Below are 57,671 nucleotides of genomic sequence, written 5' to 3' on the forward strand. Positions count from 1 at the left end.
GATCCGTGATGGTCCGCTCCGTCAGGGCGTACGGCCGGTACCGCGCCAGGTGGTCCATCCGGCCCTCGAAGTCGAGCTGGGCCATCAGGCTCTTGCCGTTCGCGCTGGCGTGGGCGGCCTCCTTCAGATCGACCCACTGGGTGATCGCCGGAGTGCCGGGGCCGTCCGAGCAGTGCTGGATGTCGATCTCCCCGTCGGTGTACCGCGCGTAGTAGACGGCCGCGCCCGTGGTGTCCCGCAGATCGTCGAGCAGCCGGGTGAGGGCGTCGTGGCGCAGGACCGGATCGCCCGCGGGAACGGGGGAGAAGAGCGGCCCGACGGTGTACGAGCCGTCGCGGAGGCGGCTGAGCAGGTGGTGCGCGCACAGCCAGCCGAGGAGTCGGCCGAGGCCGACTCCGCCGAGCCCCGCCGCCGAGGCGATCCCGGCCGGGGGAAGGGGGGCGCGGGCGCCCCGGACGGCGTGCAGGACGTCCAGTACCCGCATCGCCTCCCTCCACCGGTCCGGTGCCTCGGGCACCTGCTGGGCGAGCGCGGTCAGGGTCGTGTGCCGCAGGGGCCGTACGGAGAAGGCGGTGTTCCCGCCGGTCGGCGGGGCGTCCCCGCCCGTCCGTGGCCCGTGCGCGGCGGGTCCTTCGGCCGCCCGGCCGTCCTGCTTCGCGCGCGGTGCCGCCATCGGGTGCGGGACCATCCAGTCCCCGGGGGCCGCCTTCCCGCGCCGGGGGGCCAGCGCGAAGACCTCCTTGGCGAGGCCCGGGGTGGCGAGCGGCACCGTGCCGAGGTCCTCGTGCTCGTACGGAACCGTCCACCGGCGGGCCCGCGCGAGCGTCTGCCGCAGCAGCGGGGACGGGGGGCGGGTCGGGTCGCCCGCGAGGGCGCCCGGAGCGTCGGCGCCGCCGGGACGACGGGCCCACACGGCCGCGTCCTGGTACTCCCCGCGCCGGGAATGGTCGAGGAACAGGCAGTGGACGGCCGGGTCCACTTCGGCCCCGGCCGCCAACTGCCACCAGAACGTGGCCCCTTCACCGTCACCTGCGAGATGCAGCACACAGGCGAAGACGAGCGCGCCGCCGGGATCGGCCGCCGCGTACTCGGCGAACGCGGCGAGCGAGGAACCGGCCGTACGGGACAGGACGACCGCGGCGCACAGGGCGTCCAGTCGGCGCAGGGCCTCGTCGGCGTCGAGCGGATGCCGCCCGGGGTGACTGTCCGTGACGGGCCCGGTGGCCGGTTCCGACGGCTCGTCGGCGGTTTCGGCACCGGGTGCGGACGGGAGGCCGGCGGCGTGTGCCAGGAGCCGCGCGCGGGAGGCCGCGAGGTCGGGCCGCTGCCCGGGGACCTCGGACGAGGCCGTGGCGAGGACGTCCTCCACGGACCGGAAGACCTCGCTGTGCTCGCTCATGAGCAGGCCCTTCGGTGGTCCGGGCGGCTGCCCGGCAGGTCGAGTGTCCGCCCGAGGCGGGGGAGCGCCCGGCTGATGTGCGACCGGACCGTGGCCTCGTTGATGCCCAGCACCTCGGCCACCACGGAGGTCGGCTGGTCCAGCAGGAAATAGAGGGTGATCACGTCCCGCTGCCGCTCGGGCAGCCGGTGGACGGCGTTGCGCACGGAGATCCGCAGGGCCAGCGCGTCGAAGGCGTCGTGCGCCCCGGCGCGTTCGTCGAGCAGGCTCCACAGGGTCGGGTCGTCGACCGGGAGGGCGGTCCTCCGGCGTCTGCGCCCCTGGTCGACGAGGCGTCTCTTCAGCACGGTCCAGGCGTGGGCGGTCGGATTCTCCCGCGCCGCCACCTTCGGCCACCGGTACATCAGCTCCGCGAAGGTGGTGTCCACGGCCGCCTCCGCGAGCTCGTCGGACCGCAGGTCGTACCGTGCGAACCTGACGAATCTGTCGTACAGCCGGGCGTGGAACTCCCAGTACCCGGCGGGGCACCCGTCCGTGGGGAGGGGCGGCCGGGGCGGCCCGGTGGCGCCCGGCTCCTCCGTGCCGACGTCGCTCACGGGAGCACCTCTGCGTCCGTGTCGGTCCACCCCGGGCGGGCGGACCACCTCACCGTGGCGGGTACGCCCTCCCGGGCCCGTGCGGTGTCTCCCCCCGCTGCCGCCTCCGCGGCGAGTCCGCTCCGCGACACCGTCGTGCCGTCCCGCATGTGGCCCCCTCCCGTCGTTCCTGCGCACCGCCCGCCGCCCCCTCTCCGCGGTACCGGAGGCGATCGCCTCCACCGGTATCAGCGATCACGGCGGCCCAAACGTGCACAGGAAAATCAAAGAAAATAACAGAAAGTAATCGATCAGGATCGGTCTCCATTCGATGGCTATGGGAGACGGGGTGGGGGGTGGGGCGGGGGCGGGTTCACGCATCGGGATCGCGCCAAGTGGCCTGGAACCATTGACCCTTGCAGGGTGTGGAAGGATTTCGGCGCATCGTGGTCTGTTGCGTACGCGCCAAATCTGCGACGGGGGCGACCGGTTCGCGCCGGGCTCCGCACCCTTCTCCGGGGGTGGTGCCACACTCCCCGCGGCGTGCGCAAAGATCCTTCGTGCGGGCCTTCACGCTTTCTCCCCACCACCTTCACACAGCGAATACTTTCGGCCGTGGGGACCGCCGGATTCCGCCTGCCGGGGAAGACGGCGCGCCCTCCCGGTGCCTAGCCTCCCGGACCATGCGATCACTCCTGACCCGACGCCTCGGTCTCACCGTCGTTCTCGCGCTCTGTATGGGCCTCTTCGGCCTGGCCCCGGCCGCGAACGCCGCCGACCCGGCACCCGCGCAGCTGACCTTCTCCACCAGCGCCGCCACCACCACGCCCGGCGGCACCGTGAACCTCTCGATGACGCTCACGAACAACAAGACCTACGACATCTGGTTCGTCTACCAGACCATCGACCCGACCTGGCTGACCACCCAGCGCCCGGACCTCAAGTACGCGTTCACCGGCTGCACCCTCGCCGGCCCCTCGGGCAGCAGCTCCTGCTCCGGCACCGGCCCCGCCAACCTGGGCGCCAACTACGGCGCGACCATCCCGCCCGGCCAGAGCCGCACGGTCACGCTGACCCTCCAGGTCGCCCCCGACTCGGGCTGCAACGGCAACATAGGCTTCTACTCGTACTTCTACGCCGAGTTCAGCGACACCTCCAGCGTCAACGGCGGCCCGGTCTACACCCCGGAGACCCGCGTCCTCTGCGCCTGAGACACCAGGGCCCCGGGCGGACACCGTCTGAAAATCGCCCTTCGGGGCCTCTTTTCTGGACAGGTCCACACCTATGGCGGTGCCACCGGCGGGCCCTCGGCCCGCCGGTGGTCCTCATTCCCGCCAGTCAAGACCCGTAGGCCATCGGAAGGATCACCTCCGGTGCGGCGACAGACCCCCTGAGCGTCCCGGAAGCACCGCCACCGCCCCCGCGAGGACCGGCGAATTCTCGCCACCTTGTGCAGCAACACCACAAAAACCTCACAGATACCTCACCATTTGACGCGACGGATGCGTGGACGACCGGCCTTCGAGGGGGACGCCGGCGTCGCACGAGGGGGTGCGTCCGCTCCACGGAGCCGTACCCACCCCTGCTCCGGGAGGAGAACACCACCGCATGAAGCGGATAGTCAGCACCACCCTGCTCGCCGCCGGCGCGCTCCTGGCGGGACTCGTCCTGCCCACCTCGACCGCCGGGGCGGTCGAGCCGCTGCCCCGGGTCGACCTACGGGTCCTGGTCGTCACCGACGGCGGACCCGCCACCCAGGCCATCGCCGCCGAACTCCAGACGGCGGGAACGCCGTACACCGAGATCGACCTGAACCGCGCCGACCGGCCCGTCATCGACGCCGCCTACCTGGCCGACAGCGTCGGGGGCCGCGCCCGCGCCAAGTTCCAGGCGGTCGTCCTGCCCAACGACAACCCGTTCCCGGCGAACTCGCCCGAGATGGCCGCCCTCGTCGCCTACGAGCAGGCCTACGACATCCCGCAGGTCGACGCGTACACCTACGCCCGGCCCGAGGCCGGACTCCAGTACCCGGTCTACGGCGGCTACTCCGGCAGCCTCGACGGCGTCCAGGCCCAGGTCACCACGGCCGGCCGCGACGGACCCTTCGGCTACCTGGCCGGAGCGGTCCCCTTCGAGGACAACTCACCCACCGTCGGAGAGAGTTACGCCTACCTCTCCACCCCGGTGGCGGGCGCCGACTTCACCCCGTACGTCGAGGCGACGATCCCCGGCACCACCAAGAAGGGCTCGCTGGTCGGCGAGTACCAGCACGACGGACGGCGCGAACTCGTCGTCACCTTCGTCTACAACCGCTACCAGCAGCAGTTCCGCCTGCTGGCCCGCGGCATCGTCGAATGGATGACCGACGGCGTCCACCTGGGCGCCTCCCGCAACTACTTCGCCGTCCACATCGACGACGTCCTCGCCGCCGACGACCGCTGGAACTCCACGCTCAACTGCACCCCCGGCGACGTCGACTGCACCGACCCCAACGCCGTCCCCGACCCCATCCGGATGACCCCCGCCGACGTCGACGCGGCCGTCACCTGGCAGAACGCCCGGGGCTTCACGCTCGACCTCGCCTACAACGCCGCGGGCAGCGTGGACCACCGCGAGGACAACAACGGCGCCGACCCGCTCGCCGACCGACTGGTCACCCAGCGCAACCAGTTCCGCTGGATCAACCACACCTACACCCACGCCTTCCTCGGCTGCGAACAGGACACCTCCGTCGTGCCCTGGCGCTGCGCCACCCTGCCCAACGGCTCCGTGAAGTGGGTGAGCAGGACCGCCGTCTCCGACGAGATCGCCCTCAACCGCGCCTGGGGCCAGACCGCCGGACTGCCCCTGGAGAACGGCGAACTCGTCACCGGAGAGCACTCCGGGCTGCGCGTCCTGCCCCAGCAGCCCACCGACAACCCGAACCTGGGCCTCGCCCTCGGCGACAACGGCATCACCTGGCTGGCCTCGGACAACTCCCGCGACCCCGGCCAGCGGCAGGTCGGCTCCGCGACCACCGTCCCCCGCTACCCCATGAACATCTTCTACAACGCGGGCCGGGCCGCCGAGCAGGTCGACGAGTACAACTGGATCTACACCAGCCGCGCCCAGGGCGGCAGCGGCATCTGCGAGGACAACCCCGCGACCACCACCTGCCTGCCCGCCCCGCTCGACCCGGCCACCGGCTACGCGAACCACATCGTGCCGCTGGAGCGCCAGATCGCCCTCGGCCACGTCCTCGCCAACGACCCGAAGCCGCACTTCATCCACCAGTCGAACCTCGCCGAGGACCGCATCGCCTACCCCGTCCTCGACGGCGTCCTCGACAGCTACCAGGCGCTCTTCGCGACCAGCACCCCGGTGGTCAACCTGCGGATGAAGGACATCGGCGGCGAGCTCAAGCGCCGCACCGCCTGGCAGACCGCCGTCGGCGCCGGACAGATCACCGCCTACCGCATCGGCAGCGCCGTGACCGTCCAGGGCCCGGCCGGACTGGCCGCCCCCGCCACCATGCCCGCGGGAACCCTGCGCGGCGGAACCGCCTTCGGTGAGGCATACGCGGGCACCCGCTCCGGCTGGACCGCCCTCACGGCCACCCCGCTCACCCTCACCCTGTCCGCGCCGCCCGCCCCGGTCACCACGACCGGCGCCCCGGGCCCCGTCCCCGCGCCCGCCCCGGCCGCCCGCGTACCCCAGGGCGTCTCCGCCCGGGTCGCGCCCGGCACCGACGGCTGACCGCACCACCGGCAGCGAAGGTCCCGGACACCTCCTCGACAGGGGCGTCCGGGACCCGTACCACCACCCCACCACCGCCGTGGAGCACACACCCATGCACGTACCCCAGGGCGCCCGGCGCTCCGGCGCCCCGCGCGTCACCCTGCTCACCGAAGGCACCTACCCGCACAGCCACGGCGGCGTCAGCGTCTGGTGCGACCAGCTCGTCACCGGGATGCCCGACATACGCTTCGACGTCATAGCCGTCACCGGCACCGGACGCGAACCGCTCGCGTGGGAGGTGCCGGCCCACGTCACCGACGTCCTGTCCGTCCCCATGTGGGGCCCCGCCCCACCCGGCCGCGCCCCGCGCGGACGCGCCGCGAGACGCCTCACCGACACCTACGAGACCTTCCTCACCGCCCTGCTCGACCCCACCGCCGAAGCCGGTTTCGCCCCCGCCCTGCACGGGCTCGCGCGCGCCGCCGCCGACGGGGTCCTCAGCCCCTTCCTCCGCGGCGACACGGCGATATCCGTCCTCACCTCGGTCTGGCGACGGCCGGGCGTCCCCGCCGCCGAGGCCGGGCCCACCGTCCACGACGCGCTCACCGCGACCTCCCTCCTCGAACACGCCCTGCGCCCCCTGGCCGCACCCGTGCCCACCGACGGCGTCACCCACGCCGTCAGCGGCGGCGTCGCCGTCCTGCCGGGACTCGCCGCCCTCGAACGCCACGGCGTCCCCCTGCTCCTCACCGAGCACGGCGTCTACCTGCGCGAGCGCTACCTCGGCTACCGCACCGCCCCCTACCGCTGGCCCGTCAAGGCCCTGATCCTCGGCTTCTTCCGGCTGCTCGCCGAGGAGACCTACCGCCGGGCCGCCCTCATCACCCCCGGCAACCGCTACAACCGGCTCTGGGAGGAGGAGGGCGGCGCCGACCCCGCCGCCATCCGCACCGTCTACAACGGCGTCGACCCCGCGGCCTTCCCGCCCGCCGGACCCGAACCCGAGGCACTCACCCTCAGTTGGGCCGGACGCGTCGACCCCATCAAGGACCTGGAAACCCTGATCCGCGCCTTCGCGCTGGTCCGCGAACGCCTCCCCGAGACCCGGCTGCGGCTCTTCGGCGGCACCCCGCGCGGCGGCGAGGCCTACCGGGACCGCTGCGAGGCACTCGCCGCCGACCTCGGCCAGGGCGGACACGTCACCTTCGAAGGACGCGTGGACGACATCAGGGACGCCTACGCGGCCGGCAACGTCGTCATGCTCTCCAGCATCAGCGAAGGCTTCCCCTTCACCCTCATCGAAGCCATGTCCTGCGGACGCGCCACCGTCTCCACCGACGTCGGAGGCGTCCGCGAAGCCGTCGGCGACACCGGCCTCGTCGTCCCCCCGCGCGACCCCGACGCCATGGCCGCCGCCGCCCTCCGGCTCCTCGGCGACCCCGCCCGGCGCCGCGCCATGGGCGCCGCCGCCCGCACCCGCGTCGTCGAACAGTTCACCCTCCGGCAGACCATCGACACCTTCCGCGCCATCTACCGCGAACTCGCCCGGGGCCCGGTCCAGGCGCCCGCCCGGATCGTCCTGCCCACCCCGGCGGTCAGCGGCACCGGAAGGTTCGCCGGATGAGCGGCCCCATGTCCCTCGAACCCGGCGGCAGCGAACAGGACACCCTCGCGATCCGCCTGGCGGTGCCCCGGCCCCGCCGCTGGTCCGCCGACCCCGGCGACTCGCCGACCCTCGCGATCCGGATGCCCCGCAACGGCCCCGACGAGGCCGCCGTCAGCGAACTCGCCGCCGAACTGGCCGACCGCATCGGACCCGCCGTCCACCCCTACGAGGTCGCCGCGCTCCTCGAAGCGGACGGCCTCTCCGCCTCCATGATCAAGGAGCGGTACGGGCACCCCACCCTCTTCTCCCTCGCCGCCGCCCTCTACGACCGCGTCCCCCGGACCTTCCCCGAACCGCCCGCGGGCGCCGACCCCTGGCGGCCGGACACCCTGCGCTGCCTGCTGCGCGGAGCCCTCTTCGCCCTCCCCGCGCTCGCCTACCTCCTCACCTCACCGCTCTGGGACGTCACCCGGCACGCCCCCGCGCTCATCGTCGCGGGCACCGTCTCCTGGGCCTGGGGCCAGGCCCTCGGACACCGCGCCCACCTCCGGCTCGTCACCGGCCGCAGAGAAGCCGGACGCTCCCTCGTCGGCGGCGCCGCACTCGGCGCGGCCGTCGCCACCGCACTCGCCGCCCTGCCCGCCGGAGGCGGACCCGTCACCGCCGTCGCGGGCCTCCAGTCGCTCTACCTGGCCGCGGCGGGCGTCCTCCTCGTCCTCGGCCGCGAACGCCTCCTGCTCCTCACCCTCACCCCGCTCGTCCTGGGCGCCGCCGTCCTGCCCTGGTGGGACCCCGGCGCCCTGATCCGGCTCACCCTGCCCCTGCTCGCCGTCCTGGCCACCCTCGCCGCCGCGGCCCGCGTCCTCGCCGACTGCCTCGCCGAACCGGCCGCCGCCGACGCGGGCCCCCGCCCACCGCTGCGCGCCTCCGTGCCCTACGGCCTCTTCGGGCTCGCCGCCGCCGTCCTCACCATGCTGGAAGGACGCAGCGACCCGTACGCGGTCATCGCCCTCACCCTCAGCATGGGCCCCGCCGAATGGCTGCTCTACCGCTACCGCGGCTGGTCCGTCACGGCCCTGCGCCGCGCCACCACACCCGGCGGCTTCCTCCTGCGCTCCTGCGGTGTCCTCGGCCTCTGCCTCACCGGCTACCTGCTCCTCCTCCTGCCGCCCGCCCTGTTCATCGGCACCGGACCCGCCGCCCTGCTCGCCCTCGCGGCCCTGCTCTGGACCGCGCTGCTGCTCCAGGCCTTCGGAGTGGCCTGGCCACCGGCCCTCGTCTGCCTGACCTCCGCCGCCGCGGCGGGCGCCGTCACCTGGGCGGCCGGACCACCCGGCCCCGACGCGCTGCTCCCCGCCGTCTGCGGCGCCGCCGCGCTCTGCCTCGTCGGGGTGACCCTCGCCCTCCTCGGGCGGCCCTCCCCGCACGCCTGACGACCGGCCGGCGCCCACCCGCGCCGCCCGGCCGCACGGCACCCCCATGCCTTCCCCGTCCCACCCGGTCCCCGTGACCGCCCCGAAAGGAACCACACGTGACCTCCGCACCGCTCGCCGCCGTCACCGGAGCCGAAGGCTTCATCGGCTCGCACCTCACGGAGGCGCTCGTCGCCTCCGGCCACCGGGTGCGCGCCATGGCCCAGTACAACTCCTTCTCCTCCTACGGCTGGCTGGAGACCCTCTCGCCCGAGGTGCTCGACCAGGTGGAGATCGTGCTCGGCGACGTCCGCGACCCCGGCTCCGTCCGCGCCCTCCTCGACGGCGCCGACTGCGCCTACCACCTCGCCGCGCTCATCGCGATCCCGTACTCCTACCAGGCGCCCCACAGCTACGTGGACACCAACGTCACCGGCACCCTCAACGTCCTGGAGGCGGTCCGCGCCCTCGGCACCCCCCGGCTCGTCCACACCTCCACCAGCGAGACCTACGGCACCGCGCAGACCGTGCCGATCACCGAGGACCACCCCATCAACACCCAGTCCCCGTACGCCGCTTCGAAGGCGGGCGGCGACCGGCTCGCCGACAGCTACCACGCCAGCTTCGACACCCCCGTGGTCACCCTGCGCCCCTTCAACACCTTCGGGCCCCGCCAGTCCATGCGGGCGGTCATCCCCACCGTCATCGCGCAGGTCGCCGCCGGGGAGCGCACCCTCACCCTCGGGGACCTGCGCCCCACCCGCGACTTCACCTTCGTCGCCGACACCGCGCAGGCGTTCCTCGCCGTCGGCACCGCCCCTGCGGAACGGGTCGTCGGCCGCACCTTCAACGCGGGCACCGGCGGCGAGATCTCCGTCGGCGACCTGGTCGCCCTCATCGGCAAGGTCATGGACGCCCCCCTCGACGTCCGCGAGGACGCCGAACGGCTGCGGCCCGCCGCCTCCGAGGTCATGCGGCTCGTCGCCGACGCCTCCCGGCTCACCGACGCCACCGGCTGGAGCCCCGGCCACACGCTGGAGGAAGGCCTCGCCCGCACCGCCGACTGGTTCACCGACCCCGCCAACCTCTCTCGTTACAAGACCGGCATCTACAACATCTGAATCAGACGTCACGCACCCCGAAGGAGGTCCGCCATGCACGCTGTGATCCTGGCCGGAGGCAAGGGCGTCCGGCTCCGGCCGTACACGACCGCCCTGCCCAAGCCGCTCGTCCCGATCGGCGACGAACACGCCATCCTGGAGATAGTGCTGCGCCAGTTGTCCGGCGCGGGCTTCACCCACTGCACCCTGGCCATCGGCCACCTGGGCGAGATCATCCGCGCCTACGTCGGCGACGGCTCCCAGTGGGGAATGAAGATCGACTACGCCACCGAGGAGAGCCCGCTCGGCACGATGGGCCCCCTGCTCACCTTCAAGGACCGGCTCCCCGAGCACTTCCTCGTGATGAACGGGGACGTCCTCACCGACCTCGACTACGCCGAGGTCCTGCGGCAGCACACCGCCGCGCGGGCCCCGCTCACCATCGCCACCTACGCCCGCAAGGTCCGCATCGACTTCGGCGTCCTCACCACCGACGACAGCCGGGTCGTCGCCTTCACCGAGAAGCCCAGCATCGACTACCGCGTCTCCATGGGCGTCTACGGCGTCTCCCGCGACACCCTGGAGACCTACACCCCGGGACTGCCGCTCGGCTTCGACGAACTCGTCCTCGACCTGCTCGCCGCCGGGACCCCGCCGCACGCCTACGCCTTCGACGGCTACTGGCTCGACATCGGCCGCCCCGACGACTACGACCGGGCCAACGCCGAGTTCACCAGCCGCAAGTCCCTCCTGCTCAAGGGAGCCTGAACCACCATGAGGATCCTCGTCCTCGGCGCCGGGGGATACCTCGGCGGCCATGTCGTCGAGCGGCTCCGCGCCCGCCCCGGCACCCGGGTGCTCCTCGGCGGCCGTTCCCCCGCCGCCGACGTCACCGCCGACCTCGCCACCGTCCGTCCCACCGATCTCGCGCGGGCCCTCGCGGAGGCCGCCCCCGACGCCGTGGTCAACTGCGCGGGCGCCACCGGCGGCGACCCGGTCCAGCTCGCGGAGGTCAACGCCCGGGGCACCGCCGCGCTCTGCGCCGCCCTGCGCGAGGCGGCCCCCGCCGCCCGGCTCGTCCACCTCGGCTCCGCCGCCGAGTACGGCCCCGGGGACCCCGGCCACGCCGTCGCGGAATCCGCGCCCTGCGCCCCGGCCGGACCCTACGGCGCCACCAAACTGGCCGGCACCGTCACCGTGACCACCTCCGGCCTCGACGCGGTCGTGCTCCGCGTCGGCAACCCGGTGGGCGCCGGAGCACCGCCGGAGGGGCTGCCCGGCCGGGTCGCCGCCCTCCTCGCCGGGGCGGCGGCCGACCCGGGCGCCGAACTCCGGCTCGGTGACCTCTCCGCGTACCGGGACTTCGTCGACGCCCGTGACGTCGCACGGGCCGCCGAACTCGCCGCCACCGTCACGGGCCCGCTCCCGCCGGTCCTCAACATCAGCGGCGGGGAGGCCCGTTCCGTACGCGAACTGGTCCACGGGCTCGCCGCCGCGGCCGGATTCCCCGGCCGGATCGTCGAGGCCGACGGCGGCTCCGCCCGCTCCGCGAACGTCTCCTGGCAGTGCTCCGACATCACCGCCGCCCGCCGGAACCTGGCCTGGCGTCCCGTCCACTCCTTCAGCGACTCCCTCACGGAGCTGTGGGCCGCCCGCCGGCCCGGCCGCGCCCCCGAGCGGGTGGCGGCACCGTGAGCCTGCTCGTCCCGCTGTACGTGCACCCGGCCGAGGACCCGGACGCCTGGCGGCGCCTGATCACGGCCGGCGACCGCACCTACGGCGTCGTCATCAACCCGGCGAACGGCCCCGGCGAGGCACCCGACCCCGCCTTCACGGCCGCCGTCGGCGCGCTGCGCACGGCGGGCGCCCGGCTGCTCGGCTACGTCGACACCGACTACGGCGTCCGCACCCCCGCCGAGGTGGCCGCCGACTGGGACCGCCACCGGGCCTGGTACGGCGTGGACGGCTGCTTCCTCGACCGGACGACCGCCCGTCAGGAAGCCCTGGCCGACTGCAAGCGTCTGGTGCGGACCCTGCGCCGGGCCGGGGCCGCCACCGTGGTCCTCAACCCCGGCGTCCACCCGGCACCCGGCTACGCCCGGCTCGCCGACCTGACGGTCACCTTCGAAGGTTCCTGGAGCACCTACGTATCGGGGTTCAGCCGCCCCGCGTGGACGGCGCGACTCCCCGCGGAAAAACTGTGCCACCTGGTCTACGGGGTGCCCCTGCCCCTGGTGCCGCTCGCCGTCAGGACCGCCCGCGAACGCGGGGCGACGGTCTGCGGTCCGGTGACCGGAGAACTCCCCAACCCCTGGGCCGCCCTGACCCCGGCACTGACGGAGACGGACCGGTGAACCACCGGCCCGGGGCGGGGACGGCCACCGTCCTGCTGCTCCTGCTCGCCGTGCTCACCGCCTGCTCCGGCACCGCTCCCCCCGGCGGCACGGCGGGCGCGGACCGCACCGCACCCGCGCGGAGCACCGGTCCCCCCGCCACCCCGGACCGCACGGAACCGCCCGCCGGGACACGGACCCCCGCGCACACGGCCCGCCCGGAACCCACCGGACCGACCCGGACACCCGGCGCCACCGGCACCCCCGCCCGGCGCTGGCAGCCACGACCGGGACTGACCTGGCAGTGGCAGCTCAACGGCAAGATCGACCGGTCGGTCGACGTGGCCGTCTACGACATCGACGCGTTCGAGAACAGCGCCGAGGAGGTGGCGGCGCTGCACCGGGCCGGACGGAAGGTCATCTGCTACGTCAACGTCGGCGCCTGGGAGAACTACCGCCCGGACCGCGACGACTTCCCCGAGTCCGTCCTCGGCGGGCCCAACGGCTGGCACGGGGAGCGGTGGCTCGACATCCGGCGGCTGTCCGTGCTGCGGCCCCTCATGGAACGCCGCTTCGACATGTGCCGGGACAAGGGCTTCGACGCCGTCGAACCCGACCTCGTGGAGGGGTACGCCGCCGACACCGGCTTCCCCCTGACGGCACGCGACCAGCTCCGGTACAACCGCATGATCGCCGAGATCGCGCACGCCCGGGGCCTGGCCGTCGGACTCAAGAACGACCTGGCCCAGATCCCGCAGCTCATCGACCACTTCGACTTCGCGGTCAACGAGGAGTGCGCGCAGTTCGACGAGTGCGCGCTGCTGGCCCCCTTCGTCGCCGCGGGCAAGGCGGTCTTCCACGTGGAGTACGAGGAACCCGCGCACGCGTTCTGCCCGGAGTCACGGAAACTGCGGCTCTCCTCGATGCGCAAGCGCCTCCCGCTCGACGCGTGGCGCGACCCCTGCTGAAGCGGAGGGGACCGGGGCGGACGGGAAGGACCCGGCCGTGAGGAAGGGCCCGGCGCCACCACCCACATGGTGACGCCGGGCCCGGTAGGGGGCTCAGCCGAGGCGGACCGGCGTCACTCGCCGAGCCACGCGTCGTGGATCGTCACCGTCGGCACGTTGCCCTGCTTGTCCGTGACCTCGGCGGAGGGGGAGACACCGCTGTCCTCGGCCGGGCTCCGCACGACGACCGGACCACCGCGCGACTCGACCGGCTTCCAGGTCTTCCCGCCGTCGTGGCCGAGGAGTACCGGACGGAGCCCACGTGCCCCTGGCGGTGCATGGGGTCGCCCGCCGTCGGTCAGCGCGGTATGTGAGGTCGGCGGGAGGGCCATCAACGCGGATCGGGGCACGGACGCCCAGGTCATAGGGTTTCCGGCCGCCGCGTGGCCGTGCGGTGCGATGGGACGGCGACGGGTGGGTGACCGGACGACGCCACCGGTGCGATGCCTGTGCGACGGCGGCGCGGGCGCGGCGCTCAGGACCGCGCTCCCGGGCGGGTCCCAGGGCGTTGTCGGGGTCCGGGCCGGACAAGTCGGAGGTCCGTGAGCCGACTTGGCTGTAATGCGTCCCGGAAACACGATGCGGCACCGTCCGTCACGGGGCGGGGATTCCGGACGGATTCTCAGGGGACGAAACCGGGGTGTCCCCCACGGCAATTCACCGGGTTCCGGCCCAGCGGACGCGAAAGGGGTATTCCGCCGCCTCCCGGAGAACCGCACGACGAGGCGGCGAGGCCCCTTCCTTCGTGCCCCTGTCCCTGAATGGCTTCCGTCATCACCCTCTCCCGTCTCGTCGGGCCCCTGATCGCACGGGAGTTGCGGAGGAAAGGGCATCGGGGCCTTACGGGGTCCCGGTCGGCGCGCTTTCTCCCCCACCCGCCATGCGGCCTGCCTGCGGCTCCGCGCACGGAGGGTCCGCCGGAGTCCGCCCGCCCCCGTGGAGCGGGCGGTTTTGAGTCAGGCGGCCGAAGTGGAGTCAAACACTCGTGGAATTCGGCTAGTTGACGCCAAGTCAGTGGGCGGGGCGATCGTGCGGGGTAAATGCCTGAATGTCCCGCCGCCTGGATTTCGAGGAACCTGATGGTGTATAAGCAGGACGATCTCCCTGTCGAACGAAAGAGCGACCATGTCAGCCACGGAAGGACCCCCGGTCCCGGAAAGGCCCGGAACGACCGGGACCGTCCCGGAATTCCGGAAGCGCGCCCGCCGTCCCGCGACAACGGCCGCCGTCGTCGGCCCGCCCGGCCCGCGGGACGGCCGCCGCGCCGGTCGCGGCGCCACCGGCGCGGGCCGCCACGCCCGGAGCTCCACCACCGAGGGCGCCCCCGGAGAAGGCGCCCGCGCGCACACCGACACCTCCACCCGTACCGAACCACGAGGAAACCTGTGACCCCGAAGCCCCTCCGCAGGACCGCCCGCGCCGCCACCGTCGCCGCCATCGCCACGGTCGTCCTGACCACCACCGGTCTCGCCGCGCCCGCCGCCACCTCCGCGCCCGCCCCCGCGCCCACCGCCGCCGCGGGCGAGGGACTGCGCAGCATCGCCCTCGACGGCACGGACCCGGCGCACCGGGCCCTCACCGCCCGCCGCACCGCGCCCTTCAGCATGATCGGACTCACCTGGGCCGACCCCCGCGCCGAGCTGGGCGGCACCGCCCAGGTCCGCACCCGTGACCACGCCACCGGCGTCTGGTCCGGCTGGCGCACCCTCGACCTGGACGTCCGGACCCCGGAGACCGCCCGCGACGCCGGGGCCAGGGCGGGCACCCAGCCGCTCTGGACCGGCCCCGCCGACGGCGTGCAGGTCCGGGTCACCGGAGAGAAGAAGCTGCCCGAGGGCCTGCGCGTGGAACTCGTCGACCCGACCGCGACCGCCGCCCCCGTCCGCACCGCGACCAGGGCCGTGGCGCCCTCGGAGGCGCGCACCGCCCCGGCGGCCTCGACGACGACCGCCGCCCAGCCCGCCATCACCCCGAGGTCCGGCTGGGGCGCCGACGAGTCCCTGGTCCTGAACCCGCCGACGTACACCGCCCAGACCAAGGCCGTGTTCGTCCACCACACCGCCGGGAGCAACGACTACACCTGCGACCAGTCGGCCGCCGTCATCCGCGGCATCTTCCTCTACCACGTGCAGGGACAGGGCTGGAACGACATCGGCTACCAGTTCCTCGTGGACAAGTGCGGCACCGTCTTCGAGGGCCGCGCGGGCGGCATCGACAAGCCGGTCCTCGGCGCCCAGACCTACGGCTTCAACACCGACACCACCGGCATCGCCGTCCTCGGCAACTACAACGACGCCGTCGCCACCCCGCCGCTGCTCGACGCCATCGCGGGCGTGGCCGCCTGGAAGCTCGGTCTGTACGGCTACGACCCGGCGAGCACCGTCGACCTCGTGGCGGCGGCCGACAACGGCCTGTACAAGAAGGGCCAGGTCGTCGCCATGCAGCGGATCTCCGGACACCGTGACGGCTTCCCGACGGAGTGCCCCGGCGCGAACCTGTACGCGGACCTGCCGCTGATCCGCCAGCTCGCGGTGAGCCCGACTCCGGCTCCGGTCCCGGCGGGCCAGACCGGCTGACGGACCGCCGACGACGGGGCGGAACCCGGGCCCGTCCCGTCGTCACGTCCCGCCGTCCGGGCCCGCACGCCGGTCGCGGCCGGTCCCGGCCCTCATCTCCCCGGCCTCACCCGTCGAAGGAGCCGTGCCGTCCCCGCCCCGAGGCGAAGCGCGCGGCACCGGCCCGTGTCTCCCCGGCCGACAGGGACACCATGCCGTGCCGAAGCTCGGCCGCCAGCGCCTCCGGCTCGGACAGCCCGTACTGCTCCCGTACGGACAGCCGGTCGTGCCGCAGGCACACCTGCGGGAACGCCGCGATCTCCCGGGCCAGTTCCTCGGCGGCCTCCCGCGAACGGCCGGGCGGCACGAGCCGGTTGGCGAGTCCGATCGCGTACGCCTCGGACGCCGCTACCGGACGGCCGGTGAGGACGAGGTCCATGGCGCGGCTCTCCCCGATCAGTCTGGGCAGCCGTACCGTGCCGCCGTCGATCAGCGGCACCCCCCAGCGGCGGCAGAACACCCCGAGGACGGCGTCCTCCTCCACCACCCGGAGGTCGCACCAGAGCGCCAGCTCAAGACCACCGGCCACCGCGTGCCCCGCGACGGCCGCGACGACCGGCTTCGACAGGGACAACCGGGTCGGCCCCATCGGACCGTCCCCGTCCGGCGCCACCCGGTTCTCCCGCCCGGTGCCGATCGCCTTCAGATCGGCCCCCGCGCAGAAGGTCCCGCCCTCACCCCACAGCACGGCGACCGAAGCACCCGGATCGGCCTCGAACTCCCGGAAGGCATCGGCGAGTCGCCGGGCGGTGGGCCCGTCGACGGCGTTGCGGGCGGCGGGCCGCGACAGGATCACGGTGGTCACTGGCCCGTCCCGCTCGACCCGGACGGAGGGAGACACGGAGTCGTCGGTCATGGACGCATTCTGCCGGGCCGGTGCCGACCGGACCAGATCCCGCCCCCCGACCCTGCCGCCCACCGCACGGCCGCCCCCCCCGACCCGGTCCCCGCCCTGACCCGCCCCGGCCTCTCCCGGCCCGGCGCGGGAGATCAGAGCATGAGCAGCAGACGCGTGTTCGTCACCAGCTTCCGGTTCACACTGGTGCTCTGGACGAAGATCGTGAAGTCGTCGTTCTGGTCGGGCTTGACGCGGGCCTCCGCGTCGGGCAGACCGAGCAGCGCACGCGCCTCCGGACCCGAGTACACCCGGTCCGTCTTCTTCTCCAGGACCGCGATCCGCTTCCGCGCCTGTATCTTCTCCGCCTTGCTCAGCTGGTAGAACGCGCCCCCGGAGCGGTACGTGTGACCGGACTCGACGACCCACTCCCGGATGGCGACGTCACGGGTCACCGGGATCAGCGCGTACGCCTCCCGCTCGACCGGGGTCAGCCCCGCGGCCTCGATGGTCTTCCTGTTGACCGCGTCCGCGCCGGTGGAGAACACCGCCCGCGACCCCCGGATGCCCTTGGTGCGCCCGATCATGAACTTCTCGGTGGCCTCCTGGATGACCTGACCGGCCTCCTCAAGGCCACGGGTGCTCGTGGCGTCCCAGACCGCGACGTTGTCCTGGGGGAAGCCGCACCGCACGGCCTCCCGCCTGCCCGCCTGGTCCGGCACCAGGACGGCCAGCGTCCAGTTGTCCTCCTGCCGCTCGATCATCGAGGCGACGGCCTGGGGCAGTGCGCCCGGCCGCCCGGACGGGACGTCGGCACAGCGGTGGCTCGCGTTCTCCTGGCCGTCGGTCAGGACGAAGGTGAGGAAGCTGTGGTCACCGTAGAGCTGGGCCGTCCGCGCCAGTTCGTCCTGCGACTTCAGGGTCGCGGCGAGGAGCGCCGTCATGCCGCCGACCCGGTACAGCTCCTTCAGGGACGGCATCCGCAGCACGTCCTTGTCGTAGATGACGCACTCCACCTCGTCCGCGAAGACGTACACCGTGACACGGGTCTCCTGATCCAGCTCCTGGGACCGGCGCGCCAGGTAGGCGATCTGCTGGTCGGCGACCTGGACGACCTTCCGGCTCAGGGCGGACATGGAGGAACTGGCGTCCAGGACGAGCGCGACGTGATTGATGTAGTTCTGGGTTCCGGGCATGGCGGGTCCCCCTCGGTTCCGTCTGGATGATGCTTCCAGCCTGTCACCCGGCACTGACAATCCACCGGGCGCCGAAGCCGGGCCCGGCCCCGGACGGAGGGGCCCGGGGAACCGCTCGCCTCGACCAGCGGCCTTAAACCGCCCAGGAGTTGTGCCCAGAAGAGGACTGTCTGTCCCGTCCCGATGTCGGATACCAATACTGCGGCGCCTGGTGAGGCCCGCCGAAGGCCGGCGGCAGGTCCAGCGCGCCGGGAGGAAGCCCCGTGTTCCGCATCCGTCACGCCGCCGCGATAGCCACCGCCACCGCCGCCGTCTTCGCGCTCTCCACCGGACCCGCGTCCGCCGCGCCCGGCGACACCGTCAACATGTGCGCCAGCGCGCTGACCCCGAGCGGCTGGGTCGACGTCCAGTGGTGGAACAGCAGCGGCTGCGGACCCGGCTTCACGCCCAACAGCAAGCAGATCAAGGACCTGCGCGGCTATCCGGTGGGCACCCAGGTCAACGCCTGCGGCTCCACCTGGCCGCCCGCCGGATGGACCATCGTCAGCACCTACTACTCCAGCTCCTGCCGGTACTCCGCCGTCCCGAGCATCGACCCCAACACCTGGACGCTGAAGCGCACTTCCTGAGCACCGCCCGCCGTCCTCCCGCCCGGACCACCGGGGCGGGAGGACGGCGCGGTCCCCGTCACTCCGGACGACTGAAGCGGCGGGTGGCCCACCACAGCGCGAGCGCGCCACCGGCCAGGAGCAGCCCGGCCTCCAGGAGCAGCGGCGGCTGCCAGCCGCCCCACGCGATGCCGCCGACCGCCTCCTGGCCCGGCACCCGCAGCCCGATGCTCCGGCGCAGCAGGTCCACCCCGTACGCGATCGGGTTGACGGCGGCCAGGGCGTGCGCCCAGCCCGGCATGTTCTCCAGCGGGAAGAACCCGCCGGAGAGGAAGAGCAGCGGCATCATCACCACTCCGAGCAGCGTGTGGAACGTCTCCGGCCTGCGCAGGCCCACGGCCAGGGCCAGGGCGAGCGCGGTGATGGTGAACGAGGCCAGGAGCATCCCGCCGAGGAGCGTCAGCAGCAGGACCGGGTCGTACGGCAGGCCGACCGTGCCGGACAGGGAGAGGAGCACGGCCCCCTGGACGGTCGCCACCAGCGTGCCCCCGAGACAGCTCCCGAGGAGCAGGGTCGAGCGGCTCACCGGAGCCATCAGCAGCTCCCGGAGGTAGCCGCTCTGCCGGTCGGTGATCAGCCTGATGCCGACCATGATGGCCGGGGTCTGCACCGTCATCATCAGAATGCCGGGGAAGAGGTAGGTCTGATAGCCCACGCCCAGCTTCGCGTCGGGGATCAGGGCGGCCATTCCGCCACCGAGGATGAACAGATAGAGCACCGGCTGGAGCAGCATCAGCGCTGTGTGCGCCCGCTGGCAGGCCAGCCGCAGCAGGTCCCGGTGGACCAGGGCGTGGATCGCGCGCAGCTCGTGCCGCAGCCGGGGCAGCCGCTCCCCGGCCGTGGCGTCCGGGGAGCCGGGGGTCTCCAGGATGAGCGTGGTCATCGGCCGCCGCCGTTCTCCGCCGGGGTCCGGCCCGGAGCGGGGGTGAGGGGTGCGCGCCCGGACTGCGCGGCGTGGATGCTGCGGCCGGTGTGGTGGAAGAACACGTCGTCGAGGGTGGGCGGGGTCGCGGAGGCGGCGTGCACCGAGACCCCGTGGGTCTCCAGGGTCGCGCACAGCCGTGGGATCCAGGCGCTGCCGTCCGGCACCCGCAGCCAGACCCCGTCGGCGTCCACGGAGACGGCGCGGTCCGGCGGCACCGCCCGCCGGACGACCCGGCGGGCCCGGGTGTCGTCGCTGGTCCGCAGCACCACCCGGTCGTCCCCGATGGCCGCCTTCAGCGCGTGGGGAGTGCCCTGCGCCACCAGTCGCCCGTGGTCGATGATGGCGATGCGGTCGCAGTTCTCCGCCTCGTCCAGATAGTGGCTGGTGACGAAGAGGGTGCTGCCGTGCTTCTCCCGCAGGGCGCGCAGGTGCTCCCAGATCCGGGCGCGGGCATGAGGGTCGAGACCGGTGGTCGGCTCGTCCAGGAAGAGCACGCTGGGGGAGTGCAGCAGCTGACGGGAGATCTCCAGGCGTCGCCGCATCCCCCCGGAGAGGGTACGGACCGGGGAGCGGCGCCGGTCGCTCAGCTCGGCGGTCTCCAGCACCTCGGCGGTGCGGCGGCGCGCGGTGCGGCGGCGCAGCCCGTAGAGCCGCGCGTGGATGTACAGGTTCTGTTCGGCCGTCAGGTCCGGGTCCAGGGCGCTGTGCTGGAAGAGCATGCCGACCTGCTGCCGCACCCGGTCGGGCTCCGTCAGCACATCGGCGCCCGCCACCGTGGCGTGGCCGCCGGTGGGACGGGCGAGGGCGCACAGGAGCGCGATGGTGGTGGACTTCCCCGCGCCGTTGGGACCGAGGAACGCGAAGGTCTCGCCCTGCCGCACGTCCAGGTCCAGACCGCGTACGGCCAGGGTGGTGGTGCCGTCGGGGCCCGGGTAGCTCTTGACCAGGCCGCGCGCGCTGATGGCGAGGGCGGGCGCCGGAGGGTCGTGGCCGGGCTCCGGACCGGAGACGGCCGTGGTCATGAGGCCCGCTGGGGCGAGATCGTCGTCACCGGCGTGAAGCTGCATGTCGTCTGGTCCTCGTCCTGGGAGACTTCGGCGGCCGCCCCGCCCGTGGTGCGGAGCCGTCGCCGCTGACGGGCGCCCGGGAAACGGCCGTCGGCCGACGGCTGCCCGGGACAGCCGTCGGCCGGATGGTGCTGCCTGAGGATCAGGCGCAGCTGATGCCGATACAGATGGTGTTGAGGAGCGTCAGAAGCCCGACGCACTCACAGGTGCCGCTGAACGCGCCACCGTCGGCCCCGACCGGGTCGGTCTCCGGAAGGGCGTGGAGGGCGGCCAGCAGTTCGAGGTCGTTGTTCTCCATGGTGTGTCTCCTTCTCTGTGATGGGACGGCGGGCGGTGTGCCCGCGCTAGACCGGCTGCTGGACCATCCAGTGCCGGGGGTCTGTGTGGTCGGTCCGCAGGAGGAAGGCCAGGATCCCCGCGGAACCGTCGCTCCAACCGGTCGAGGTCTCCCCGTACTCGTTGGGGAAGACCACGTGACCGTGGCGCCGGGCCCGTTCGGCGACGATGAGCCGGGCCAGCTCCCCGGCCATGGCGCGATAGGCGGGATCGCCCGTCGCCTCGGCCAGGTCGAGCAGGTAGTCGCCGTTGCCCGCGAGCCCGTGGCACTGCGTCAGGGCCGCGCGGGAGGCGCGTTCCGTCACGGCGCCCGCGCCGCGCCGGGCGAGGTCGCCGTACCGGTCGTCCCCGGTGGCCCGCCACAGGCGCACCAGGAAGGTGCCGATGCCCGCCGAGCCGTGGCACCAGTACGGGGCCGTGGGCACGTCCGAGGCCTGGGCGGGCCACTGGGCCGTCTCCCCGACGCGTACGGCGTGGGCCACGAGCAGTTCACCGGCCGCCACCGCGAGGTCCCGGTGTTCGGCGCGCCCCGTCACCTCCGACGCGGCCAGGAGGAACGCGCCGATGCCGGAGCTGCCGTGGGCGAAGCCCAGGTACCGTTTGCCGCGTTCCTCGGAGACCGCTTCGGCGGGCACCGCCCAGCCTGCTCCGGCGTCCTCGTGGAGCGCGGCGGCGACCAGCCGGTCGGCCGCGTCGGAGGCCAGCTCCGCGAAGCGCGGATCACCGGTGCGGTGCCACAGGTGGAGGGCGGCCGTCCCGCTGCCCGCGGCCCCGTGGGTGATGTCGTGGCTGAGCGTGGCCTCCTGCGGTGCCAGGGCCAGGGCCAGGGCGTGGTCCGTCAGCGGCCGGTCGTCGAGGGCCCGCCCGGCCTCGAACAGTGCCCACGCCGTCCCGCGGCCCCCGAAGTGCAGTCCGGGGCGGACGGGTCCGGTGACGGGGGTGCGGTCCGCGATCCAGCGTCCTGCGGTGGCGAGCACCTCGGGCAGCCGGGGGTCCTGGGTGAGTTCGTAGTACCGGGTGAGGACGGCGAGGACACCGGCCGCGCCCTGCTGGACGGTACAGGGGTCGGTCTCCCCGGCCATGGTGGACACCGGCCACAGGTGCCGGTCGTCCGCCGGGGCGAGGGAGTCCACGAGGTGGTCCACGATCCCGGCCACCGTGGTGTGCCGTTCGTCGGTGGCGGTCGCCGTCACGGCGGCCGGGACGCCGCGCCGCGCGGGGTGCGCCCTGCGGAGCGCCTCCCGGGCCGTGGCGGGGTCCCAGCGGGCGGCGGGGTCGTCCCGCATCAGGCCGAGGAACACCTCGGTGAGGCCCTCGGGGAGCCCCGCCGGTGCGGCGCAGGCGGCCAGCCAGTCGGCGAGCCGCTGTTCGGCCGGCCGGTCGGCGGGCTCCTCCTCCAGCAGGTTCGGCACCTTGCCCGCCATGACGAAGCAGGCGGTGGCACCGAGGCTGTAGTAGTCGGCGGTCGGGGAGACGGGTGCGTCCACGAGCCGCTCGGGGGCGCTGAACCCCGGGGTGCCCACCCGGGTCGGCAGCGGATCGTCCTCGGTGAGGACGGCCAGTTCCAGGTCGATGAGGCGGAGTTCGCCGTCGGGACGGACCATCACGTTGCCGGGGGTGAAGTCCCGCAGCACACAGCCGTGGGCATGGGCGGCGGCGACCAGGTCCACGAGCCGCGCGACCAGCTCCAGCGCGTCGGCGCGGTACCGCTCGCTCCCCGTGTCACGGAAGTGCTCGGCGACCCAGTTGCGCAGGGGGACGCCCGGCACCTCCTCCTGGGCCAGGAACAGATGGCCGCCGTGGGTGAACATCGCCAGGGCCTCGGGTGCGAGCCCCGTCCCCTTCAGCTTCTCCAGGGCCCGCGCTTCGGCCCGCAGCCAGTCGCGGACGTCATTGCCCGAGGAGTCGGCCTCCACATGGGGCCGGGTCTCCTTGATCACCACGGGGGCGCTCGTGGTGACGTCGGTGCCCCGGTAGACACCGCCCTTGTTGGTGTGCCGGATCGCCTCCCGTACCGAGAAACGGCCGCCGAGCAGCACCGGGCGGTTCGCCGCCTCCTCCTTGCGGGGCGGTGCGGGCACCGAGGCGGGGAAGGGGGACACCGCCCAGGACGGCGGGGCGTACTGACCCGTGCGCTTGTCCTCGACCGGGTTGCCGTCGGGGTCCTCGATGAACCACACCAGCAGGCCCTCTTCCGAGAGCCGCTGCCGGCCGACGAACGCGCCGTACCGGTAGTGCACCAGACTGTTCACCGCGTACGGCTGGTCCGACAGGATCCGGGGGCCGGTGAGCCCCGCCGTGGCACGGTGCAGTTCCCGGGCGATCCGGGTCGCGTCCTCGTCGGAACGCGGGTACACGGTGATGAACTTGCCCGAGCTTCCGCGCGGGGTGGCACGGGAGTTCAGCGCGCTCACCTGGTCGAGCGACCGGGCGAACTTGAACGTCGACTCCTCCCGCAGCAGCACGTCCAGCGCCTTCGCGAGGACCGCCGGGGCGGAGGCGGCGCTGGCCGACACGTGCAGCTTCCAGCCCTGCGTGCGCTGTGCCCCCGAGGGGTTCGCGACCCGGCACCACATGTCGTCGGTGTCGGTCTTCCAGCGCGCTCCGCTACCGGTCGCGTCCAGCGCCCGATCGAGGAGGCTCTCGAACTCGGCTTCCATTGCGTGGCTCGTCATGCCTGTCCCTCTCAACGGTGAGAACCGCTGGTCGGAACGTTGCCCGAAGGAGGTGGGCATACCAACACACCAGACAGCTTTTCACTTGATGCGGCGAGCGCACAGCGCAGTTCACGCCGGTTCAAGTGCGCCGGGGCGCAATGCGATGCGCCGGAGTGCACGCGGGGTGACGGGCGAAGCAGCGTGGGAGGAAGAGAGAAAGCCCAGGTGACGAGAGGTCACACCGAGGGGAGCGCGCGGCGGAACGGGCCGGGGGAACCGCGCGCCCCTCCCGCCTTTCACAGGCGTCACGAGCCCGCCCCGGCCGATCGGAGGCACCGGCAGAAACCCCTGGGTGAAAGGGATTTCCTCCTCACGGCCGTCCTCGGCCGGACGCACGGGGGACCCGGCCACGGTCCTGCCCGGCTCATCGGTCAGATGGTTCCGCCCGGCGGGCCGGGTGCGACGGGCCTCCCCGGGCGTGGCGGGCTCCTCCGGTCAGACGGCGTCCCCGGTCGAACGGGGCCAGGCGGCCTCGCGCAGCAGGCGCAGGCCGTTGAGGCCGACGATGACGGTGGACCCCTCGTGTCCGGCGACGCCGAGCGGCAGGGGGAGGACGGCGACGAGGTCCCAGACGACCAGCGCGGTGATGAACACCCCCGCGACGGCGAGGTTCTGGACGACCAGGCGGCGCGCGGCGCGGGAGAGCCGGACGACCGACGGGACGGCGGCGAGTTCGTCGCGTACGACGACGGCGTCGGCGGTCTCCAGGGCGAGGTCGGATCCGGCCCCGCCCATGGCGATCCCGGTGTGCGCGGCGGCCAGGGCGGGGGCGTCGTTGACGCCGTCGCCGACCATGAGCACCCGGCGGCCCTCGGCCTCCCACGCCTTGACGACGGCCGCCTTGTCCTGGGGCAGCAGTCCCGCGCGGACGTCGGTGATGCCGACCTCGGCGGCCAGCCACCGTGCCGCGCGCTCGTTGTCGCCGGTGAGCAGGACGGGGGTGCGGCCGGTCAGGCGGGTGAGTTCCGCGACGGTGGCCGCCGCGTCGGGCCGCAGCCGGTCGGCGAGGCCGAGTACGCCCACCGGCTCCCCGTCGCGCGCGACCACGACGACCGTGCGGCCGTCCTCCTCCAGCGGGGCGACCACCGCCCGGTGAGCGGCGTGACCGGAGCCGTCCAGGAGGTGGGCGGGCGAACCGACGGTGACGGCGCGGCCGTCGACGGTCGCGGTGACCCCGCGACCGGGAGCGGCCGTGAAGTCGTGGGCCTCCGGCAGGCGCAGGCCCTCCTCGCGGGCGGCGGTGACCAGGGCGCGGGCGAGGGGATGTTCACTGGGGTGCTCCGCCGCGGCGGCCAGTGCCAGCAGGCCGCTCGCGTCCAGCCCGCTTCCCGCCAGCGGCCGGACGTCGGTGACGCGGGGAGTGCCCTCGGTGAGGGTCCCGGTCTTGTCCAGGGCGACGGTGTCGATCTGGCCGAGGCGTTCCATGACGACGGCGGACTTGGCCAGCACTCCGTGCCGTCCCGCGTTGGCGATGGCGGACAGCAGCGGCGGCATCGTGGACAGGACGACCGCGCACGGCGAGGCCACGATCATGAACGTCATCGCCCGGAGCAGGGAGGACTGGAGCGTGGCGCCCAGGGCCAGGGGCACGGCGAAGACGGCGAGGGTGGCGACGACCATGCCGATCGAGTAGCGCTGTTCGATCCTCTCGACGAAGAGCTGGGTGGGGGCCTTGGTCCGGGAGGCTTCCTCGACCATCCTCACGATCCTGGCGATGACCGAGTCCGACGGGTCCCGCTCGACCCGCACGCGCAGGGCGCCGGTGCCGTTGACGGTGCCGGCGAACACCTCGTCCCCGGCCTGCTTGGGCACCGGCAGCGGCTCACCGGTGATGGTGGCCTGGTCCACGTCACCGGCCCCGTCCACCACCCGGCCGTCCGCGCCGACCCGCTCGCCGGGGCGGACGAGGACCGTGTCCCCGACCCTCAGGTCCCCGGTGTCCACGGTCTCCTCCCCGCCGCCGGGCAGCAGGCGGGTCGCGGTGGCGGGCGCGAGGTCGAGCAGGCCGCGCACGGAGTCCGCCGTCCGCGCGGTGGCCAGGGCCTCCAGGGCGCCGGAGGTCGCGAAGATGACGATCAGCAGCGCACCGTCGAGGACCTGGCCGATCGCGGCGGCCCCCAGTGCGGCCAGCACCATCAGGAGGTCCACGTCGAGCGTCCTGTCCCGCAGGGCCTTCACTCCCTCCCGGCCCGGCTCCCAGCCCCCGGTGACGTAGGTCCCGGCGAACAGCGCCGCCCACAGCCATACCGGGCCGTCCAGCAGATGGACGGGCAGCGCGAGCAGGAACAGCACCAGGGAGGCGAGGGCCCAGCGGGCTTCGGGCAGCGCCAGCAGACGGGTGCGCCGCCGGGGCGGGGCCGGGCGCGGGCCGCCGGCGGGCGGAGCGGACCGCTGGTCCAGGGCGGAAGGCATGACGAGGCGACCCTTCACGGGCGGGAGGGGATGACACCTCCACCATACAAGAACATGTGAACAGGTCTTCATGTGTCATCGGTATGATGGTGCTCATGGGCCACGGACACGAGACCAGCAGCAGCGCCGGTACCCGCGAGCGTCTCGACGCGGTCGGCGCCGCCGACGTGGCCGCCACCCTCCAGGCCCTGGCCACCCCCTCCCGGCTCTACATCCTCGCCCGCCTCCAGGAGGGGCCCTGCTCGGTCGGGGAGCTCGCCGAGGCCGTCGGCATGGAGAGCTCGGCCTGCTCCCACCAGCTCCGCCTGCTGCGCAACCTCGGTCTGGTCACCGGTGAGCGCCGAGGCCGCAGCATCGTCTACTCGCTCTACGACGACCACGTCGCCGAACTCCTCGACCAGGCCCTTTACCACGTGGAGCACCTGCGCCTGGGCCTGCGCGACGCCCCGGCGGGCGAGTCCGCCCCGGCGGCCGCCGGTCGCTGAGCGCTCGGCGCCCCTCGAAGCCCCCGGGGCCTGGGCCGTGTTCGAGGTCCGGCCGCCCCGCGCGTGCCCTTCGCCAACGCGAGGCGACGGTTCGGGGCGCGCCGATCCGTCAGCGGCTGTGAACCCGGCCCGCCGCGTGCGGATGCCCCGGCGGGGGACGGCGGCCCCGCGGCCGTTGCTGAGGGAGGGCGCGTCTCCCGGCACGGGCGGGGTCGTGTGCGGGGGTCGCGTCTTCCGTGGCGGCGCGTGGTCGGCGGATGCGCGCCGAAGGCGGCCGGACGGCCTGCTCTCCGGCTCCGCCGCCGCACGTCTCAAGGGCCCGCCCGAGGACTCCCTGCGCCGGGCGGACCTGGTCGCGGACCGGGACCGCGCCGACATCCGTGAAGAGCGGCCCCACGGTGGTGGGCGGCCCGGCGTCGGCGTCCCGCTTCCCGAGGGGCAGGAGCCCGGCCGCACCCGACGACGTACGCGAAGAGGCGCGGGGGCGGCTCGAAGGAGACCGGCAGGTCCACCGGTTCCGTCTTCCGTACCGCCACGAGAACCTTCCGCCCCCGGCCGCCCGCGCCGCGCCGCCCGTGTGACCCGACGTCATGGCTTCCACGGCCCCGCCCTGTTCACGCGCGCGTGCGGCCGCGCCGCTTCCGCCGCCCGGTCGCGCGCCGCGTCACCGATCGCCCCGACCCCATTTTTGAACACGTTCAGCAGGGGCGTACGCTGCCCCCATGAGCGACACGAACGGGCCCCGAGCCCTTCTCGCACGCATTCGCGCCTGGCTGATCCTCTTCGTCGTCTGTCTCGTCCTGAGCGGGCTCACGGCCTTCCCGCTCATCACCGAACTCCGGCTGCTCGACTCCGCCCTGAGCACCTGGGCGGCCCCCGTCGCCGACGCCCTGCCCGGACTCGCCGAGTGGATCCACACGGTCCGGCTCGGGCTCGACACCGCGGGCGCCGAGTCCCCGTACCTGCTCTACGGCACCGACTGGCTCGCCTTCGCCCACCTCGTCATCGCGGTCGCCTTCTACGGCGTCCACCGCGACCCCGTCCGCAACGTCTGGGTCGTCGAGTTCGGCATGATCGCCTGCGTCGGCATCATCCCGCTCGCCCTGATCTGCGGCCCGATCCGGGACATCCCCTTCTGGTGGTCGGTCGTCGACATGTCCTTCGGGGTCTTCGGCATCCTGCCCCTCATCCACGTACGCCGACTGATCAAGCGCCTGGAAGCGAGCGGGGAGACGCTCCGGAGCCTCCCGGTCCGACAGCCCGCCGGGGCGCCCGCCGGGGCGCCGTCCGAGTGATCCCGTACGCGGTGTGCCGCGCCCGGTTCGTTGGTTAGGGTGAGGCACGAAGGCCGACCGGGCCCGCCGCCCGCGCGCCGGACGGGGCCAGGAGCCGAGGCCCGGGGGCCGGTCGAGACCGCCGGACAGCGGCCGGACACGACGAGGGGGCTCCGTTGGACCGCCTGATCACCACCACCGCCGAACCGGACGTGACCGGGCGGCCGGCACCCCCGGTGCTGCCACCCGCACTTCGTTCGACGCTGGGCCCGGCGGCCGTCCTCGCCGCCCTCGTGGTCCTCCTGCTCGGCGTCCTGTACGGCGGCCGGGGCGGGCCCGGCGCCGTGGACGAGCGGATCGAGGCGGCCCTGGACGACGTCCGGCCGCCGTGGCGGACGCTCGCCCTGGCCGTCGACTTCCTGGGGGAGCCCGCCGGAGCGGCCACGCTGATCGTGGCCGCCGTGGCGGGCTGCCTGCTGCTCCGCCGTCCCCGCGCCGCGGTGCTCGTCGTCCTCGGCACCGGTGTGCCCGTGGTGGCGACGACCCTGCTCAAGCACGTCGTGGGACGCACCATCAACGGCGGCCACCTGTCCTACCCGAGCGGACACACCGCCTTCCTCACCGCCCTCGCCCTCGTGGCGGGAGTGCTCGCGGCCGGACGCCTCGGCCTCGCCAGGGCGACCGGGGCGCTGCTGGTGCTCACCGGGGCGCTGGTCGCCGGGGGCGCCATGGGCTGGGCACAGGTCGCCCTGGACGCGCACTACCCGACCGACACCGTCGGCGGCTGGTGCACCGCGCTCGCGGCCGTCCCCGCCCTCGCCCGGCTGATCGACCGGACGGCCGACCGGCGGGCCGCGCGGACGGCCGCCACCGGCCGCCCCGCACGGCCCTGACGTCAGGTCACGCCAGACGGCGGAACACGGGCTTCACCGGCCGTCCCGCCAGCCACGGGGTCGGGTCCCCGGCGTCCAGCGCCTTGCGGTACACCGCGCACGCCTCGGCCACCACCTCCACGGTGTGGTCGATGTCGGCCTCGTCGAGCGCGCTGCTCACCACGAACGACGGGGCGAGCACCCCGCCCGCGAGCAGGGCGCGGAGGAACAGGGTGCGGTACTCCTGCGAGGGCCGCCCGGCCCCGTCGAGGGTGGCGAACACCAGATTGCTGGCCCGGCCCCGGACGAGGAGGTGGTCGCCGACGCCCGCTCCGGCCGCCGCCGCGCGGACCCCGGCGGCCAGCCGTTCGCCGAGGGCGTGCAGTCGCGCGGTGATCCCCTCCTCCACATAGGTGGTGAGGACGGCCATCGCGGCGGCCAGTGAGTGGGTCTCCGCGCCGTGCGTGGTCGACAGCAGGAACACCCGCTCGCCGGAGTGCCGCAGCCCGCCCCGCTCCATCAGCTCGCGGCGCCCGGCGAGCGCGGAGACGGCGAAGCCGTTGCCCAGCGCCTTGCCGAACGTGGAGAGGTCGGGGACGACGCCGTACAGGCCCTGGGCGCCCGCCTCGGACCAGCGCAGGCCGGTGATCATCTCGTCGAAGACCAGCACGCATCCGTGCCGGTCGGCCAGTTCGCGCAGACCGGCGAGGTATCCGGGCGGCGGTTCGCTGTGCCCCGCGGGCTCCAGGATCAGACAGGCGACCTCGTCCCGGTGGCGGGAGAGCAGTTCCTCGGTGGCGGCCAGGTCCCCGTACGGGAAGGCCAGGGTGAGTTCGGTGGTCGCCGCCGGAATGCCCGCGGGCATCGGCGTGGTGCCGATGAACCAGTCGTCGGTGGAGAAGAACGGCTGGTCGCCGCAGACGGCCACCCGGGGGCGCCCGGTGACGGCGCGGGCGAGGCGAACCGCCGCGGTCGTGACGTCGGAGCCGTTCTTCGCGAACTTCACCATCTCGGCGGTCGGCACCGTGGCCAGGAACCGCTCGGCGGCCTCGACCTCCAGGACGGACGGCCGGACGAAGTTCCCGCCCCGGTCCAGCTCCCGCCGGACCGCCTCGGTGACGCGCGGATGGACATGGCCGAGACTGACCGACCGCAGACCGGAGCCGTACTCGACATAGCGGTTGCCGTCCACGTCCCACACATGGGCGCCCCGCCCGTGGCTGATGACCGGGGCCAGGTCCTCGGGGTACTGGTCGTCACCCTTGGCGTAGGTGTGCGCGCCGCCCGGGATCAGGGCGTGCAGCCGCTCGTTCGCCCGCCGCGAGCGGGGGAGGGGGAAGTCTTCGGTGTTCACGCTGATCTCAGTTCTCCTCGTGCTTCAGAGCCTCGGCGTGCTTCAGCGCCTCGGCGAGGCCCGGCGCCTCCCGGTCCCGCCGGGACGCCGAAGCGACCGGCAGCGGCCACGGAATGCCCAGCTCCGGGTCGTCGAAGGCGATCGTCACGTCCTCGGCCGGGTCGTGCGGCCGGTCGATGCGGTACGAGATGTCGGCGGTCTCGGTGAGCGCCTGGAAACCGTGGGCGCACCCCGCCGGGATGTACAGGGTGTGCTGCGTCTCGCCGGAGAGCTCGAAGAAGGCCGTGTTGCGGTACGTCGGGGAGCCCGCCCGCAGATCGACGACGACGTCGAAGATCCTCCCGTACGAGCACCGCACGAGCTTGGCCTCCCCGGCGCCCGCGCGCAGGTGCAGACCGCGCAGCACGCCCCGGACCGACCGGGACAGGCTGTCCTGGACGAAGGCGTCCGGGTCGAGGCCGACCGAGCGGACCACCTCGGCGTCGAAGGTGCGGCAGAAGAAGCCGCGTTCGTCGGCGTACGGCGTCGGTTCGAACAGGTAGGCCCCGTCGATCTCCGGGACCGGGGTCGCTCTCATGTGTTCTCCCGCAGGGCGTGGGCGTGGGCAGGACCGGTCCTCGGGAAGAGGGCCGAGGTCAGGGCGGCGAACTGGTGGTCGAGGCGCCGGGCGGCGGCCCGGTTCCGCTCGGCGAGGACGCTCCGCAGCTCCGCCGAGCGCCGTTCGAGCTCCCGGAACTGTTCGAGCAGCCGGTCGGCGTCCACCTCGCGCGCCGGATGGCGGTACGCGCCGAGACCCATCTCGGCCATCAGCGCGTCGCTCTTCGCCGCGTAGCTGAGCGCGAGCGTCGGCGTGCCGACCTTCAGCGCGCAGACCAGATTGTGGTACCGGGTCGCCACCACCGTGTCGGCGGCGGCCATCTCCTTCATCAGATCGCCGAGCGAAGCCGCCTCCGAGACGGTGACCAGCGGCGAGTCCACCGCTTCGAGGATCGCGGCCACCACCGGCGCGTCGCACGCGTCCCCGGTGACCAGCCGGACCGGCCGGCCGTCCTCGGCCAGCGCACGGACGAACCGGGTCGTCCCGTCGAGATAGCGCCGGTGGATCTCCTCGGCCCGGTCGCGGTCGTCGTTGCCCCCGTGGAAGGCCATGACACCGACACAGACCGGGCCCGGCGGCCCCGGGGGCGTGCCCGGCGACGGCGTCGGCAGGGCGAACGCGAGGTCCGGATACACCTCGTCGCGCGCGGTGTCCACGCCCATCGCCCGCATCGCGTCCCGCGACAGGGTGTCGCGGTACGACCGGTACGCGGCCAGCCGCGCCGACCAGCGCACCAGCGCCCGGGTCGGCCGGTCGCGGATCGTGTCGGCGCCGACCCCGGCCAGCGCGACCCGGGTGCCGAACAGCCGCCCGGTCGCGCAGAGCAGGAACAGCGCGTACGGGAAACCCCACGGCCGCAGCGGCAGCGTGGCCTCCAGGACCCCCATGCCCGGCACGATCACCACATCGTGGCGGCGCACCCAGACGGCCGTCCGCACGGCGTCGACGAGCTTGCCCAGGCCCTTGCCCGCGACCGCGCCCACCCGCGACGCCGTCCGGTACTCCCCGCCGTACCAGTGCAGCCGGGTCGCGGGGACGCCGTACCGGGCGGTGACCGCCTCGGGACCGCCGCACAGCGCGTCCACCACCGCCCCCGGATGCTCCGCGCGGAGGTAGCCGAGGACCGCTTCGAGCGAACCGTCGTTGCCCAGGTTGCCGGAGCCCAGCAGCCCGAACACCCCGACGCGCGCCCCGGCCCTCCGGGTGGAGCTCACGCCTTCCTCCCCTCACGCCCGGCGACCAGGTCGTCGAGGGAGACCGTGGTCCGGCCCGGGTCGACCGGAGCACGGTCCTCGACCCGCTCACCGGCACCCGGCCGGACCCGGCTGGTCGCCCACGCCACCAGATGTCCGTAGCAGGCGCGCCGGTCCGCCGTGGACAGCGGCGCGCGCCGGATCGCCGACACGAAGCCCGCCACGTACTCGGCGAGCAGCCGGGGCGTCGGATGCAGCGGACCGGCCCGGCGCGGATCCAGGTTGACGCACCGGGAACGCTTGGACGGATTGGCCCGCTCGGCCCGGGTCGGGTGGTCGCGGCGGAAGTACAGCAGCTCCGGCACCTGGTGGAACGGCCCGTGCAGACCGATCTCGGAGACGAACGTGCGGTCCGCGTGGTGGTAGCTGTCGTGCGGCTTCACCCGGCGCAGCACATCGGCCCGCATCACCCCGTAGAAGTCGTCGCCGCCGGGCTCGAACAACATGCTGCGAAAACGCGTCGGCGCGTGCGGGGAGTCGGTGGCGAGCCCGTACGCGTACGGCACCTTCACCCGGCCCTCGCCGTCGATGACCGCCTGCCCGCTGTGCGCCAGGATCACCTCCGGCCGCTCGTCCAGCGCCTCCACACAGGCCCGCAGCAGGTCCCGGGCGTACAGGTCGTCGTGCGAGGCCCACTTGAACAGCTCGCCCCGGCACTCGGTGAACACGTAGTTGTGGTTCGGCGCGGCGCCGATGTTCCGGGGCAGCCGGATGTACCGGACGCGCGAGTCCCGCTCGGCGTAGCGGCGGCAGATGTCCCGGGTCCCGTCGGTCGACGCGTTGTCGGAGACGACCAGCTCGAAGTCCTCGTAGGTCTGGCCGAGCAGGGCCTCGAACGCCTCGGCGAGGTACTCCTCGCCGTTGTACACGGGCAGTCCGACGCTCAGCCGGGGAGGGGTGGTCATGTGGTCCTCACTTCACGGATGGTGTGGTGATCGTGCGCGTGCAGGGCGGACCGCAGCTCCAGCCACCACACGGCGGAACTGACCGCCGTCGCTCCGGCGACGCCCCAGGCGGAGCCGACGGTGCCGCCGACGAGCGCCCCGCCGAGCCCGCCGCAGACGTAGAGGGTGGAGGCGATCAGCTGACAGCGCAGGCTGCGCCGGGCGGCGGCGAGCGCGCGCAGCCCGGCCGCCGCGCCGGTGCCCAGGCTGGCGCCCGCGACACCGAGCGTGGCCGGCACGATGAGCTGCGAGGCGGCGTACCAGACACCGCCGAGCACGAACTCACCGAACCGGTCCGGTACGAACAGCAGCGCCGCGCCCCAGAGCAGCGCGGCGACGGCCTGCCCGCCGCCGAGCAGCAGACAGAACACGCGCAGCCGGTGCGGGGCCTGCCGCAGCACCCGCGCCGCCTCCGCGACGGTGACGAGCGAGAGGCCCATCAGGACGGCGAGGAACGGGCCGAGCAGCAGCTCGGAACCCCGGACGACGCCGACCGCGCTGACCCCGACGATCGCGCCGAGGCCGTACGCGCGCAGCTGGCCCGCGCCGCTGACCCCGACGTTCTCGACGAGGTACCGGTAGCCGAGGTCGCGCTGCTCGCGCAGCCAGGCGCGCGCCTCGGTCACCCGGGGCCGGATGCCGGACTGGTAGCAGCCGTACGCCGCCGGTACCGCGGCGGCGGCGCCCCAGGCGAGCACGAACCCGGCGACGCTGCCCACCCGGGCCGCGACCACCATCGCCGGGACGAGCGCCAGGCCGCCCAGCAGGTCGTTGGCGAAGGCCTTCCGCCCGGTGCCCGCGGCGAAGAAGGAGAACCGCCAGGCGTCCTGGAGCAGCAGTGCGGGCAGGACGGCGCCGAGGCAGGCGAACGCGTGCCCCACCCGGCCGCCGATACCGAGCCCCGCCGCCAGACACACGGCGCCGACACCGACGGCGACGCAGAGCGCGGTCCCGGTCGACCGGGCGGCCGCCGCGCGCCAGACCCCCGTGGGCACCCCGCTGAAGCGCACCATCAGCGGGTCGGTGGCCAGCCCGCGGGAGACCCCCAGCACCACGCCGTAGGTCACCCAGACCAGGCTGAACACGCCGAACGCGGCCAGCCCCAGCGACCGTGCGACATAGACCCCCACGACGAAGTTGGTCATGCTGCAGACCGCCTGGTCGGCGAGCCCCCAGGACAGCCGCCCGGCGATGGTCCGCAGGGCGGTGGGCCGGGCCGAGGGCACCGCCGTCCTCTCGCTTCCGGTGGTCATCGGATCACGCCTTGATCAGTCCGGCGTCACGCAGGGCGTCGGCCGCGTCGGCGACCGTGTCGAACGGCAGCCCCGACCGCTCGGCGACGTCGAGCAGACCGTGCTCGCCGTCCGACATGCTGAGCACCCAGAGCATGGCCATCTGCGCCTGCTTCGCGTCGCTGCGACCGCCGAGCGACTCGTACAGCCCGCGCCGCCCGAGCTGCGGTTCCCCGTACGGGCTGAGGTTCTGGTACCGCCGGTCGCGGTCCAGGACCGCGAACACCTCGCGGCAGACGGCGAGCGTGTCCGCCATCGCCTCCGGGGAGACGAAGTCCGGATCGTCCGCCGAGGTGTGGTACTCGGGATAGGCCGCGTACGGGGTGCGGCTGAGCGAGCCCACGCCGAGATCGAAACCGGGGGAGCAGTACTGCCGCTCGTCGTAGCCGTACGGAGTGAACTCGTCGATCCGGTGCGGGCGTTCCGAGGCCGTCAGCACGTGCCGCACCGCCCGGTCGATCTCCGCGTCGCCGCGCCTGCTCCGCTTGTACGTCAGCTGGCCCGGGTCCCCGGCGCAGGCCAGCACCAGGCCGTGTCTGACCCGCTCCACCCGCTCCGCGTTGCGGGCCAGCCAGGTGATCGCCCCGATGGTGCCCGGCGCGAAGATGAACCGGTAGGTGTGGTACGGCGTCCGCTCGGCCAGCTCCTTGGCCAGGAACGTCGCCACCGCGACCCCCGCCATGTTGTCGTTGGCCAGCGAGGGGTGGCAGATGTGACAGGAGACGATCACCTCCTCCGGCACCTGCCCCGGCACCACGTGCTCCGCGTAGGTGAGGTGGCCGTTCGCGAGGGTGGAGTCGATCCGCACCTCGTAGTCGCCGTCCGGCATCGCGTCCAGGGTCTCCTGGGACAGGCAGAACCCCCACTCCGGCGTGTAGTAGCTGGTCCGGTACGGCACCCAGGAAGGCTGGTCCGGCAGGGTGTGCAGATGTCCCCGCAGCTCCGCCAGCGGCATGGTCGCCGCCACCGGCACGCTGTAGCCGAGCACGTGCAGACTGGACTCGGCGAAGTCGACGACCCGTCTGCCGCTCGCGTCGGCGATGTAGGCGTCCCGGATGTTCCACTCCTGCGGCACGGTCCAGTCGAGCACCCGCGTCCCGGTCGGCACCTCGTGCACCTGGAGCGGGAGGTGTTCGCCCACGATGTCCAGGGTGGCGCGCACCCCGTCGCCCGTGATGCTCCGGCAGAGCGGGTACAGCCGCTCCACCAGCGCGTGCATCTCCTCGCCGACCGTCGTCATCGGCGCCACCGCAGGGTGTCGTCGACCGCGCCGCTCTCGGAGCCCGCGCGCAGCACCGCGAGACGGGTGAACCGGCGCTCGAAGTCCTCCCTGGTCAGCCCGTGCTCCCGGTAGGCGTCGGCGAGTTCGAGGGCGCCCCGCTTCACGGTCCACTCGCAGTCGAAGCCGGGGATCGCCGCGCGGAACCGGGAGAAGTCCACCCGGTACGAGCGGGGGTCGGCGCCGTTCTCGCCGGTGATGCGGACCTTCGCGCCGGATACCGCCTCGGCGACCTGCCCGGCGATCTCGGCGACGGTGACGTTGTTGGCCTCGCCGCCGATGTTGAACGCCCGGTCGTGCACCGCCTCGCGGGGCGCGTCCAGCGCTGCGGTGAAGGCACGCGCGATGTCGGCGGCGTGCACCAGCGGTCGCCACGGCGTGCCGTCGGAGAGCACCAGGACCTCGCCGGACAGGAGCGCGTGGCCCACCAGGTTGTTCAGGACGATGTCGGCGCGCAGCCGGGGCGAGTACCCGAAGGCGGTGGCGTTGCGCATGTACACCGGGGTGAAGTCGTCGTCGGCCAGCGCGTGCAGATCGTCCTCCACCCGCACCTTGGACTCCGCGTACGGCGTCACCGGACGCAGCGGGGCCTCCTCGGAGACCAGCTCGTCACCCCCGGCGGCGCCGTAGACGGAGCAGGTCGACGCGTACAGGAAACGGCGCACCCCGGCCTCGCGGGCGAGCCGGGCCAGCCGCACGGAGGCGTGGTGGTTGATGTCGTAGGTCAGGTCCGGCGCCAGCGAGCCCAGCGGGTCGTTGGAGAGCGCGGCCAGATGGATCACGGCGTCCACCCCGGCCACGTGCTCGGCCGTGACGTCCCTGAGGTCCACCCGGTGGCCCGCCGGGTCTTCCGGCCGGGGGCCGAGGACACAGTCCGCGAACAGGCCCGAGTCGAGGCCGACGACCTCGTGCCCGGCGGCGGCGAGGACCGGTGCCATCACGGTGCCCAGATAGCCCTGGTGTCCGGTCAGCAGTACGCGCAAGGTTCATTCCCCCAGGTCGAGAGTGAGTTTGGTGACGGCGAACGCCTCGGCGTAGCGCTCGTGGCATTCGATGCCCCGGATCCGCGCGAGGCCGAGGAAGGCCTCCCGGTCGTACCAGGGCCGGTGCCGCTGCGAGGGGTAGTGCTCCTGCAGCAGCCGCACCTTCCGCTCGGCGGTCTCCGGCGACAGCGGCTGATAGGCGGAGGGACGGCCCACGTCGCCGTCCCACTTGACGATCTCGTAGCCGAGCACGAGGTGGTCACGGAATCCCGTGGTCATCAGCTTGGCCAGGCCCCGGTGGTCCTGGTGCGCGTCGTCGGTGCGCGGCGCGAGGACCAGGTCCGGATCGGTCCGGGCGCGCAGCTCCTCCACCGCGGCCTTGGCCTCGTCCCAGTGCGCGGGCAGCCGGCCGTCGGGCAGCTTCAGCACGGTCAGCCGCAGATCGGCGTCCGGGCAGAAGGCGGCGAGCGCGGCCCGCTCCTCGTCCTCCCGGTCGCCGCCACCGCCGGAGAGCACCAGCGCGTCGACCCGGACGCCCGGCCGCGCGAGGCACACCGTCAGCAGGGTGCCGCCCGCGCCGATCGCGATGTCGTCGCAGTGCGCGCCCACCGCGACGATCCGGTCCAGGCCCCCGGCCCCGAGACGTATCACGCGGTCCCCACCCCGCCCGCGGTCGCGCCGCCCCGCTCCCACACGGCCCACGGGCGGTCGCCCCGGGCGTACCCGGCGTCGAGCGCGGCGCGTTCCTTCACGGTGTCGGTCGGCTTCCAGAAGCCCCGGTGCTGGTGCGCCACGAGCCGCCCGCCCTTGGCCAGGCCCGCGCAGCCGTCCGCGACCAGGTCCCCGTTCTCCGGTATGTGGTCGAAGACCTCCTGCCGGAGGACGAAGTAGCCGCCGTTCTCCCACAGCGGCAGCTCGCTCACGGCGGTGATACCGCCGACCAGGCCGTCCTCGGCGAGTTCCACGCAGTGGAACGAGGACTGCGGCGGCACCACCATCATCGACGCCCCGGCGTCCCGCCGCGAGAACCGGTCGATCATCTCCGGCAGCGGGGCGTCGGTGAGCACGTCGGCGTAGTTGGCGAGGAACATCTCGTCGCCGTCCAGATGGTGCCGCACCCGGCGCAGCCGCTCCCCGATCGGCGACTCCACCCCGGTCTGCGCGAACGTGATCGTCCAGTCGGATATGTCCGTGGACAGCAGCTCCGTACGGCCCCGGCGCAGCACGAAGTCGTTGGACGTCGTCTCCTCGTAGTGGAGGAAGAAGTCCTTGATGTGATGGGCCCCGTACCCCAGGCACAGGATGAACTCCTTGTGCCCGAAGTGCGCGTAGTAGCGCATGACGTGCCAGATCAGCGGCCGGGGGCCGACCATCGCCATCGGCTTGGGCACGTCGTCGGCGGTTCCGTTGCGCATCCGCATCCCGTAACCGCCGCAGAACAGCACGACCTTCATGACTTCACCTCGACGACGCTCAGTTCCGGGATGGGGAAGACCAGCCGGCCGCCCCACTCGTGGACGAAGGACAACTGCTCGACCAGCTCGTCCCGCAGGTTCCACGGCAGGACCAGGACGTAGTCCGGCCGGTCGGCGGCTATCCGCTCCGGCGGAAGGATCGGGACACGGGTGCCCGGAGTGAACCTGCCGTGCTTGTACGGGTTGCGGTCCACCGTGTACGCCAGCAGGTCCGGCCGCACACCGCAGTGGTTGAGCAGGGTGTTGCCCTTGCCCGGGGCGCCGTAGCCGACGACCGTCTCACCGCGCTCGGCCGCCTCGACGAGGAACTTCAGGAGGTCCCTGCGCACCTTCGCCACCCGCGCCGAGAAGTCCGTGTACCCGGACAGCTCCTGGAGCCCGGCGGCCTTCTCCCGGGCCAGCACGTCCGCCACCCTCCCCGTCGGCTCCCCGGCCGCCTCCGACGGCCGGGCCCACAGCCGGATCGAACCGCCGTGCGTGGGCAGCAGCTCGACGTCCACCAGGGTCAGCCCGCCGCTCGCCAGCGCCCGGATCGCGGACGCGACCGTGTAGTACTGGAAGTGCTCGTGGTAGATCGTGTCGTACTGGTTCTCCTCGATCAGGGTCAGCAGGTGCTGCACCTCGATGGAGACCCAGCCGTCGTCGGCGACCAGCGAACGCAGCCCCCGGGTGAAACCGACCACGTCGGGGATGTGCGCGTACACGTTGTTGGCGACGACCAGGTCCGCAGGACCGTGCTCGGCCCGGACGGCCGAACCGGTCTCCGGGGACAGGAACGCGGTGAGCGTGGGCACGCCCGCCTCCCGCGCGGCGGCGCCCACGTTCACCGAGGGCTCCACACCGAGGCAGCGCATCCCCCGGTCCACCACGTGCCGCAGCAGATAGCCGTCGTTGCTCGCGACCTCGACGACGAAGGCGTCCGGACCCAGGCCCGCCCGCCGTACGGCGTCCTCGACGAACACCCGGGCGTGCTCCACCCAGGACGTCGAGTACGACGAGAAGTACGCGTACTGCGTGAACGTCTCCTCCGGTGTGATCAGCGGAGGTATCTGCGCGAGCCAGCAGTCGGTGCAGACCCGCAGGTGCAGCGGGTACGTCGGTTCCGGCCGGTCCAGTTCCTCCGCGGCCAGAAAGCTCTCGCACGGCGGAGTCGCCCCCAGATCGACGACGCTGACCAGCGCCTCCGAACCGCAGAGTCGGCATCCTGTCATCTACTTCCCCCATTCCCTGCCCGCGCGGTCGTCCCGCCGCGGGCCCGTGTTCCCGTTGTCTGTCGGCGGCGCGCCGTGCCCGCCGCCGGACCGCCCCGCCATCGCGGCGCGGTACCCCTCCACCAGACGTTCCAGGCCGACGGCGGGGCTGAAGCCCCGCTCGTACCGGCGCCGGGCCGCCCGGCCCATCTCCTGGTTGCGGTCCGGATCGGCCGTGACCTCCCGCACCCGGGACGCCAGCGAACCGGACTCGCCCGGCCGGTGCAGCAGCCCCGTCACCCCTTCCTCGACGAGCTCGACGAAGGCGCCGTGACCGGCGGCGACGGCCGGAACCCCCGCCGCCATCGCCTCCGCGACCACCAGACCGAAGGTCTCCAGAGCCATCGAGGGAGCCAGCACGGCCACCGAACGGGCGACCGCCTCGCGGCACTCCGCCGGATCCAGCAGCCCCGCGTACCGCACGTCCTCCCGGCCCGCCGCCCACGCGGTCACCTCCGGCTGCAGCGGGCCCGCCCCGGCGATCACCAGAGGCACGCCCACCCCGCCCCCGGCGGCCAGCTCGTCCCACGCGGTCATCAGGAGCCGTATCCCCTTGGCCTCCGCGAGCCGCCCCAGGAACAGCAGGTGCTCACCGGCGCCCTCGCGGCGGGCGGCCGGGTCGGGCACGAAGTTGTGCTTCACCGCCAGCCGCTCCGACGGCATCCCGGACCGCACCAGCACGTCCCGCTGCGCCCGCGAGATGCAGAAGAACCGCTCCACGCCGGACCACCACCGCCGCCGGTTGACCGACAGACCGACCGCGACCGGAACCGTCGCGAGCCGGGAGTCGCGGTAACAGCCGTGCCGGACGGCGGGCAGCGCCCACGCGGTCCCGACGCACTCCGTGCACGACCGGCCCTCCCGGTGCAGCGTGCCCGGCGGGCACACCTGGGTGTAGTTGTGCAGCGTGGCGACGACGGGCACACCGACGTCGGCGCAGGCGGCGAGCACCGCGGGCGACAGCAGCGGAAAGACGTTGTGGACGTGCACCACGTCCGGCCGGTCGGCCCTGAGCCGGGCGGCGAGCTCCTTACGGACCCCCGGATTCCACGGCACGAGCAGCGGCACGGCCACCTTGCCCAGCAGCGACCGGCCGGCGATGTCGTCACTGCGCCGCTCGAACAGCTCGACCCGGTGGCCGCCCGCCCGCAGCAGTTCCACCTCCTCGTCGACGACCCTGTTCTCCCCGCTCGGCTGCGCCGAGGAGTATCGGTTGTGGACCACCAGGACATACATCTCAGGTCACCTCCGGGCCCATCGCGGGACACGTCGTCGGGGCATGTGGGGTGTCGGAAGGGGCTCGGCCGGGACGGGGGCCGCGAGCAGCGAGGCGGCCAGGGCCAGGTGCAGGAGGTACGCGGAGGCGTCGCCGAGCCCCACCTCGGTGTACGAGGAGATCGCGCAGTAGCTGATCAGGAAGATCGCGCAGGCCCTCGGCAGCGACGGCGGCCGGAGCAGCGCGACACCGCCCAGCACGACGATCATCGACGCGACGAGCGCGACCCCGGTCAGACCCTGCTCGTGATAGACGGCCAGCCAGCTGTTGTCGATCGGCAGGCCGTCGAACGACTTGTCGCCCAGGCCCGTACCGAACGCCCGCTCCCCGAGCGTGCGGGGCATGGACAGGAGCGAGTCCCACACCACGGCCCGGCCCGTGAGGTTGGCGAAGTTCTCCTGGCTCTGCCCGCGCAGGAACCACGCCTGCATCGCGGAACTGAACGCCACCGCCGCCACCGTGCCGCACACCACCGCCCAGGCGAAGAACCGGCGGGCGGCGGCGCTGGTCAGGACGAGCGAGCCGATCGCGAGGGACAGCCCGACGAGCAGACCGAGCGTGGCCGTCCGGGTGTGGGTCATCGCGAGCAGCACCGCCGACAGCACGATGACCGCCGCCGCGTTGGCCCCGCTGGTCCGACGGCCGAGCAGCAGGAGCACCGTCAGCCCGATGATCACCGCGGAGTACTGCCCGATCTGCGGCGGGGTCAACGGCCACAGCGCGCCGACGAGCCGCCCGCCGTAGTACTCGGGCATGGCCGTCCCCGGTGCGACCGCCAGCCCGACCGCCACCAGCACGAGCACCGCGAAGTACATCCGGACGTGGTACCGGACGAACGTCAGACCACCGTCCCACCAGCGGCTGAGCAGCCACAGCGTGCCGACGAACAGCGACAGCCGGGCACAGCGGAACAACGCGCCGAACCCGACCTCCAACTGCACGCTGGCGATCAGACTCGGCACCAGCAGCAGGGTGAGCAGGAACACGAAGGCACTGGGCCGGATGCGCAGCCGGGGATTGAGCACGAGCGCCAGCGCGAACGCGGTGACCAGCGCGCCCATGGTGGCCATCTGTATCAAGGAGCGCGGGATCGCCACGACGGTCTTCGCCCCGGCCGAGCCCAGCGTGTTGAGACCGAGCAGCGCCCAGACCACACCGACGGCCTTCGGCGTCCCGACGAGGCGCGCCACGGCACCGGGCTGCTCCTCCGGCACACCCGCCCCGTCCCGTTCCGCACCCCTGAGGTCCTCGCTCATCTCAGCCGCCCGACCGCGCGGTGAAGGTGCTGCCCGCGTCCTGGAGGTACGGAGCCCGCCGCCACTGCCCCGGATCGAGCTTCCGGCTCGGGTCGTTGGCCACGAAGGTCCACGGCCCCCGGTAGACGTTGTCGTGCCAGTGGTTGTGCTGTTCCAGGGTGATCGCCCGCGCCACCCGGTCGCCCCGGTACGGCGACCAGTCCGGGTAGGTGCCGTAGTTGGCCACCACCGCCATCCGGCCGCACCCCGCCGTGCACGCGAGGACGGACGGGTCGAGCAGGAACCGGTTGTCGTGGATGTCCACCCGCTGGGTCCGCCACCGGCAGTCCGCGTAGAGCGGTGCCCCGGCGATCGCCGGACGCGCGCAGCGCCCGGTGTCCTTCACGAGCAGCGTGCAGTAGCCGGTGGAGGTGTTGGCCGGACTGTTGCAGAACCGGTCCGCGTTCTCCCACAGGGTGATCCCGTTCCAGTTGTCCTCCAGCACGTTCCGGTAGATCTCGATCTTGTCCGTGCGGGCCGGGACCCGGGGCTCGCCGCCGGACTCGGAGACGTAGACCGTCGCGTACGGGAAGTCGTCGCCGCCGTCGGCGGACGCGCGCCCCTCGACCCAGTTGTTCCGCCGGATCGTGTTGTTCCGGATCACCGCGTTGTAGCTGGTCTCGTACACCAGCGCGGCACCGTCATTGGCCTCGATGACGTTGTCCTCGATACGGAAGTCGTTGTTGTTGTTGTCCGCCCACAACCCCGCGCCCCGGTTGTCGTGCACCCAGTTGCCCCGCACGTCGGCACCGTCGACCGCCCAGAACTTGATGCCCCCGCTGCACCCGCAGCCCGGCTCCCGCCGCTCCCAGTCGTCGGTGTTGTTCCCCACGACCTCGTTGCCCTCGACCACCAGACCACGGATGGAGTCACCCGTCTTGTACGCGTTCATCCCGTACTGCCCGTTGGCGCGCAGACAACTGCCCGTGAGCCGCTGACGCGCACCGGCCATCAGCCCCGCGCCGGAGTTGTGCTGGATCGTCGTGTGCTCGATCACCCAGCCGTCGGCCATGTCGTGATTGACCACGCCCTCGTTGTTCGGCGCGACGAAACGCTGCACCGTCAGATGGCTGAGCGTGACGCCCCGGGCGGTACCGCCGAACGCGTACTGGTTGACCTTCCCGCCGTCCAGGACGGCGCCCGGCGCGCCCAGGTAGCGGTTCCCCTCCTTCGGCACGACCTGCGCGTACCGGTCCCCGTCCAGCCGGTGCGTGCCCGGACGCAGCCAGAACGTGCTGCCCGCGGGGCTGCTCGCGGTCTTCGCCGCCAGATCACCGACCACCGAGGGATCCACCGACACCGCGCCCGCCGGGGCGGACACCGGGCCCGCCGCGGGCCCGTCGCACACCCGGGCCACGGACACGTCGGACGCCCCGGACGCGCTGGGCGCACCCGTCGGCGCCACCGGGGCGTCCGCCGTGCCCGTACAACCGGCCGCCACCGGCAGGACGAGCGCGAGCACCGCCACCGGCACCGCCCAGCGCCGCCTCCTGAACACCACGCCTCCTCCCCGGAACATGTCCCGCCGATCCGTACCGGGCCCGCGGGGCCCGGCCTCCCGTGTCGTCCTCACCCGCGCGAGGGCGCTAGTCGTGGAACGTGAGCACCGTGACGAACCCCTCCGCGCCCTCCGCGAGACCGGTGCCGGTACCGACCAGCGTGGTGGCGGGCTCCTTGCGCCCGAAGCCCGCGGAGTACCAGCCGAGCGGCGGCTCCGTCTCGCCCCGGTGCGCCCGCCAGGACAACTGGCCCGGGAGGTCGAGCACCGCCGAACGGTCCTCGCCGTCCCGGCTCCAGGTGAGCACCGCCCGGTTCCCCGACAGGTCCGCGCCGATCGCCGGACCGAGATGGAACGCCAGGCGCACCGGCCGGTCGCCGCGGATCTCGTCGACCACCCGCAACTCCCGCTCGGCGCGGGTCAGTTCCACCCGGCGGCGGTGCGTGGCCGGCTGGTAGCCGTCGTGCTCGGCGCACCACCGGGCCACCCCCTCGGAGCCGGGGTCCGCGACCAGGACCCGGGTACGGGCCTGCCGGGTCCACAGGAACGGACCGCCGGAAGCGGACTGGTCGGCGCCGTCCCACTCCAGCGTGTTGTGACCGAGGGTCGAGCGGAAGTACCGCCGCCACTCGGGCTGCCCGTGGTAGCAGAACGTCCCCGGGTCGGCGAGCACGTCCACCCCGTCGTGCCGCACCTCCACCGACAGCGCGTCCGCGTGGGCGTGCGCCGCGATCGACAGGAACCCGTGCGGACCGCCGTCGCAACGGCACCAGATCCCCCCGGGACCGCGCAGCACGGTCATGCCCGCGTCGGCGAAGTGGGCCGGGCGCTCCGCCGGACGGGTCACGGCCGGAGCCGTGGGCCGTACGAGCGAGGCCAGCAGCGGGGTGCGCACATCGGTGCCGGTCACCACCGGCCACCAGTCCAGCCGCCCGAACACGGCGTCCCCGGTGGCCAGCAGGGACCCCCACCGGTCGGTGCCCGCGCCGTCCACCACCAGCCCGTGACCGTCGTCGGCGTCCCCCTGGCGCGGCGGCCGCAGCCGGTCGTCCACGACGGCCGCGAGCGCGTCGGTCATCCGCAGCAGCACCAGCCGCACCGTCGGCGGCACCGGCACCCCGACGGCGTCCGCCTCCGCCACCGCCGCCAGACCCAGCTCCAGCACCAGACCGTGGTACTCGGAGGCCAGCTCACGGTTGAGACCGGAGAGGAAGGTGTTGCTCCGCAGATGCCGGCTGAGCGAGCGCAGCGCGTCGGCCCGCCACCGCCTGGAGGTGGGGAACCAGCCGAACGCGCAGGCCGCCGCGAGCTGCCCGGCCGCCTCGGCGATCACATGGTTGTTCGCCGACGAGCCCCTGCTGGGGAAGGCGGCCAGCCACCGCTGGTGGTGCCAGATCTGGTTCACCGCCACCGGGTTGTCCTCGAAGAGACCGGCCGCGCCCGGCCAGCCGTCGAGCAGCCGCCGGATCCACACCCAGGACAGCAGCCGGATGCCCAGCTCGATACCGCTGATCCAGTGCACCCCGCGCAGCGGCGCGTTGCCCGCCCACCACGACCGCAGGTGCTCGGCCACCCGCTCCGCGTACCGCTCGTCCCCGGTGACCGCGTAGGCGGCGGCGAGCACGGTGAGGTACTGGTGCCGGGACGGCTCCCAGATCTGCTTGATGTCCCCGACGACCTCCTCGTCCCGGTACGGCACGTCGAAGGCGTACCCCCACGGCGCCCGGCGCCCGGTCTTCGGGTCGTACCACCAGTCCGGGGCGACCAGGTCGTCGCGCTCCACCCCGAAGAACTCGCCGTGCCCCGCCATCAGCCGGTCCGCGTCCGCGACCAGCCGCTTCGCCGCGTCCGGCGGCACCGAGGCGAGCGCCCCGGCGGGCAGCACCGAGGTGAAGCGGCCACCGGTCACCCGGGGGCAGTCCGGCGGCGCCGACCGCCACCGCCGCCTGCGCACCGCGTCACCCACCCGGCCGCCGATCTCGCCCGGTTCCATCCGGGACAGCCGCCGCAGGTACCAGCCCGCGCTCATGGTCATCGCGGCCCCGCCAGCGTCACCGGCGCGCCACCGGCCAGGCTCGCCCCCACGGCGAGGGTCGCCGCCGTCGTGGCGACCAGCGACTCCAGCGGCACCGGCATCGGCCCGCCGGTCCGCACGGCCCGTACGAACGAGGCCAGCTCCGCGGACTGGCCCTTGTCCCGGGCCTTGGGCAGCCGCGAACTGACCCACCGCTTGCGGCCGTACACCGAGGCGCGCACGAAGTCGTCGAGCCGCAGCACCCTGCCGTCCGCCAGGAGGTCCAGCGTCTCCTTGGGGAAGCCCGAGGCACCGGTGGTGACGTAACTGATGGTGGCGGTCGACCCGTCCGGGTAGCCCAGCACGACCTGGAGGTCCTCGTTGCCGGGCGTGGTGATCGCGTACACCGAGACCGGATCGGCCCCGAGCAGCCAGCTCGCCGTGTCGATGAAGTGCCCGCCCTCGCCGACGAACCGCGAGCCCTCGCTGCCCTGCCGGAGGTACCAGCTGCCGTGTTCGAGGCGGCCCGCGTTGACCAGGTAGCGCAGGCTCGCCGGGCCGGTACGGTCGCCGAACTGCTTCCTGGCGTCCTGGAGCAGCGGCGCGAACCGGCGGTTGAAGCCCACCTGGAGCCGGTCGTTGCCGGACTCCTCCACCGCCGCGAGCACCCCCGCCAGTTCGTCCCCGGTGAGCGCCAGCGGCTTCTCCACGAACACCGTCTTGCCCGCGAGCAGCGCCTTGCGGGTCAGCTCGGCGTGCGAGCTGTGCCGGGTGACCACGAACACCGCGTCGACGGACCCGTCCCCCAGGACGGCGTCGAGATCGGTGGTCGCGCGGGCGAAGCCGAACTTCCGCTGCGCGTTGGCCCCGGACAGCGCCGTCGTGGTGACGACCGTGGACAGCTCGACGCCCTCCCGCCCGGCCAGGTGCGGAAGCAGCATCGACGTCGCGTAGTTCCCCGCGCCGACGAACGCGAGCCGCACCGGCTTCCCGGCGGACCGGGCCCGGACGGGCGCCCGGTCGCCGCGCGACACCACGGGCACGGTCACCGACGGGGCCGCCTCCCGCGCCGGGGACTCCTCCGGATACCGGAACAGCACGGCCACGGCCTTCAGCTCGCCGTCCTTCAGCCGCCGGTAGGTGTCGACGGCGTCGTCGAACGCGGCGATGTGCGAGACCAGCGGCTCCACGTCCACGCTGCCCCGCCCGAGGAGGTCGAGGAAGCAGGCCAGATTGCGGCGCTCGGTCCAGCGGACATAGCCGATCGGATAGTCCCGCCCCTCCAGCTCGTACTCCGGGTCGTACCGCCCGGGGCCGTAGCTCCGGGAGAACCGGACGTCCAGCTCCTTCTCGTAGTACGCGTTCCACGGCAGGTCCAGACGGCATTTGCCGATGTCCACGACCCGGCCCCGGTCCCGGCACAGCCGGGCCGCCAGCTCGACCGGCTGGTTGCTGTCGCCGCCCGCCGCCAGATACACCTGGTCCACACCGTGACCGTCGGTCAGCTCGGCGACGGCTGCCTCGACGGCCGCCGACGAGGGATCGCCGCAGGCCACGGCGCCGAGCCGCTCCGCCAGCTCGCACCGCGCCGGATCGGGATCGACCCCGACGACCCGGACGCCCGAGGCGGTGAGCAACTGCACCACCAGCTGCCCGATGAGCCCCAGACCGATGACCAGCGCCGACTCACCGAGCCGCGGTTCGCCCTGGCGGACGCCCTGGAGCGCGATCGACCCGACCGTGCCGAAGGCCGCGTGCCGGGGCGCGAGCCCGTCCGGCACCCTGGCGTACAGGTTCTTCGGCACCCAGTTCAGCTCGGCGTGCAGCGCGTGCTCGTTCCCCGCGCAGGCCACCAGGTCGCCGACCTTCACATCGTCGACCCCGGGGCCGACCTGCTCCACCACCCCGCACAGCGAGTAGCCCAGCGGCGTGTACGAGTCCAGCTTGCCCATCACCTTGCGGTAGGTCGCGGGCACTCCGTTGACGGCCACGCTCTGCATGACCTTGGCCACCTGGTCCGGGCGCGAGCGGGCCTTGCCCAGCATCGACATCCCGGCCTCGGACACCTTCATCAGCTCGGTCCCGGTGGATATCAGCGAATAGGCGGTACGGACCAGTACCCCGCCCGGCTTGCACCCCGGCACCGGCACGTCGAGCACCGTCAGCTCACCGCTCTTGTAGTTCTGCACGACCTGTTTCACCGAAGTCCCCTTGCTCCTACGCCGTCGGGCGTGCGTTCTCGCCGGACCCGGAGGTCGCGGCGCGGTACCAGTACTCGAGGGTCAGCACATGCCACAGATGTTTGGAGAAGTCCCGCTGCCCGGCGGCGTCCTCGGCGACCATCCGCGCCAGCGCGTCCCGGCGCAGGAACCCGGAACGGACGAGGACGCCGTCGTTCACCACCTCGCGCACCAGCGGCGCCAGGTCCCGGCTCATCCAGGCCCGCAGCGGGGCGCTGAACAGGCCCTTGGGCCGGTACACGATCTCCCGGGGCAGGATCGAGGTGGCCGCCTCCTTGAGGACGGCCTTGCCCTGCCGGCCGACGATCTTCCGGTCGCCGGGCACGGCGAACGCCGCCCTGACCACCTCGACGTCCACGTACGGCACCCGCACCTCGGTCGAGGCGGCCATGCTCGACCGGTCCGTGTACGTGAGGTTGAGACCCGGCAGGAACATCCGGGTGTCGCCCAGGCACATGCGGTTGACGAAGTCGTCGAGGTCGTTGTCCCGGTAGACGTCCGCGTGCTCGGTCAGCACGTCGTCGACCGTCCCGGCCAGGTCCGGATCGACCAGGTCCAGCAGCTCGCCCCGGTCGTACATGGTGTAGCTGCGGCGGAACGCGGTCTCCTCCGGCAGATCGGCGAAGGACAGGAACCGCTTGGCGAACCGCACCGACCGGTACCCCCGGCGGGCCGTGGCCACCGGCAGCCGGTCCACCGCCGCGGACAGACCGCGCCGCACCGGCCGGGGCACCCGCTGGTAGCGCAGCGCGATCAGATTCGCCAGGTGCTTGCGGTACCCGGCGAACAGTTCGTCGGCGCCCATCCCCGAGAGCATCACCTTGACCCCCGCCTCCCGGGCGGCCGAGCAGATCAGGAAGGTGTTGATCGCGGCCGGGTCGCCGATCGGTTCGTCCAGGGTCCGCGTCATCTGCGGCAGCAGGTCGAGCACGTCCGGGGCGATCTCGATCTCGTGCAGGTCGACGCCGAACCGCCCGGCCACCTGGCGGGCGTAGCGCAGGTCGTCGGGCATCGCCTCGAACTTGGCGTCCTCGGCGCGGAACCCGATCGTGTAGGCGGAGATGCCGGGCAGCTCACGGGAGGCGAGCGCGGTCAGATAGCTGGAGTCGAGGCCGCCGGAGAGGAAGGTCGCCACGGGGACGTCGGAGAGCAGATGACGCCGGGTCGACTCCTCGACGACGGCGGCGATGTCCGGCACGTCCCCCGAGAGGGCCCGCTCCCGGCCCTCGGCGGCGACCTCCCGGAGGTTCCAGAACCGGCCCCGCTCCACCCGGCCGTCCGGACGGCACCGCAGCCAGGTCCCCGGCGGCAGCTTCTCCGCCTCGCGGTACGCGCACCGGGTGTCCGGCACCCAGTAGTAGAGCAGCGAGGCCACCAGGGCCGCGTGGTCCACCTCCAGCGAACCGCCGGTGGCGGCGGCCAGCGCCTTCAGCTCGGAGGCGAACACCAGACCTCCGCCGCGCCGGAGCAGGAACAGCGGTTTGACGCCGAGCTGGTCGCGGGCGAGCACCAGCTCCCCGGTGCGCTCGTCGAAGATCCCGAACGCGAACATGCCGCGCAGCCGGGGCAGACAGTCCGTGCCCCAGCGCCGCCAGGCCTCCAGGAGCACCTCGGTGTCGGAGGTGCCGCGGAAGCGCACCCCGGCGGCCGTCAGCTCGGCGCGCAGCTCCGGCGCGTTGTACAGCTCGCCGTTGTACGTCAGGACGAGGCCGTCCGAGACCATCGGCTGGGCGCCGGTCTCCGACAGGTCGACGATGGCCAGTCGGCGATGACCGAGCTGCACCTCGCCGTCGCCCACGGGATGGCCGTACCGGCCCGCCCCGTCCGGCCCTCGGTGGGCGATGATGTCGGTGAGCCGGTCGGTCACGGCCTTCCCGTCCGGCCATCGGTAAGTCCCTGCGATGCCACACATGTGCTAGCGCGCCTCCTGGTCGCTGTCCGGGACCCTTGCCGCCCACATCGGCAGCCGTTCCGTCCGATGCCGTCCCGTGCCGTTCTGTCCCGCCGTTCCGCCCCGTCGGCCGCGCGGCGCGGCGCCGGGACCGTCCCACAGCGTGCCGTCCGTGCGGTCGCGCGGATCGGGGTCGATCAGCACCACACCGATCACCGGGATGTGCTGGTCCGCGAGCTGCCGTGCCACGGTGTGCAGCCAGGCGGCACTGCCGTGCCCCGCCCGTACGACGAGGACCGTCCGCGCACCGAGGTGCTGGAGGTCGGTCCACGCGGTGCCGGGCGCCACCGTGCCCACCCCGATCCGGAGTTCCTGTCCCGGTCCCGCCGGGGCGCTCTCGTCCCTGACCACGGTCGGGCCGCCCGGCCTTGCCCGCCGGTCGGCGAGCCGTCGGCGGGGCAGGGCGTCGACGACGACCACGGGTCCCTCCGTCCCCAGGGCCCCGGCGAGGTCCAGGGCGATCGTGCCCGTGGCGCCCGCGCAGCCCAGTTCGAGGAGCGACACCGGTCCGGTGGCGCGGCGCAGGGTGCGCGCCAGGGACGAGGTGAGCCGTTCCCGCGCCTCCCGGTCCCGTCGGCGCCCCCACAACCGGGGTGCCCGCCGGGGGAGTTCGGCGATGACCGAGGCGCCGAGGTGCGCGGCGACGTCCCGGCGCAACACGGGGCGGTCCGCCACCACCGCGCCGACCGAGACCACCGCGAGCCCGAGCGCGAGTCCCAGGGCGAGTCCGACCGCCGCGTTGGTGGCGGCGGTCCTGGGCAGGGAGTGCCGCACCACGCGCGGCGCGTCCACGATCTGCGTCCCGGCGACGAGCCGGGGCGTGCCGATCCCCGCACTGGCCGCCCGCTGGGCGAAGTCGGCTATCTGGGAGCTGAGTTCGGCCCGGCGGGCGAAGAGCGACTCCATGTCCGCCGACGCCTTCGTCCCGCTCGTCGCCGGTCCTTCGCCGATCGCCTTGTTGACCTGGGCGAGGTCCTTGCGCAGCCGGTCGCGCTGGTTCAGGAAGGCCTTGGCCTCGGCGTCCGAGACCTCCCGTATGCGTCGTACGTGGTCCGCGACGAACGCGTCGGCCAGCGCCCGCGTCCGGGCCACCGCCTCCGCGTCGGTCGCGCCCGTCACCGTGATCTGCAGGACGTTGTTGGTCAGCCCGGCGCCCTCGTAGTCCCGCATGAAGTCCTCCGGTTCCTCGCTGGACCCGAGGGACCGCAGGGCCGCACCGGCGATGCGCGTGGTGTGCAGCAGGGCGACATCGGTACGGATGAGCGTTCCGGGGTCGTTCGGCTGGTCCTCCTGGTGGGCGACCAGCACCTTGGTCGTCGCGGTGGGCGGCGGCGGCAGCAGGACCGCGAGGGCCGCTCCGGCGAGCAGCCCGAGCAGCGCCACGGCGGACCAGAGGCGTCGCCGCCTCCGTACCGCCACCACCAGGCTCTGGAGGTCGAGGAGCGGGGTGGCGGCCGTGGGCTCCGGGGCCGGGGGCGTCGTCACTCGGCACCTCCCGTGGGCCGCCCGGCGCCCGAGGACGCCGGGGCGGCGCCCTTCTTCCGGGAGCGGTCGGCGGACCGTGCCGAAGCGGCCCGGACCGTGCAGGCGACGACGACGCCCACGACGTCGTGCCCGGCGTCCGCGCAGGCCTCGCCGATGCCCGAGAGCTCCCCGGCCGTCCAACTGCCCGCGCTGAGCACCACCAGCGCCCCCGACTCGTCGTCGCGGTCCCGCACCATCGGCTGGGACACCGACACCTCCACGACCCGGGGCGCCGGGTGTCCGCCGCCCGGGGCGGGATCGGCCGCGGTCTCGGCGGCGAGCTCCCCGGCGGCCCTGCGCGCGGGCTCGTCACCCTCCGGGACGACGACCAGGAGCCGCAGCGGGGCCGGGACCTGCTCGCGGAGACGGGCGCCCACCCGCCGGTAGCGGATCCGGCCGCTGGCCTCGTCACCGGTCAGGGGGGTGGGCAGGTCCCACCGGACGTCGATGCCGAGGAGCCGACGCGCGAGGGCCCCGGGACCGGCGCCCTTCGCCCGGTCCGCCCGCCGCTCACCGGGCACCTCGACGGTGCCGAGGCTCGGCGCGCCGAGCGCCGCGGCGATCTCCGGCTCGGTGCGCAGACGGCGGCCCATCCGCGCGGTGGCGAGATGGCCGAGGACCGCGAGCAGGAAGAACAGGACGGCGCCGACGGCGACCAGTTGCGTCTTCGTCGGCGGCGCCTCCCCGGTCGGCCGGGTCGACGGTCCCATGACGACCATGTTGGCCTTGGCGGCGGGCTGGTCGGCCCGGTTCAGCTTGTCCACGGCCTCCTGGAGTGCCGTACGGAGCTTCGCCAGCTCCGTACGGGTCTGCACGCTCTCCACCGACCGCCCCTCCCCGGCGCCGTCGGCCAGTTCCGTGATGCGGCGGCTGGTCCGCTCCACCAGCTTCCGCAGCGCCTCGGGGCGCGAGGCGGCCTCGGGGTCGGTGTCGGCGCCCACGACCTGGGCGGCGTACGTGACGAACTGCTGGGCCGCCTGGTCGGAGAGCCGCTGGGCGCCCTCCGGGGTGTCCGCCGTGCCGGAGATCTTGATGATGTTGCCGTCGGCGACTCCGGCGCCCACCCGGTCGCGCAGCTCCTCGCCGTCGACCCCGGGCAGCGCGAGGGCGGTGGCCGTGCGGTCGAGCACCACCGAACTGACGGCGATCTGCGCCTGGGTCATCAGTTCGCGCTCTTCCCAGGCTCCCGGCAGCAGCACCGACGCCGAGGTCGTGTACCGGGGCGGGAGCAGCCAGGAGGTGCCGTAGCCGACGAGCGCGCCGACCACGGCGAGGGTGATGAGGAACCGTCGGCGCCGACGGATAATCCGCCCGATGGTGACCAGGCGTATCGTGTCGTCGCTCAACGGCGGTGCCTTTTTCCCTTTCGTACCGGGCCGCCCGCCGAGACCGGGACCTGGTCGCGGCAGGCGGCGGCGTAAGCGGCGAGCAGCGCGCGCTGGGAGTTGCGCCAGGCCAGCGGACCACTGATCCGCTCCTGGCCGATCTTGCCCATCCGGGCCCGCTCCTCCGGATCGTCCAGCAGCCGCGAGACGAGCCGCGCGAACTCGCCCTCGTCGTCGTCGGCGGCGTAGACGGCGGCCTCACCGGCGGACACCCGGGCCTCGCGGAGGTCGAACGAGACGATCGGCCGGCCCATCACCATGTACTCCAGGACCTTGTTCATGGTCGACACGTCGTTGAGCGGATTGCGCGGATCGGGGGAGAGGCACACGTCCGCCGTGGACAGGTACCGCACGAGATCGGCGTCCGGTACGCGCCCGGTGAACCGCACGTGCTCCGTGAGCCCCAGCCGCCGGGACAGCTCCACCATCGCGTCGAAGGCGTCCCCGCCGCCGACGAACACCGCGTGCCAGTCGGTCCTTCCGACCTCGTCGCGCAGCTTCGCCAGGGCCCGCAGCGCGTAGTCGACCCCGTCCTGGGGGCCCATCACACCGAGGTAGCACAGCAGATGGGGCTTGCCGTTCTTCAGCTCGGGCTCGGGCGGCACCGGATGGAAGCGCTCGATGTCGGGCGCGCTGCGCACCACGAACACGTCCTCCGGCCGCCGCCCCCCACGGCGCAGCGCGACGTCCCGGTAGCTCTCGTTCGTGGCGAGCACGATGTCCGCCGCCCGGTACGTCCGCCGTTCGAGGGCGCACACGGCGCGGTAGAGCAGGTCCTCGCCCCGGTCGAACCGGGAGAGGTACAGCTCGGGCACCAGGTCGTGCTGGTCGAAGACGAACCGTGCCCCGTGCCGCTTCAGCCACAGCGCGGGCAGGAACAGCAGGTCCGGCGGATTGCAGGCGTGGACCACGTCGACCGGGCCGACCCGGCGGGCCAGCCGGAGCGTGTGCCACAGCGCGGAGCCGTACTCCCGCAGATAACCGGCCGGTCCTCCGGTGGCCGCGCGCAGCGGATAGCGGTGGATCCGTACGCCGTCGATCACCGCCTCCGGTTCCGTGTCCCGTTTCTCCCCCCGGGGGCAGATGACGTGCACCTCCCACCCGGCGTCACGGAGCGTCGTGCACTCCTGCCACACCCGCCGGTCGAACGGCACCGACAGGTTCTCCACCAGGATCAGCGCGCGACGGGCCTGCCCGTCGCCGCCGGTCGTGTCACCAGGCAAGGCCCATGTACCCCGGTTCGGCCCGGCGCGCCTCGGCGTCGGGAAGGCGGACGAGATCGACGATCACCGGACCGTCGCCGTGGGGGAGCGCCGCGTGCACGGCCGGGTCACTGGTCCCGATCAGGCACACCTCGGCGTGGTCGAGGACCTCGTCGACGGATTCCGCGAGCAGTTGCGCCAGATGCGGCAGCCGGGTCTCGATGTACTCGCGGTTCGCGCCGAGCAGCCGGGACAGGTTGACGTTGGGATCGTAGATCCGCAGGTCGTACCCCTTGCCGAAGAGCCGCTCGGCCAGCTCGACGAGCGGGCTCTCGCGGAGGTCGTCGGTGCCGGGTTTGAAGGACAGGCCGAACATCCCCACCCGCCGTTTCCCGGTGCGCTCGACCAGTTCGACCGCGCGCTGCAGGTGGTCGGAGTTGGAGGGCAGCACATGGGCGAGGATGGGCACCGAGACGTCGGCCCGCTGGGCCGCGTGGACCAGGCTGCGCAGGTCCTTGGGCAGGCAGGACCCGCCGAAGGCGAAGCCGGGCCGCAGATAGGCGGCGCTGATGTTCAGTTTGCGGTCCGCCAGGAAGACGTCCATCACCTGGTGCGAGTCCACCCCGAGCGCCTGGCACACCGCGCCCAGCTCGTTGGCGAAGCCGATCTTGAGGCCGTGGAAGGCGTTGTCCGCGTACTTGATCGCCTCGGCCGTCGGGACCGGGACCCGGAACACCTCGCCGGGCAGCCCCTCGTACAGCGCCGCCACCGTGTCGCCGCTCGCCGCGTCGAGTTCGCCGATCACCGTCTTGGGCGGGTCGAAGAAGTCCCGCACGCTGGTGCCCTCGCGGAGGAACTCCGGGTTGACCGCGACCCCGAAGTCGACCCCCGCGGTGCCGCCGACGTACTTCTCCAGGATCGGCACGAGCAGGTTCAGACAGGTGCCCGGAAGCATGGTGCTGCGGAACACGACGGTCTGCCGCCCGCCGCGCTCGGCCACGGCGGCACCGATCTCCTCGGTGACCCGCTCCAGATAGGTGGTGCACAGACTGCCGTTGGGTTCCGACGGCGTGCCCACGCAGATCAGGGACACCTCGCTGTTCGCTATCGCCTCGTGGACGTCCGCGGTGGCGCGTAACGCCCCCGCCTCCACGACCTCGGCGATCAGCTCGCCGATCCGTTCCTCCACGACCGGCGCCTTGCCGTCGTTGACCAGGTCGACCTTCACCTGGCTGACGTCCACTCCGATGACCTCGTGCCCGAGGCTGGCCAGGCACGCGGCCGACACACAACCCACATAGCCGAGCCCGAAGACGCTGACCCTCATGTTCCGTTCCTCCCCCAGGGCAGGCCCTCGTGGCCCGCCGTTCGCGCACTGCCTGACGACGCCCCCGTGCGTCAATAAGCTCCCTGCCCGTAGAACACCGCCCGCAGCGTCTTCCAGAGGATCACCGCGTCCAGGGCGAGCGACCAGTCCTCCACGTACCGCAGGTCCAGCCGCACCGCCTCCTCCCACGGCAGGTCGCTGCGTCCGCTGATCTGCCACAGACCGGTGAGCCCGGGTTTCACCAGCAGCCGCCGCCGGATGTCCGGGGCGTACGCGGCGGACTCCTCCGGCAGCGGGGGCCGGGGACCGACCAGCGACATCGACCCCGTGAGCACGTTGAACAGCTGCGGGAGTTCGTCTATCGAGTACCGGCGCAGCACCGCCCCCACCCGGGTCACCCGCGGATCCCTGCGGAGCTTGAACAGCAGGCCCGCGCCCTCGTTGCGGTCCGCCAGCGCGGCCCGCGCCCGGTCGGCTCCGGAGACCATGGTGCGGAACTTCAGGATGGTGAACTCGCGCCCGTCCTTGCCGACCCTGCGCTGGCGGTAGACCGCCCCGCCCCGGCTGTCCGCCAGGACGAGCAGCCCGACGAGCAGCATCAGCGGCGAGAACAGCATCAGCAGGACCGCCGCGCCCAGCCGGTCGACGACCTCCTTGACCGCCCGGTGGCCCCCGGTGAAGGCCGGCATACTGACCCGCAGCAGCGGTATCCCGAGCACCGCGTCGACGTGCAGCCGGGGCCCGGCCACCTCCATGAGCACCGGCGCCACGACCATCTCGGCGTCGCTGCCCTCCAGGTTCCAGGCCAGCCGCTGGAGCCGGTCCGGCGACCAGTGCGGGTCCGGGGTGACCGCGACGACCCGGTAGCCGTCGCGCCGGACGTGCCCCGCGACATCGCCCAGCCGGCCGACGACCGGCACCCCGTCCAGTTGGTCGCCTTCGAGCGAGGGGCTGCCCGCGGTGCACACCGCCTCGACCCGCCAGCCGAGGTGCGGGAACTTACGGGTCCGGGATATCAGGTCCCGCACGGTGGCCAGGCTCCCGGCCGCGAGCACCGGCCGCAGGCACCTGCCCTCTTTCCGCTGTTTGTGCAGCCAGAGACGGAGGAGATACCGCTCGGTCATGGTGACGAGTGCGATCGCGGGAATCGCCACGAAGATCCACAGTTTGATATTCCGTGAGGTGAGGGCTATTCCCCCGAGCGACAGTACGACGGTCGCCGTGAACAGTGAGCGCCCGAGACGACGGAATTCCTCGGCGCCCTGGCCGAGAACGGCCGGAGCCCACGATCTCGTGACCGCGAGCGCGCCCAGCACCAGCAGTTCGGTGCCGAATGCGAGAATTCCCCACTTCTCGTGCCAGTTGGCCGCGTCCCGGGCCCCGAAGAAGTTCCCTATGGCCGCCACGACGAAGGCGGTCGCCGCTGTGTCGCTGAGGATCACCGCACGGCGGTACCGCTGCTCCCAGTCGCTCGCGGGCTGTCTGACCGCCCGGTTGATCGGCCCGTTCTCCAGCGGTCCGCGCGCCGATGGAAACGGGCTGACTAACTCCCCCTGCTGCACGGACCCCCCCAGGGTTCCAGTGGATTCGACGTGGTGGCTCCACACGGTTCTTCTCCCCCCACGGAGGCCCCCGCCTCCCGCACGATCCTCCCCTCGGGAGGCCCCCGCCCCCCGTGCCGCGCCGTTCCTCCGCGGGAGGTCATCGGCCTCCGCGCATGACGTGCTGATTCCTGCGGTGCGTCATGGACACCCCGGCCCGGCGGCGCACTCGTAAGGCCGCCGGATAAAGGAGGTGTACCGGATTCCGTCGGAACCCCGGGTGCTCCCCGCACCCGGGACCTCACCCGGTCTCCGGGAATTGATCGCCCCTATGTGTGACGCAAGGGGCGTTGCCGCTGGTATTCCGAGACGCTGGGCCTGTAGATCATCTTTTGTCGCCTCGTGTCCGATCATCTGAAGCACGGTCAATCTAGACCATCGAGGCCCGTCTGGAGGGTGGATGAGTGGAATTCGTGGTCAACCTTTGAAGGTTGATCCACCACCGCCCTGCCGCCCGATGATCACTCGGGGACGGCCGTATGCCCCGTGACCTGTGGTGACGACGTTTCTGCGGACCGTAGGCGGGTGTGGTGGCGAGGTATCGCGCCACCACAGGTTGGCCTGTGTTGAGTGGATGTGTCTGAGCCACCTGTCCGACGCGTCCACCCCTATCCGGAACCGGGCGCGGGTGCCCACGGCGTCCCGGACGGCTCCCCGCCGCCCGAGGGCCGGGCCCGTCGGCGCCGGGAAGACCCGCGCGCCCGGCGGCTTCGCCCGTACCGGTCGACGGCGGACGCTCCGCGCGCCGGGGCCGACGGCGACGGAACCCCCGGAACCGGGTGTGCCCCTGGGCCTCGGGCGCCTGGCCGGGCCGCGGCCGGGCCGCCACGAGGGCACCCTGGGGCCGGGCGGCCGGATCCTCTCCCACACCGGCGGACCGACCGGGGCCCGGTACGTGTCCGGGGCGTTCTGTCCCCTCGGAGAGCGCCGCGACCGGCTCAGGCACGGCACTCCCGCCCAGGCGCTGAGTCTCCTGGGCGAGGACGTCCACGAGCACACGGCGTCCACGCGGGCGGGCGCGGACGACGGCCCGGCCCCGCAGCTCCTCCAGTACGAGGGAAGCCGGGGCGCCCCCGTACCGCCCCGTGTGCCGGACCGCCTCACCCGGAGCGACCCGGGCTGTGACGTGTGCGCGGTGAAGGCCTGCCCGGCCGCCGCCACGCTCCCGCCGGACTCCGGGGTACGGGAATGACCGCGCCTCCCGTGGACGGGCGCGCGGCCCCGGCTACGGTCGGCCGCCGGGCAGGCTCAGTCTGTGGACGTACGGCACCCGCCGACAGGGTCCGCCCACGGGCTCGGCGGAGTCCCGGTTCGAGGTGCGGTCTCCCGTCGACGCCGGACGGTGTCCGGAGACGTACCGCAGGCGGCCCGTACCGCGT

45 protein-coding genes (1 of these 45 only partly in view) are annotated in these 57,671 nt (G+C 73.3%); 15 read left to right on the forward strand and 30 right to left on the reverse strand.

Annotation, left to right across the window (positions count from 1 at the left end; genetic code table 11):
- On the reverse strand, nucleotides 1–1,399 hold the 5' portion of the coding sequence (locus ACIO92_RS26165; RefSeq protein ID WP_366443342.1) for an IclR family transcriptional regulator C-terminal domain-containing protein. The gene continues 374 nt to the left of window position 1, outside the view; 1,399 of the gene's 1,773 nt are visible here — the first part of the coding sequence; its start codon is at nucleotides 1,397–1,399; its stop codon lies beyond the left edge, outside the window.
- The gene (locus ACIO92_RS26170; RefSeq protein WP_366443343.1) at nucleotides 1,396–1,995 is read right to left on the reverse strand and encodes a sigma-70 family RNA polymerase sigma factor; all 600 of its coding nucleotides are present in this window, start codon (nucleotides 1,993–1,995) and stop codon (nucleotides 1,396–1,398) included. Before ACIO92_RS26170 ends, ACIO92_RS26165 begins: the two co-directional genes overlap by 4 nt.
- A gap of 662 nt (nucleotides 1,996–2,657) precedes the next feature.
- Between ACIO92_RS26170 and ACIO92_RS26175 the strand changes: the two genes are divergently transcribed.
- From ACIO92_RS26175 to ACIO92_RS26220, 10 genes are all read left to right on the forward strand, one after another.
- Nucleotides 2,658–3,185 carry a hypothetical protein gene (locus ACIO92_RS26175; protein WP_366443344.1) on the forward strand — a complete coding sequence of 176 codons (528 nt, stop codon included), beginning with the start codon at nucleotides 2,658–2,660 and terminating at the stop codon, nucleotides 3,183–3,185.
- 397 nt (nucleotides 3,186–3,582) lie between these two features.
- Complete coding sequence (locus ACIO92_RS26180; protein ID WP_366443345.1) at nucleotides 3,583–5,709, forward strand: hypothetical protein; 2,127 nt, start codon at nucleotides 3,583–3,585, stop codon at nucleotides 5,707–5,709.
- Nucleotides 5,710–5,803: 94 nt separating this feature from the next.
- Entirely contained in the window at nucleotides 5,804–7,315 is a 1,512-nt protein-coding gene (gene pelF / locus ACIO92_RS26185) for a GT4 family glycosyltransferase PelF (protein ID WP_401239437.1), read from the forward strand.
- Entirely contained in the window at nucleotides 7,312–8,730 is a 1,419-nt protein-coding gene (locus tag ACIO92_RS26190; RefSeq protein WP_402283099.1) for a hypothetical protein, read from the forward strand. The genes pelF and ACIO92_RS26190 overlap by 4 nt, the downstream gene beginning before the upstream one ends.
- Nucleotides 8,731–8,828: 98 nt before the next feature.
- Entirely contained in the window at nucleotides 8,829–9,830 is a 1,002-nt protein-coding gene (locus ACIO92_RS26195) for a GDP-mannose 4,6-dehydratase (RefSeq protein WP_366443348.1), read from the forward strand.
- 33 nt (nucleotides 9,831–9,863) lie between these two features.
- Nucleotides 9,864–10,577 (forward strand): sugar phosphate nucleotidyltransferase, encoded by a 714-nt coding sequence (locus ACIO92_RS26200; RefSeq protein ID WP_366443350.1) that lies wholly within the window; start codon nucleotides 9,864–9,866, stop codon nucleotides 10,575–10,577.
- Nucleotides 10,578–10,583: 6 nt separating this feature from the next.
- Nucleotides 10,584–11,504, forward strand: a complete 921-nt coding sequence (locus ACIO92_RS26205; protein ID WP_366443352.1) for an NAD(P)-dependent oxidoreductase — start codon at nucleotides 10,584–10,586, stop codon at nucleotides 11,502–11,504.
- The gene (locus ACIO92_RS26210) at nucleotides 11,501–12,163 is read left to right on the forward strand and encodes a spherulation-specific family 4 protein (protein ID WP_402283096.1); all 663 of its coding nucleotides are present in this window, start codon (nucleotides 11,501–11,503) and stop codon (nucleotides 12,161–12,163) included. Before ACIO92_RS26205 ends, ACIO92_RS26210 begins: the two co-directional genes overlap by 4 nt.
- Nucleotides 12,160–13,110, forward strand: a complete 951-nt coding sequence (locus ACIO92_RS26215) for an endo alpha-1,4 polygalactosaminidase (protein WP_366443354.1) — start codon at nucleotides 12,160–12,162, stop codon at nucleotides 13,108–13,110. The genes ACIO92_RS26210 and ACIO92_RS26215 overlap by 4 nt, the downstream gene beginning before the upstream one ends.
- Before the next feature lie 1,424 nt (nucleotides 13,111–14,534).
- A complete protein-coding gene (locus ACIO92_RS26220) occupies nucleotides 14,535–15,725 on the forward strand; it encodes a peptidoglycan recognition protein (RefSeq protein WP_402283094.1) in 1,191 nt (396 codons plus the stop codon).
- Nucleotides 15,726–15,831: 106 nt separating this feature from the next.
- On the opposite strand, the gene ACIO92_RS26225 is transcribed toward ACIO92_RS26220, so the two are convergent.
- Together ACIO92_RS26225 and ACIO92_RS26230 are read right to left on the reverse strand one after the other, a co-directional pair.
- The gene (locus ACIO92_RS26225) at nucleotides 15,832–16,620 is read right to left on the reverse strand and encodes a crotonase/enoyl-CoA hydratase family protein (RefSeq protein WP_402283092.1); all 789 of its coding nucleotides are present in this window, start codon (nucleotides 16,618–16,620) and stop codon (nucleotides 15,832–15,834) included.
- Nucleotides 16,621–16,754: 134 nt separating this feature from the next.
- Complete coding sequence (locus ACIO92_RS26230) at nucleotides 16,755–17,795, reverse strand: vWA domain-containing protein (RefSeq protein ID WP_366443358.1); 1,041 nt, start codon at nucleotides 17,793–17,795, stop codon at nucleotides 16,755–16,757.
- A 263-nt stretch (nucleotides 17,796–18,058) separates the two neighbouring features.
- On the opposite strand from ACIO92_RS26230, the gene ACIO92_RS26235 reads away from it, so the two are divergent.
- A complete protein-coding gene (locus tag ACIO92_RS26235) occupies nucleotides 18,059–18,424 on the forward strand; it encodes a hypothetical protein (protein ID WP_366443360.1) in 366 nt (121 codons plus the stop codon).
- A gap of 58 nt (nucleotides 18,425–18,482) precedes the next feature.
- On the opposite strand, the gene ACIO92_RS26240 is transcribed toward ACIO92_RS26235, so the two are convergent.
- The 5 genes from ACIO92_RS26240 to ACIO92_RS26260 form a co-directional block, all read right to left on the reverse strand.
- Complete coding sequence (locus tag ACIO92_RS26240) at nucleotides 18,483–19,346, reverse strand: ABC transporter permease (protein ID WP_366443361.1); 864 nt, start codon at nucleotides 19,344–19,346, stop codon at nucleotides 18,483–18,485.
- Complete coding sequence (locus ACIO92_RS26245; protein ID WP_402283089.1) at nucleotides 19,343–20,455, reverse strand: ATP-binding cassette domain-containing protein; 1,113 nt, start codon at nucleotides 20,453–20,455, stop codon at nucleotides 19,343–19,345. The genes ACIO92_RS26240 and ACIO92_RS26245 overlap by 4 nt, the downstream gene beginning before the upstream one ends.
- Before the next feature lie 142 nt (nucleotides 20,456–20,597).
- Entirely contained in the window at nucleotides 20,598–20,753 is a 156-nt protein-coding gene (locus ACIO92_RS26250; RefSeq protein ID WP_366443363.1) for a VenA family class IV lanthipeptide, read from the reverse strand.
- A 46-nt stretch (nucleotides 20,754–20,799) separates the two neighbouring features.
- Complete coding sequence (lanL, locus tag ACIO92_RS26255) at nucleotides 20,800–23,466, reverse strand: class IV lanthionine synthetase LanL (RefSeq protein WP_402283087.1); 2,667 nt, start codon at nucleotides 23,464–23,466, stop codon at nucleotides 20,800–20,802.
- Between the two features lie 477 nt (nucleotides 23,467–23,943).
- A complete protein-coding gene (locus ACIO92_RS26260; RefSeq protein WP_402283085.1) occupies nucleotides 23,944–25,920 on the reverse strand; it encodes a heavy metal translocating P-type ATPase in 1,977 nt (658 codons plus the stop codon).
- A gap of 95 nt (nucleotides 25,921–26,015) precedes the next feature.
- Between ACIO92_RS26260 and ACIO92_RS26265 the strand changes: the two genes are divergently transcribed.
- From ACIO92_RS26265 to ACIO92_RS26275, 3 genes are all read left to right on the forward strand, one after another.
- Nucleotides 26,016–26,405 (forward strand): metalloregulator ArsR/SmtB family transcription factor, encoded by a 390-nt coding sequence (locus tag ACIO92_RS26265; protein ID WP_366443366.1) that lies wholly within the window; start codon nucleotides 26,016–26,018, stop codon nucleotides 26,403–26,405.
- A gap of 722 nt (nucleotides 26,406–27,127) precedes the next feature.
- Nucleotides 27,128–27,700: a hypothetical protein gene (locus tag ACIO92_RS26270; RefSeq protein ID WP_366443367.1), complete on the forward strand. Its 573-nt coding sequence runs from the start codon at nucleotides 27,128–27,130 to the stop codon at nucleotides 27,698–27,700.
- A 191-nt stretch (nucleotides 27,701–27,891) separates the two neighbouring features.
- Complete coding sequence (locus ACIO92_RS26275) at nucleotides 27,892–28,572, forward strand: phosphatase PAP2 family protein (protein ID WP_366443446.1); 681 nt, start codon at nucleotides 27,892–27,894, stop codon at nucleotides 28,570–28,572.
- 7 nt (nucleotides 28,573–28,579) lie between these two features.
- Here the strand turns inward: ACIO92_RS26275 and ACIO92_RS26280 are convergent, their stop codons facing one another.
- The 21 genes from ACIO92_RS26280 to ACIO92_RS26380 all read right to left on the reverse strand — a co-directional run bounded on the left by ACIO92_RS26280 (nucleotide 28,580) and on the right by ACIO92_RS26380 (nucleotide 56,253).
- Nucleotides 28,580–29,905 (reverse strand): glutamate-1-semialdehyde 2,1-aminomutase, encoded by a 1,326-nt coding sequence (locus ACIO92_RS26280; protein WP_402283082.1) that lies wholly within the window; start codon nucleotides 29,903–29,905, stop codon nucleotides 28,580–28,582.
- A 7-nt stretch (nucleotides 29,906–29,912) separates the two neighbouring features.
- Nucleotides 29,913–30,482 (reverse strand): dTDP-4-dehydrorhamnose 3,5-epimerase, encoded by a 570-nt coding sequence (rfbC, locus tag ACIO92_RS26285; RefSeq protein WP_366443370.1) that lies wholly within the window; start codon nucleotides 30,480–30,482, stop codon nucleotides 29,913–29,915.
- Nucleotides 30,479–31,717 carry a polysaccharide pyruvyl transferase family protein gene (locus ACIO92_RS26290; RefSeq protein ID WP_402283080.1) on the reverse strand — a complete coding sequence of 413 codons (1,239 nt, stop codon included), beginning with the start codon at nucleotides 31,715–31,717 and terminating at the stop codon, nucleotides 30,479–30,481. The genes rfbC and ACIO92_RS26290 overlap by 4 nt, the downstream gene beginning before the upstream one ends.
- Nucleotides 31,714–32,661 (reverse strand): glycosyltransferase family 2 protein, encoded by a 948-nt coding sequence (locus tag ACIO92_RS26295; protein ID WP_366443372.1) that lies wholly within the window; start codon nucleotides 32,659–32,661, stop codon nucleotides 31,714–31,716. The genes ACIO92_RS26290 and ACIO92_RS26295 overlap by 4 nt, the downstream gene beginning before the upstream one ends.
- On the reverse strand, nucleotides 32,658–33,953 hold the full coding sequence (locus tag ACIO92_RS26300; RefSeq protein WP_402283078.1) for a hypothetical protein: 1,296 nt from the start codon (nucleotides 33,951–33,953) through the stop codon (nucleotides 32,658–32,660). The genes ACIO92_RS26295 and ACIO92_RS26300 overlap by 4 nt, the downstream gene beginning before the upstream one ends.
- 4 nt (nucleotides 33,954–33,957) lie before the next feature.
- The gene (locus ACIO92_RS26305; RefSeq protein ID WP_402283076.1) at nucleotides 33,958–35,232 is read right to left on the reverse strand and encodes a DUF4910 domain-containing protein; all 1,275 of its coding nucleotides are present in this window, start codon (nucleotides 35,230–35,232) and stop codon (nucleotides 33,958–33,960) included.
- The gene (locus ACIO92_RS26310) at nucleotides 35,229–36,254 is read right to left on the reverse strand and encodes an SDR family oxidoreductase (protein ID WP_366443376.1); all 1,026 of its coding nucleotides are present in this window, start codon (nucleotides 36,252–36,254) and stop codon (nucleotides 35,229–35,231) included. Before ACIO92_RS26310 ends, ACIO92_RS26305 begins: the two co-directional genes overlap by 4 nt.
- 3 nt (nucleotides 36,255–36,257) lie before the next feature.
- Nucleotides 36,258–36,905, reverse strand: coding sequence for a PIG-L deacetylase family protein (locus ACIO92_RS26315; protein WP_402283074.1), 648 nt, complete (start codon nucleotides 36,903–36,905; stop codon nucleotides 36,258–36,260).
- Complete coding sequence (locus tag ACIO92_RS26320; RefSeq protein WP_402283072.1) at nucleotides 36,902–37,708, reverse strand: glucose-1-phosphate cytidylyltransferase; 807 nt, start codon at nucleotides 37,706–37,708, stop codon at nucleotides 36,902–36,904. Before ACIO92_RS26320 ends, ACIO92_RS26315 begins: the two co-directional genes overlap by 4 nt.
- Complete coding sequence (locus tag ACIO92_RS26325; protein WP_366443381.1) at nucleotides 37,705–38,940, reverse strand: class I SAM-dependent methyltransferase; 1,236 nt, start codon at nucleotides 38,938–38,940, stop codon at nucleotides 37,705–37,707. Before ACIO92_RS26325 ends, ACIO92_RS26320 begins: the two co-directional genes overlap by 4 nt.
- The gene (locus ACIO92_RS26330) at nucleotides 38,941–40,215 is read right to left on the reverse strand and encodes a glycosyltransferase (RefSeq protein WP_366443382.1); all 1,275 of its coding nucleotides are present in this window, start codon (nucleotides 40,213–40,215) and stop codon (nucleotides 38,941–38,943) included.
- Nucleotides 40,216–40,221: 6 nt separating this feature from the next.
- Nucleotides 40,222–41,511: an O-antigen ligase domain-containing protein gene (locus ACIO92_RS26335; RefSeq protein WP_366443383.1), complete on the reverse strand. Its 1,290-nt coding sequence runs from the start codon at nucleotides 41,509–41,511 to the stop codon at nucleotides 40,222–40,224.
- Between the two features lies 1 nt (nucleotide 41,512).
- Nucleotides 41,513–43,048: a right-handed parallel beta-helix repeat-containing protein gene (locus ACIO92_RS26340; protein ID WP_402596780.1), complete on the reverse strand. Its 1,536-nt coding sequence runs from the start codon at nucleotides 43,046–43,048 to the stop codon at nucleotides 41,513–41,515.
- Nucleotides 43,049–43,136: 88 nt separating this feature from the next.
- Nucleotides 43,137–45,083 carry an alginate lyase family protein gene (locus tag ACIO92_RS26345; protein WP_402059221.1) on the reverse strand — a complete coding sequence of 649 codons (1,947 nt, stop codon included), beginning with the start codon at nucleotides 45,081–45,083 and terminating at the stop codon, nucleotides 43,137–43,139.
- Nucleotides 45,080–47,263: a bi-domain-containing oxidoreductase gene (locus ACIO92_RS26350; protein ID WP_366443387.1), complete on the reverse strand. Its 2,184-nt coding sequence runs from the start codon at nucleotides 47,261–47,263 to the stop codon at nucleotides 45,080–45,082. The genes ACIO92_RS26345 and ACIO92_RS26350 overlap by 4 nt, the downstream gene beginning before the upstream one ends.
- 16 nt (nucleotides 47,264–47,279) lie before the next feature.
- Nucleotides 47,280–49,214, reverse strand: a complete 1,935-nt coding sequence (gene asnB, locus ACIO92_RS26355; protein WP_402059219.1) for an asparagine synthase (glutamine-hydrolyzing) — start codon at nucleotides 49,212–49,214, stop codon at nucleotides 47,280–47,282.
- A gap of 3 nt (nucleotides 49,215–49,217) precedes the next feature.
- On the reverse strand, nucleotides 49,218–50,738 hold the full coding sequence (locus ACIO92_RS26360) for a Wzz/FepE/Etk N-terminal domain-containing protein (RefSeq protein WP_366443389.1): 1,521 nt from the start codon (nucleotides 50,736–50,738) through the stop codon (nucleotides 49,218–49,220).
- Entirely contained in the window at nucleotides 50,735–52,123 is a 1,389-nt protein-coding gene (locus ACIO92_RS26365) for a Wzz/FepE/Etk N-terminal domain-containing protein (protein ID WP_366443390.1), read from the reverse strand. Before ACIO92_RS26365 ends, ACIO92_RS26360 begins: the two co-directional genes overlap by 4 nt.
- A complete protein-coding gene (locus ACIO92_RS26370) occupies nucleotides 52,120–53,385 on the reverse strand; it encodes a glycosyltransferase family 4 protein (protein ID WP_402283067.1) in 1,266 nt (421 codons plus the stop codon). Before ACIO92_RS26370 ends, ACIO92_RS26365 begins: the two co-directional genes overlap by 4 nt.
- The gene (locus ACIO92_RS26375; protein WP_366443392.1) at nucleotides 53,375–54,691 is read right to left on the reverse strand and encodes a nucleotide sugar dehydrogenase; all 1,317 of its coding nucleotides are present in this window, start codon (nucleotides 54,689–54,691) and stop codon (nucleotides 53,375–53,377) included. Before ACIO92_RS26375 ends, ACIO92_RS26370 begins: the two co-directional genes overlap by 11 nt.
- Before the next feature lie 71 nt (nucleotides 54,692–54,762).
- The gene (locus tag ACIO92_RS26380; protein ID WP_366443393.1) at nucleotides 54,763–56,253 is read right to left on the reverse strand and encodes a sugar transferase; all 1,491 of its coding nucleotides are present in this window, start codon (nucleotides 56,251–56,253) and stop codon (nucleotides 54,763–54,765) included.
- Nucleotides 56,254–57,073: 820 nt separating this feature from the next.
- On the opposite strand from ACIO92_RS26380, the gene ACIO92_RS26385 reads away from it, so the two are divergent.
- Nucleotides 57,074–57,484: a hypothetical protein gene (locus ACIO92_RS26385; protein WP_402283064.1), complete on the forward strand. Its 411-nt coding sequence runs from the start codon at nucleotides 57,074–57,076 to the stop codon at nucleotides 57,482–57,484.
- Nucleotides 57,485–57,671: the final 187 nt, after the last annotated feature.

The organism is Streptomyces sp. NPDC087215, assembly GCF_044744885.1.
GTDB lineage: Bacteria > Actinomycetota > Actinomycetes > Streptomycetales > Streptomycetaceae > Streptomyces.

What these genes read in the sequence shown, in the direction of transcription:
- ACIO92_RS26230 (WP_366443358.1), bottom strand. Translation starts at nt 17,795, where the DNA reads ATGCCCGGAACCCAGAACTACATCAATCACGTCGCGCTCGTCCTGGAC.
- ACIO92_RS26335 (WP_366443383.1), bottom strand. Translation starts at nt 41,511, where the DNA reads ATGAGCGAGGACCTCAGGGGTGCGGAACGGGACGGGGCGGGTGTGCCG.
- ACIO92_RS26295 (WP_366443372.1), bottom strand. Translation starts at nt 32,661, where the DNA reads ATGACCACCCCTCCCCGGCTGAGCGTCGGACTGCCCGTGTACAACGGC.
- ACIO92_RS26325 (WP_366443381.1), bottom strand. Translation starts at nt 38,940, where the DNA reads ATGACAGGATGCCGACTCTGCGGTTCGGAGGCGCTGGTCAGCGTCGTC.
- ACIO92_RS26270 (WP_366443367.1), top strand. Translation starts at nt 27,128, where the DNA reads ATGAGCGACACGAACGGGCCCCGAGCCCTTCTCGCACGCATTCGCGCC.
- ACIO92_RS26260 (WP_402283085.1), bottom strand. Translation starts at nt 25,920, where the DNA reads ATGCCTTCCGCCCTGGACCAGCGGTCCGCTCCGCCCGCCGGCGGCCCG.
- ACIO92_RS26175 (WP_366443344.1), top strand. Translation starts at nt 2,658, where the DNA reads ATGCGATCACTCCTGACCCGACGCCTCGGTCTCACCGTCGTTCTCGCG.
- rfbC (WP_366443370.1), bottom strand. Translation starts at nt 30,482, where the DNA reads ATGAGAGCGACCCCGGTCCCGGAGATCGACGGGGCCTACCTGTTCGAA.
- lanL (WP_402283087.1), bottom strand. Translation starts at nt 23,466, where the DNA reads ATGACGAGCCACGCAATGGAAGCCGAGTTCGAGAGCCTCCTCGATCGG.
- ACIO92_RS26205 (WP_366443352.1), top strand. Translation starts at nt 10,584, where the DNA reads ATGAGGATCCTCGTCCTCGGCGCCGGGGGATACCTCGGCGGCCATGTC.
- ACIO92_RS26375 (WP_366443392.1), bottom strand. Translation starts at nt 54,691, where the DNA reads ATGAGGGTCAGCGTCTTCGGGCTCGGCTATGTGGGTTGTGTGTCGGCC.
- ACIO92_RS26345 (WP_402059221.1), bottom strand. Translation starts at nt 45,083, where the DNA reads ATGACCATGAGCGCGGGCTGGTACCTGCGGCGGCTGTCCCGGATGGAA.
- ACIO92_RS26180 (WP_366443345.1), top strand. Translation starts at nt 3,583, where the DNA reads ATGAAGCGGATAGTCAGCACCACCCTGCTCGCCGCCGGCGCGCTCCTG.
- ACIO92_RS26240 (WP_366443361.1), bottom strand. Translation starts at nt 19,346, where the DNA reads ATGACCACGCTCATCCTGGAGACCCCCGGCTCCCCGGACGCCACGGCC.
- ACIO92_RS26190 (WP_402283099.1), top strand. Translation starts at nt 7,312, where the DNA reads ATGAGCGGCCCCATGTCCCTCGAACCCGGCGGCAGCGAACAGGACACC.
- ACIO92_RS26225 (WP_402283092.1), bottom strand. Translation starts at nt 16,620, where the DNA reads ATGACCGACGACTCCGTGTCTCCCTCCGTCCGGGTCGAGCGGGACGGG.
- ACIO92_RS26250 (WP_366443363.1), bottom strand. Translation starts at nt 20,753, where the DNA reads ATGGAGAACAACGACCTCGAACTGCTGGCCGCCCTCCACGCCCTTCCG.
- ACIO92_RS26265 (WP_366443366.1), top strand. Translation starts at nt 26,016, where the DNA reads ATGGGCCACGGACACGAGACCAGCAGCAGCGCCGGTACCCGCGAGCGT.
- ACIO92_RS26300 (WP_402283078.1), bottom strand. Translation starts at nt 33,953, where the DNA reads ATGACCACCGGAAGCGAGAGGACGGCGGTGCCCTCGGCCCGGCCCACC.
- ACIO92_RS26330 (WP_366443382.1), bottom strand. Translation starts at nt 40,215, where the DNA reads ATGTATGTCCTGGTGGTCCACAACCGATACTCCTCGGCGCAGCCGAGC.
- asnB (WP_402059219.1), bottom strand. Translation starts at nt 49,214, where the DNA reads ATGTGTGGCATCGCAGGGACTTACCGATGGCCGGACGGGAAGGCCGTG.
- ACIO92_RS26245 (WP_402283089.1), bottom strand. Translation starts at nt 20,455, where the DNA reads ATGCAGCTTCACGCCGGTGACGACGATCTCGCCCCAGCGGGCCTCATG.
- ACIO92_RS26200 (WP_366443350.1), top strand. Translation starts at nt 9,864, where the DNA reads ATGCACGCTGTGATCCTGGCCGGAGGCAAGGGCGTCCGGCTCCGGCCG.
- pelF (WP_401239437.1), top strand. Translation starts at nt 5,804, where the DNA reads ATGCACGTACCCCAGGGCGCCCGGCGCTCCGGCGCCCCGCGCGTCACC.
- ACIO92_RS26320 (WP_402283072.1), bottom strand. Translation starts at nt 37,708, where the DNA reads ATGAAGGTCGTGCTGTTCTGCGGCGGTTACGGGATGCGGATGCGCAAC.
- ACIO92_RS26305 (WP_402283076.1), bottom strand. Translation starts at nt 35,232, where the DNA reads ATGACGACGGTCGGCGAGGAGATGCACGCGCTGGTGGAGCGGCTGTAC.